Origin of the sequence: Massilia sp. MP_M2 (assembly GCF_039123635.1) — a bacterium.
Taxonomy (GTDB): Bacteria; Pseudomonadota; Gammaproteobacteria; order Burkholderiales; family Burkholderiaceae_D; genus Telluria.
This window is the reverse complement of sequence record NZ_JBCHJF010000001.1, coordinates 113,542-170,357: the sequence shown is the minus strand read 5'-3', so window position 1 is coordinate 170,357 and position 56,816 is coordinate 113,542. Positions and strand designations below refer to the sequence as shown.

General features: G+C 61.5%; 55 protein-coding genes and 1 tRNA gene (2 of these 56 only partly in view). 38 read left to right on the top strand and 18 right to left on the bottom strand.

The window, feature by feature from the left end:
• Positions 1-310: the 3' portion of a MarR family transcriptional regulator gene (locus RCH14_RS00770; protein ID WP_343024262.1), read on the top strand. It extends 215 nt beyond the left edge of the window; 310 of the gene's 525 nt are visible here — the last part of the coding sequence; the start codon falls outside the window, past its left edge; it ends in the stop codon at positions 308-310.
• Positions 311-421: 111 nt separating this feature from the next.
• Here the strand turns inward: RCH14_RS00770 and RCH14_RS00765 are convergent, their stop codons facing one another.
• Positions 422-715, bottom strand: coding sequence for a hypothetical protein (locus RCH14_RS00765; RefSeq protein WP_343024261.1), 294 nt, complete (start codon positions 713-715; stop codon positions 422-424).
• Between the two features lie 65 nt (positions 716-780).
• Here RCH14_RS00765 and RCH14_RS00760 point away from each other — a divergent pair, with 65 nt between their 5' ends.
• The 3 genes from RCH14_RS00760 (at position 781) to RCH14_RS00750 (ending at position 2,523) form a co-directional block, all read left to right on the top strand.
• Positions 781-993 carry a hypothetical protein gene (locus RCH14_RS00760; RefSeq protein ID WP_343024260.1) on the top strand — a complete coding sequence of 71 codons (213 nt, stop codon included), beginning with the start codon at positions 781-783 and terminating at the stop codon, positions 991-993.
• A gap of 87 nt (positions 994-1,080) precedes the next feature.
• Positions 1,081-1,575, top strand: a complete 495-nt coding sequence (locus RCH14_RS00755; RefSeq protein ID WP_343024259.1) for a nuclear transport factor 2 family protein — start codon at positions 1,081-1,083, stop codon at positions 1,573-1,575.
• 330 nt (positions 1,576-1,905) lie between these two features.
• Positions 1,906-2,523, top strand: a complete 618-nt coding sequence (locus RCH14_RS00750) for a DUF3885 domain-containing protein (RefSeq protein ID WP_343024258.1) — start codon at positions 1,906-1,908, stop codon at positions 2,521-2,523.
• An 824-nt stretch (positions 2,524-3,347) separates the two neighbouring features.
• Here the strand turns inward: RCH14_RS00750 and RCH14_RS00745 are convergent.
• Positions 3,348-3,725, bottom strand: a complete 378-nt coding sequence (locus tag RCH14_RS00745; protein WP_343024257.1) for a hypothetical protein — start codon at positions 3,723-3,725, stop codon at positions 3,348-3,350.
• Positions 3,722-4,288 carry a lysozyme gene (locus RCH14_RS00740; RefSeq protein ID WP_343024256.1) on the bottom strand — a complete coding sequence of 189 codons (567 nt, stop codon included), beginning with the start codon at positions 4,286-4,288 and terminating at the stop codon, positions 3,722-3,724. Before RCH14_RS00740 ends, RCH14_RS00745 begins: the two co-directional genes overlap by 4 nt.
• A gap of 103 nt (positions 4,289-4,391) precedes the next feature.
• On the opposite strand from RCH14_RS00740, the gene RCH14_RS00735 reads away from it, so the two are divergent.
• Positions 4,392-4,646: a hypothetical protein gene (locus RCH14_RS00735; RefSeq protein ID WP_343024255.1), complete on the top strand. Its 255-nt coding sequence runs from the start codon at positions 4,392-4,394 to the stop codon at positions 4,644-4,646.
• 11 nt (positions 4,647-4,657) lie between these two features.
• On the opposite strand, the gene RCH14_RS00730 is transcribed toward RCH14_RS00735, so the two are convergent.
• Positions 4,658-5,428: a hypothetical protein gene (locus tag RCH14_RS00730; protein WP_343024254.1), complete on the bottom strand. Its 771-nt coding sequence runs from the start codon at positions 5,426-5,428 to the stop codon at positions 4,658-4,660.
• On the opposite strand from RCH14_RS00730, the gene RCH14_RS00725 reads away from it, so the two are divergent.
• Positions 5,395-5,598 carry an AlpA family phage regulatory protein gene (locus RCH14_RS00725; protein ID WP_343024253.1) on the top strand — a complete coding sequence of 68 codons (204 nt, stop codon included), beginning with the start codon at positions 5,395-5,397 and terminating at the stop codon, positions 5,596-5,598. The genes RCH14_RS00730 and RCH14_RS00725 overlap by 34 nt on opposite strands.
• Here the strand turns inward: RCH14_RS00725 and RCH14_RS00720 are convergent.
• The 4 genes from RCH14_RS00720 to RCH14_RS00705 all read right to left on the bottom strand — a co-directional run bounded on the left by RCH14_RS00720 (position 5,595) and on the right by RCH14_RS00705 (position 7,769).
• Complete coding sequence (locus tag RCH14_RS00720; protein WP_343024252.1) at positions 5,595-6,023, bottom strand: hypothetical protein; 429 nt, start codon at positions 6,021-6,023, stop codon at positions 5,595-5,597. The genes RCH14_RS00725 and RCH14_RS00720 overlap by 4 nt on opposite strands.
• Positions 6,024-6,314 carry a hypothetical protein gene (locus tag RCH14_RS00715; RefSeq protein ID WP_343024251.1) on the bottom strand — a complete coding sequence of 97 codons (291 nt, stop codon included), beginning with the start codon at positions 6,312-6,314 and terminating at the stop codon, positions 6,024-6,026.
• Between the two features lie 13 nt (positions 6,315-6,327).
• A complete protein-coding gene (locus RCH14_RS00710) occupies positions 6,328-7,521 on the bottom strand; it encodes an integrase arm-type DNA-binding domain-containing protein (RefSeq protein WP_343024250.1) in 1,194 nt (397 codons plus the stop codon).
• Positions 7,522-7,694: 173 nt separating this feature from the next.
• Positions 7,695-7,769, bottom strand: a tRNA-Arg gene (locus tag RCH14_RS00705).
• Positions 7,770-7,998: 229 nt separating this feature from the next.
• Here RCH14_RS00705 and RCH14_RS00700 point away from each other — a divergent pair.
• The 13 genes from RCH14_RS00700 (at position 7,999) to RCH14_RS00640 (ending at position 24,397) form a co-directional block, all read left to right on the top strand.
• Complete coding sequence (locus RCH14_RS00700; protein ID WP_343024249.1) at positions 7,999-9,900, top strand: ATP-binding cassette domain-containing protein; 1,902 nt, start codon at positions 7,999-8,001, stop codon at positions 9,898-9,900.
• 39 nt (positions 9,901-9,939) lie between these two features.
• Complete coding sequence (locus RCH14_RS00695) at positions 9,940-10,677, top strand: CAAX prenyl protease-related protein (protein ID WP_343024248.1); 738 nt, start codon at positions 9,940-9,942, stop codon at positions 10,675-10,677.
• A gap of 36 nt (positions 10,678-10,713) precedes the next feature.
• Positions 10,714-11,928: an XrtB/PEP-CTERM-associated polysaccharide biosynthesis outer membrane protein EpsL gene (gene epsL, locus RCH14_RS00690; RefSeq protein ID WP_343024247.1), complete on the top strand. Its 1,215-nt coding sequence runs from the start codon at positions 10,714-10,716 to the stop codon at positions 11,926-11,928.
• A gap of 202 nt (positions 11,929-12,130) precedes the next feature.
• Positions 12,131-12,931, top strand: a complete 801-nt coding sequence (gene epsE / locus RCH14_RS00685; RefSeq protein WP_343024246.1) for a polysaccharide export protein EpsE — start codon at positions 12,131-12,133, stop codon at positions 12,929-12,931.
• Between the two features lie 109 nt (positions 12,932-13,040).
• Positions 13,041-13,523: an MgtC/SapB family protein gene (locus tag RCH14_RS00680; protein ID WP_343025014.1), complete on the top strand. Its 483-nt coding sequence runs from the start codon at positions 13,041-13,043 to the stop codon at positions 13,521-13,523.
• A 1,119-nt stretch (positions 13,524-14,642) separates the two neighbouring features.
• Positions 14,643-15,641 (top strand): UDP-glucose 4-epimerase GalE, encoded by a 999-nt coding sequence (galE, locus tag RCH14_RS00675; protein ID WP_343024245.1) that lies wholly within the window; start codon positions 14,643-14,645, stop codon positions 15,639-15,641.
• A 16-nt stretch (positions 15,642-15,657) separates the two neighbouring features.
• Complete coding sequence (locus tag RCH14_RS00670; protein ID WP_343024244.1) at positions 15,658-16,824, top strand: NDP-sugar synthase; 1,167 nt, start codon at positions 15,658-15,660, stop codon at positions 16,822-16,824.
• Complete coding sequence (locus RCH14_RS00665; protein WP_343024243.1) at positions 16,821-18,239, top strand: mannose-1-phosphate guanylyltransferase/mannose-6-phosphate isomerase; 1,419 nt, start codon at positions 16,821-16,823, stop codon at positions 18,237-18,239. The genes RCH14_RS00670 and RCH14_RS00665 overlap by 4 nt, the downstream gene beginning before the upstream one ends.
• A gap of 496 nt (positions 18,240-18,735) precedes the next feature.
• Positions 18,736-21,714, top strand: coding sequence for an ExeM/NucH family extracellular endonuclease (locus RCH14_RS00660; protein ID WP_343024242.1), 2,979 nt, complete (start codon positions 18,736-18,738; stop codon positions 21,712-21,714).
• Between the two features lie 12 nt (positions 21,715-21,726).
• On the top strand, positions 21,727-22,329 hold the full coding sequence (locus RCH14_RS00655) for an NF038129 family PEP-CTERM protein (RefSeq protein ID WP_343024241.1): 603 nt from the start codon (positions 21,727-21,729) through the stop codon (positions 22,327-22,329).
• A gap of 157 nt (positions 22,330-22,486) precedes the next feature.
• Positions 22,487-23,203 (top strand): winged helix-turn-helix domain-containing protein, encoded by a 717-nt coding sequence (locus RCH14_RS00650; RefSeq protein ID WP_343025013.1) that lies wholly within the window; start codon positions 22,487-22,489, stop codon positions 23,201-23,203.
• The gene (locus RCH14_RS00645; RefSeq protein WP_343024240.1) at positions 23,200-23,910 is read left to right on the top strand and encodes a LuxR C-terminal-related transcriptional regulator; all 711 of its coding nucleotides are present in this window, start codon (positions 23,200-23,202) and stop codon (positions 23,908-23,910) included. The genes RCH14_RS00650 and RCH14_RS00645 overlap by 4 nt, the downstream gene beginning before the upstream one ends.
• A 76-nt stretch (positions 23,911-23,986) precedes the next feature.
• Positions 23,987-24,397, top strand: a complete 411-nt coding sequence (locus tag RCH14_RS00640; protein ID WP_343024239.1) for a hypothetical protein — start codon at positions 23,987-23,989, stop codon at positions 24,395-24,397.
• Positions 24,398-24,541: 144 nt separating this feature from the next.
• On the opposite strand, the gene RCH14_RS00635 is transcribed toward RCH14_RS00640, so the two are convergent.
• Both RCH14_RS00635 and RCH14_RS00630 read right to left on the bottom strand, forming a co-directional pair.
• On the bottom strand, positions 24,542-27,682 hold the full coding sequence (locus RCH14_RS00635) for a S8 family serine peptidase (protein ID WP_343024238.1): 3,141 nt from the start codon (positions 27,680-27,682) through the stop codon (positions 24,542-24,544).
• Between the two features lie 31 nt (positions 27,683-27,713).
• Positions 27,714-28,433, bottom strand: a complete 720-nt coding sequence (locus tag RCH14_RS00630; protein WP_343024237.1) for an NF038120 family PEP-CTERM protein — start codon at positions 28,431-28,433, stop codon at positions 27,714-27,716.
• 427 nt (positions 28,434-28,860) lie between these two features.
• On the opposite strand from RCH14_RS00630, the gene gspG reads away from it, so the two are divergent.
• The 11 genes from gspG to RCH14_RS00575 all read left to right on the top strand — a co-directional run bounded on the left by gspG (position 28,861) and on the right by RCH14_RS00575 (position 38,376).
• Positions 28,861-29,298, top strand: coding sequence for a type II secretion system major pseudopilin GspG (gene gspG / locus RCH14_RS00625; protein WP_343024236.1), 438 nt, complete (start codon positions 28,861-28,863; stop codon positions 29,296-29,298).
• 62 nt (positions 29,299-29,360) lie between these two features.
• Positions 29,361-30,548, top strand: coding sequence for a type II secretion system F family protein (locus tag RCH14_RS00620; protein WP_343024235.1), 1,188 nt, complete (start codon positions 29,361-29,363; stop codon positions 30,546-30,548).
• Positions 30,549-30,550: 2 nt separating this feature from the next.
• Positions 30,551-32,251: a GspE/PulE family protein gene (locus tag RCH14_RS00615; RefSeq protein ID WP_343025012.1), complete on the top strand. Its 1,701-nt coding sequence runs from the start codon at positions 30,551-30,553 to the stop codon at positions 32,249-32,251.
• Positions 32,244-33,053 carry a hypothetical protein gene (locus RCH14_RS00610; RefSeq protein WP_343024234.1) on the top strand — a complete coding sequence of 270 codons (810 nt, stop codon included), beginning with the start codon at positions 32,244-32,246 and terminating at the stop codon, positions 33,051-33,053. The genes RCH14_RS00615 and RCH14_RS00610 overlap by 8 nt, the downstream gene beginning before the upstream one ends.
• Positions 33,050-33,595, top strand: coding sequence for a PilN domain-containing protein (locus tag RCH14_RS00605; RefSeq protein WP_343024233.1), 546 nt, complete (start codon positions 33,050-33,052; stop codon positions 33,593-33,595). Before RCH14_RS00610 ends, RCH14_RS00605 begins: the two co-directional genes overlap by 4 nt.
• Entirely contained in the window at positions 33,592-34,167 is a 576-nt protein-coding gene (locus RCH14_RS00600; protein WP_343024232.1) for a hypothetical protein, read from the top strand. The genes RCH14_RS00605 and RCH14_RS00600 overlap by 4 nt, the downstream gene beginning before the upstream one ends.
• Entirely contained in the window at positions 34,164-34,709 is a 546-nt protein-coding gene (locus tag RCH14_RS00595) for a hypothetical protein (RefSeq protein WP_343024231.1), read from the top strand. The genes RCH14_RS00600 and RCH14_RS00595 overlap by 4 nt, the downstream gene beginning before the upstream one ends.
• On the top strand, positions 34,709-36,778 hold the full coding sequence (locus RCH14_RS00590) for a secretin N-terminal domain-containing protein (protein WP_343024230.1): 2,070 nt from the start codon (positions 34,709-34,711) through the stop codon (positions 36,776-36,778). The genes RCH14_RS00595 and RCH14_RS00590 overlap by 1 nt, the downstream gene beginning before the upstream one ends.
• Before the next feature lie 11 nt (positions 36,779-36,789).
• Positions 36,790-37,263, top strand: coding sequence for a type II secretion system protein (locus RCH14_RS00585; RefSeq protein ID WP_343024229.1), 474 nt, complete (start codon positions 36,790-36,792; stop codon positions 37,261-37,263).
• 16 nt (positions 37,264-37,279) lie between these two features.
• The gene (locus tag RCH14_RS00580; protein WP_343024228.1) at positions 37,280-37,669 is read left to right on the top strand and encodes a prepilin-type N-terminal cleavage/methylation domain-containing protein; all 390 of its coding nucleotides are present in this window, start codon (positions 37,280-37,282) and stop codon (positions 37,667-37,669) included.
• On the top strand, positions 37,663-38,376 hold the full coding sequence (locus RCH14_RS00575; RefSeq protein WP_343024227.1) for a type II secretion system protein: 714 nt from the start codon (positions 37,663-37,665) through the stop codon (positions 38,374-38,376). The genes RCH14_RS00580 and RCH14_RS00575 overlap by 7 nt, the downstream gene beginning before the upstream one ends.
• Before the next feature lie 270 nt (positions 38,377-38,646).
• On the opposite strand, the gene RCH14_RS00570 is transcribed toward RCH14_RS00575, so the two are convergent.
• From RCH14_RS00570 to RCH14_RS00555, 4 genes are all read right to left on the bottom strand, one after another.
• Positions 38,647-39,111: a hypothetical protein gene (locus RCH14_RS00570; RefSeq protein WP_343024226.1), complete on the bottom strand. Its 465-nt coding sequence runs from the start codon at positions 39,109-39,111 to the stop codon at positions 38,647-38,649.
• Positions 39,112-39,565: 454 nt separating this feature from the next.
• Positions 39,566-40,642, bottom strand: a complete 1,077-nt coding sequence (locus RCH14_RS00565) for a sensor histidine kinase (RefSeq protein ID WP_343024225.1) — start codon at positions 40,640-40,642, stop codon at positions 39,566-39,568.
• Positions 40,632-41,360, bottom strand: coding sequence for a hypothetical protein (locus tag RCH14_RS00560; protein WP_343024224.1), 729 nt, complete (start codon positions 41,358-41,360; stop codon positions 40,632-40,634). The genes RCH14_RS00565 and RCH14_RS00560 overlap by 11 nt, the downstream gene beginning before the upstream one ends.
• A gap of 377 nt (positions 41,361-41,737) precedes the next feature.
• Positions 41,738-42,301 carry a hypothetical protein gene (locus RCH14_RS00555; protein ID WP_343024223.1) on the bottom strand — a complete coding sequence of 188 codons (564 nt, stop codon included), beginning with the start codon at positions 42,299-42,301 and terminating at the stop codon, positions 41,738-41,740.
• A 332-nt stretch (positions 42,302-42,633) separates the two neighbouring features.
• On the opposite strand from RCH14_RS00555, the gene RCH14_RS00550 reads away from it, so the two are divergent.
• Both RCH14_RS00550 and RCH14_RS00545 read left to right on the top strand, forming a co-directional pair.
• A complete protein-coding gene (locus RCH14_RS00550) occupies positions 42,634-43,113 on the top strand; it encodes a nuclear transport factor 2 family protein (RefSeq protein WP_343024222.1) in 480 nt (159 codons plus the stop codon).
• Between the two features lie 31 nt (positions 43,114-43,144).
• A complete protein-coding gene (locus RCH14_RS00545) occupies positions 43,145-44,680 on the top strand; it encodes a chlorophyllase/cutinase-like alpha/beta fold protein (protein ID WP_343024221.1) in 1,536 nt (511 codons plus the stop codon).
• Positions 44,681-44,687: 7 nt separating this feature from the next.
• Here the strand turns inward: RCH14_RS00545 and murJ are convergent, their stop codons facing one another.
• Complete coding sequence (gene murJ / locus RCH14_RS00540; RefSeq protein ID WP_343024220.1) at positions 44,688-46,238, bottom strand: murein biosynthesis integral membrane protein MurJ; 1,551 nt, start codon at positions 46,236-46,238, stop codon at positions 44,688-44,690.
• Between the two features lie 209 nt (positions 46,239-46,447).
• On the opposite strand from murJ, the gene rpsT reads away from it, so the two are divergent.
• Together rpsT and RCH14_RS00530 are read left to right on the top strand one after the other, a co-directional pair.
• A complete protein-coding gene (gene rpsT, locus RCH14_RS00535; protein WP_183550274.1) occupies positions 46,448-46,714 on the top strand; it encodes a 30S ribosomal protein S20 in 267 nt (88 codons plus the stop codon).
• A 413-nt stretch (positions 46,715-47,127) separates the two neighbouring features.
• Positions 47,128-49,359 (top strand): NADP-dependent isocitrate dehydrogenase, encoded by a 2,232-nt coding sequence (locus RCH14_RS00530; RefSeq protein ID WP_343024219.1) that lies wholly within the window; start codon positions 47,128-47,130, stop codon positions 49,357-49,359.
• A 52-nt stretch (positions 49,360-49,411) separates the two neighbouring features.
• Here RCH14_RS00530 and RCH14_RS00525 read toward each other — a convergent pair whose 3' ends face one another.
• Positions 49,412-49,978 carry a pseudouridine synthase gene (locus RCH14_RS00525; protein WP_343024218.1) on the bottom strand — a complete coding sequence of 189 codons (567 nt, stop codon included), beginning with the start codon at positions 49,976-49,978 and terminating at the stop codon, positions 49,412-49,414.
• 217 nt (positions 49,979-50,195) lie between these two features.
• Between RCH14_RS00525 and icd the strand changes: the two genes are divergently transcribed.
• Entirely contained in the window at positions 50,196-51,449 is a 1,254-nt protein-coding gene (icd, locus tag RCH14_RS00520; protein ID WP_343024217.1) for an NADP-dependent isocitrate dehydrogenase, read from the top strand.
• 78 nt (positions 51,450-51,527) lie between these two features.
• Here icd and RCH14_RS00515 read toward each other — a convergent pair whose 3' ends face one another.
• Positions 51,528-51,731 carry a cold-shock protein gene (locus RCH14_RS00515; RefSeq protein WP_171084635.1) on the bottom strand — a complete coding sequence of 68 codons (204 nt, stop codon included), beginning with the start codon at positions 51,729-51,731 and terminating at the stop codon, positions 51,528-51,530.
• Positions 51,732-52,047: 316 nt separating this feature from the next.
• Between RCH14_RS00515 and clpS the strand changes: the two genes are divergently transcribed.
• The 3 genes from clpS to RCH14_RS00500 all read left to right on the top strand — a co-directional run bounded on the left by clpS (position 52,048) and on the right by RCH14_RS00500 (position 56,405).
• Entirely contained in the window at positions 52,048-52,350 is a 303-nt protein-coding gene (gene clpS, locus RCH14_RS00510) for an ATP-dependent Clp protease adapter ClpS (protein ID WP_137175749.1), read from the top strand.
• On the top strand, positions 52,347-54,647 hold the full coding sequence (gene clpA / locus RCH14_RS00505; protein WP_343024216.1) for an ATP-dependent Clp protease ATP-binding subunit ClpA: 2,301 nt from the start codon (positions 52,347-52,349) through the stop codon (positions 54,645-54,647). The genes clpS and clpA overlap by 4 nt, the downstream gene beginning before the upstream one ends.
• A 189-nt stretch (positions 54,648-54,836) precedes the next feature.
• A complete protein-coding gene (locus RCH14_RS00500; RefSeq protein WP_343024215.1) occupies positions 54,837-56,405 on the top strand; it encodes a methyl-accepting chemotaxis protein in 1,569 nt (522 codons plus the stop codon).
• A 157-nt stretch (positions 56,406-56,562) separates the two neighbouring features.
• Here the strand turns inward: RCH14_RS00500 and RCH14_RS00495 are convergent, their stop codons facing one another.
• On the bottom strand, positions 56,563-56,816 hold the final stretch of the coding sequence (locus RCH14_RS00495) for a PLP-dependent aspartate aminotransferase family protein (protein ID WP_343024214.1). It continues 946 nt past the right edge of the window; 254 of the gene's 1,200 nt are visible here — the last part of the coding sequence; its start codon lies off the right edge, out of view — the gene reads right to left on this strand; its stop codon occupies positions 56,563-56,565.

Genomic DNA, 56,816 nt, shown 5'->3' with positions numbered 1-56,816 from the left:
GCGGCATCCGGACGGCTTGCGCATGGGCGAGCTGTCCAAGCGCATGATGGTCACCGGCGGCAATATCACGGGGATCACCGACCAGCTCGAACGCGAGCAACTGGTGGTGCGGGTGCAGGACGTGAACGATCGGCGTGCGTCGGCCGTCAAGCTCACGCCAGCGGGGCGCGCGGCGTTCGACGAGATGGCCGCGGTGCATGAGCGCTGGATCGAGGAAATGCTGGCTGACGTGGCAGCGGACGACAAGGCAACGATGATCGCGTTGTTGTCGACCATGAAGCGCAGCTTGCGGGTGGATGACGGCGTGTAGCGGGTCCCCCCGACTGGAATCGGGAAAAGGCCGGAAGCCTGCATGGATGCTGGCTTGAGTAGTGGTGGGGTTAGGCAGATACCAACGAAAGTACCAACGAACGTCACGGGCTCAGGCGCCGAACCGCACCGCCCATTCCTGGATGTAGGCTGGACCTGCATCACCCTGCGGTCGCTCCTCGCCGTTGAGCAACAAGCCGGCACTGTTCATCGTCGTAAGGCGGGCTTCGTACAGCGTCGGAACCAGCGGATCGCCAACTTGGCTATTCGGGTCCGTGACGTTGGCCACAATCGAGGTGGCAACCCCATAGACGCGCAGCTCACCCTCAACCGCTGGCGCCGCGCCAATCTCTCGATCCGATAGCCGCTTGCCTTGGTGGCGCAGCCGTTTGACTTTTCCGAACATGGCCTGAGTTTAGCATCGGTGATCTGGATGAAACCTCGGCCCGTTCACGTCGGTACCATCGTCTGATGAATTTGCGAACCGACCGCCCCACAGCCGCATATGTTGACCTGGCCGTCAACATTTCCATTTCGTTTGGACTGGAGGCCGGCTTGCGCGTGCTGCGCGAGCAGAACGCCCCCTCGTCGGTCGTGCTTCGAGTGCTGATCATGGGCGGGCCGCGACGTGGTTTCACGTGGGCCAGGCTTGAACCGTCTTCGCGTGGCGTGCTGCGCATGTAGCGTACTGGCTAAGCAGCTCGATTGCCCAGACCTATCTCGTGCAGGCTGCTATGATCAATTGCATCGATTACATCCTGGGATGCCTACATGAAAACTCCGCCTTTTAACAAGCATGTTTTCGCGGCATCCCTGTTGGTTTGCCTTTTTAATCTGGCTTCAGCGGAGAACCACCTGACCAGTGCGCCCCACAGCGAACTCAAAGCGACCTTGTTGGAACTCGAGATCCTACGAGCCAACGCAATAAAGCAGCGCGACATACTAGCTCTGCGCAAGCTGATGGATCGGTACTATCGACATGTGGAGAGCCGCGGTCGAGTGCGTAGTAAAACGGAACTGCTTACAGCGCTTGAGCGTGGTGATTTTCGCTTTCAGCTTTATGAAAATGAGTCCACCGAAATTCAGGTACTTGACAGTGGGAAGACTGCAGTGATCGCGGGGGTCTTTAAAAGTCAGCAGGTTGGAAGCAAACTATTCCGCGGCCGATACGTGCGTGTCTGGGTACATGAACGGGATGGATGGAAGAACACATTCCACCAAGCGACGGAGATAGGGCCAGACAAATCCGATTGCAAGTGCAACTGAATTCTCGTTGTTATAGAACTAAACAAGCTCAAGAAAATGCTGCTTCACTTCGGCCAAGCTTGAAAAGTCTTCGCATGACGAGCAGCGCACTGCGCATACAGGCTCAGCAGCTCGATTGGCCAGGCCTGCCACTCGTCGTAGTCCGGGGCTGCCGGACGCTCGACCACCGGGCACGGCGCCGCCAGCGCGCTACCAAACTGAACCTATTTCCTTTGCGGCAATGTTCGCGTAAGCTTGGGTTGAAAGGCCGCTATCGGCCAGAAGCGGGCATTGCAGTGACCTCCTGAAGGATCGCGGTACGAAGCGTATTCTTCCAACGAGAACGAACGTATGAACCTCAGAAGAAAAATTCAGGAAATTGTTGGGAGACCTTACCGACACGCATTGTTTTACAACTTCCCAGGTGGGCTACGTTTTGAGTTGTCGGACGGCGGCAGCGCGCTCGACCAGGCGTTGACGGCGTTGCGTAAGGCAACTGTCATTTGCGATGACGTTTTTGGCGAGGAAGAAACAATACTCGTCCACTTAGAAGCGTTCGCTCCCGCGTCCCGTTTTGGGTTGCGGAAAAAGCTTTGTGAGCTTCATACAGCCGGAATTTTCGTCCCAAAGGTTAGAGACGTTTGGCTGGAAGCAGAAGATCAAACGGGCGAAGTGGACGAAAGCAGGTGCTGGGTAAGCTGCGCTTTTGAAGTTTCCACAGCCAAGCTGCAAAATCTGCTTTGGTGTGCAGTCACCGCAGACTTAGGGTCATCACTACGCCCGAATCCGCACTGCAAGGTCTACCTGCTCAATCTGACTAAGGGAATTGTCGTTCATCCATACGATGACCGGGGCATGGATGTCATCAGTCGACGTACGTCAGCGTTAGCAGGACTGTACGAGCGGCACAACGATCTATTGCTCGATTACGACATGGAAGCCATGCGCGAGACCTTTGCTCGGGCGTAGCATCAGAACACACTGCGAAGGTCCGCTTCGGGTCGGTACCGGCCTGTCGTGACAGTCAGTGCTTTTTCAAGCCAGGCAACCTGCTAAGCTGACGTGAACGGCCGGGTTCGGCCAGAAGCGGACGTCAGGGCTACAGATCGACCATGAGAATCAAGAGGTTTAATGTTCACTAAGCCATCCACCAACTGATGCCGCCGTCCATGAGTTCGCTTCACGCTGGACTGAGCAGTTAGCCCAAGAGAACTATATCGAAGCGTATGGAATGCTTTGCCACGTTCAAAATCATCCCGGTCGGTCATGGGTATTCAGTCCCGAGGAGTTAAGGAACTGGATAGAAAACTATGGTTCGGATACACCAATCCCAGGGGAGCCGCCTTACAAGGTGACCAAGATCGAACAGGCTAGCGGCGAACAGTGGGGAAACTACCTCGAACTGAGCCCCTCGGACGCACGGTATGTAGGGTACCTAGGAAACTTAGATTGGGGACTTCCATTGAACGGCGAATGGAGCGATCTACAGGCCTCCTTCGATTTAGTCGCTATTGACCAACGGGTAGGCTTTGTCTTGGTGGCCCTCAGAGTTCCTTGAGCTCTGATCGCTAATCAGTCGTTATTGACGTCCGCTTAGGGTCGAAAGCAGTCCTTCACGGCCCCTAAATGCGATCAAGACAATCCTGCTTCACATCGGCCAGGCCTGCACAGTCTTGGTGTGGCGCGCCGCACATTCCGCGTACTGGCGCAGCAACTCGATAGCCCAAGCCTGCCACGCGTCATAATCGTCGGCTCCAGGCCGTTCGATCGCCGTGCACGGCGCCGCCAGCGCACTATCGAGGGATGCTTTTGTTGGCGGCTTCGATTGCGGCGTCGAGGTTGCGCACCCGCACAGGGTCAGGCACGCAGCCAGCAGGAAGTTTCGGTGCATTGCGCAGCTCCTTGGTGAGCGCCGACATGCGCGGCGCCAGGGTGGATTGAATGGCGGCGAACTCGGTGGCCGCCTCGGTGATGCGCGCGGCGTCGGCCTGCAGCGTGGTCAGCGCCAGCTCCGACTGGCTGCGCATGGTTTCCGCGTGCGCGCGCTGCAGCTCGGCGATCTCGGCGTCGTGCCGCCAGCCGTTAGTGAACCAGCTGGCGGCGCCGGCCAGCGCCATTGCCAGCAGCAGGCCCAGGCCGGCAGCCAGCGCGCGGTACTGGACCGGAATCATGGCAGCCCCTTCAAGCACAGCTCGCGCTCGGCCTGGCGCCGGCGCGTGAGGCCGCGCACTTCCTCGAGCACCTTGCGCATCACTACCTTGCCGCGCGCATCCTTGACCGGCTTGCCGTCCTCACCGATGACCGGCCGCAGGACACTGATCTTGTTCCAGGCCATCAGCGCATTGCAGGCGCCGACCATGTCGCCCGCGTTCGTTCGCCGCGCCATGCTCGAGCCGCAGAAGCCACTCACGCCGATGTTGTAGGCGACGTCGACGAAGGCCACCTTCTGACCATCGGTCAGGCGCGCGAGCGGAATGCACGTGGCGATGCCCGCGGCGTGCCGCTCGAGGTCGCGGTCGAGCTGCGCGCGGCACTGCGCGGGCGTGTACGTGTTGCCCCAGGCCGCGTTCTCGGTGGCACCGGTGCAGTACGTGAGCACACCCGCGATGTCGCGATAGGTTGTGAGCTTGGTGTCCTCGAACGGCGGCGTGAACGCGAGCAGTCCGGCTGCAGCGATTGCGCCAACCAGCGCAGCCAGGCCGCCGCGCCGCTGGATGGTTGCGCGCTCAGCCATTGCCGGTCACCGACGGTTGCGCCACCACGCGCGCGAGCGCAGCGCCGAGCGAGGTCAGGCCAGCGGCCACCACCAGGATCGGCGCGGTGCCGCTGGCGTACAGGTGCATGCCGGCCTCGATGGCCGAGGCGATTGCGGCCAGCTGCTTTTCGAGACGATCGAGGCAGTCAAGGGCGGCACCATCGACATCGAGAAGGCGAAGGTGATCGGCACGCTATCCCAGGTGATGGTGAACTCAGCAGCAGTCGAGGTGAAGCATGCTCAGGTGACCGGGCAGAAGGGAAGCAACTTCCTCAACAAGGTCGAAGAGCTGCCGCCGGGGATTACTGGTGTACGCCAGCATCGGCTGATGGGGTGATGCCAATGGCTCTACAGGGTTACATTATCCGACAGTCCGCTCGACTCCGACATCTGGCTCCCGGCGCGATGAAGCATGTCACCAGCTGCGTGAAGGTTTCGGAAGATGCTTTCAGCCGACTCCTTCCTGTAAGACGCTCCTATGCTGGCGGACATGAGGTAATGCGCAAGTGCCTTATTCAGCAGAATTTCCGCCGCATGAAGATAGCCGAGTCCCTGTGCCAAATTCATCGCGCAGTTCGCTGGCAACGGAGCGAGAGATGCGATAGCGCTCAGTGGCCAATCGTGGGACACCGTGAGCGTGGACTGTGCTCGCTTAAACAGCTTCTCGCCTTCATCACAGTTAATCTGATTCTGCATAAGTCTCATTGCACGTTGCACCTCGCTGGTGACCGTTGCAACCTGAGGCATAAGCCGACCAGCGGACAGAAGTGCGCGAACCTGTGCTTCGTTATCTATTTTTCGGCGCTGGGACGTGGCGATTCGAATGGTGCCAGCCAAGGTTGCTACTGTTCCAAAGGCCCCAGTCCACACACCCCAGTCAGCAGCTTTCATTTCTCGCCAAGGCGTTGCTTCCTCGAAGTGCCACGCAAAAAGTAGCACAGCAATCAGCATCAAGAGGCTAATGCTCGCGACCATTATCACGTACGCCCACTGCAGTATTTTCTTTTGCACCGTTGCCTCAGACTTAAAAAGTTCGCCAAATCGTATCATGTCAATAAACAAAGAAATTGAATCAGGAGAAAATAATGGAAATTGAAAAAGAAGCGACAGGACTTCCAATAACAGGCTATGTCCGCCTCAAGCAGCTGGTGCCGAACATCATCCCATTTTCGCCAGCGACGCTGTGGCGCAAGGTGAAGGCTCAAACCTTCCCGGCGCCGGTAAAGCTGTCGGCTGGGGTGACGGCCTGGAAAGTGGAAGATATTCGCGCATGGATCAATCAGCACTAATTATTTGATGGGGCAGTAATTAACTGCCCCATGATTATCTGTGCTCTGTCTCCGAGTTTGTGAGTTGCAATGCCGACGTCGCCAATTAAATTAGCTACAGGTTGTGCTTGGGAAATCAAGTACCCACTGCGCAGCCCCTTAATACTAGCAATTGCATCAATATTCATAACTGATCGAGCAATTGCGTCTTCTCTATCTAACAGAAGTAGCTGCCCTCGAATGTCGCCAAATTTTTGAATGCAGTTGCTAAATAGGATCGATATCTGATCTGTCTCATCTTGCAGCTCAGGAAAATAGAGGCGTGATAGCGTTCTGAACTCATCGATGGATGCCGGGTGTTCTATCACAGTGTTAGCGGAGAAATTTGCCCCTCGCTCGCGAGCCCATGCATAAATGGCGAAGGAAGCTCGCAAAAGTGCCTCCAATTACGTTCTCTTCAAAACATTGCCTTCCCGTGCAATCCAATCGTTGTGAACGACAGCGGTTTCAACTGTTTTTGCTAGCCTAGTTGTTTCAGCTAGCTGGTGTTGAATTTCTGCAAAATCTGACTTGGTAGCGGCAATTTCCCCCTTCATTTTTAGGCGACCATCGAGATAAGCACCTATGATGGACGTGAGGGTGCCGATGCATATAAGGAGCAGGTAGAACCGCCAGTTCGAGAAGACATTTTCGTTTATCGCATCGCTGACAATTTTGTGCAGAGTCGCTGCATTCATCGATTCATTCCTATTATCGTGTTAGCCGAAGAATGTCCAGGTAATCGGCCCAGCGCTGCATCATATCGCGCCGCGCTGGCAAGTGAGCTGTCCGATTGTATGCCCGTCCATTTACATCTTTGACCTGGTGCGCGAGTTGGTGCTCGATCAGGTCGACACGCTCCCCCAACACTTCATCAAGCATGGTGCGCGCCATCGCGCGGAACCCGTGCCCAGTCATCACGTCCTTGGAATAGCCCATGCCGCGCAGGGCCGCGTTGACAGTGTTGTCGCTCATGGGCCTGCTGCCCGTACGAATGCTCGGTAAAACGTACCGCCCGGCGCCGGTGACGCGCTGCAGGTCGCGCAGTACGGCCACTACCTGGTCGGCCAGCGGCACGATGTGCTCCACACCCATCTTCATCTTCGCGCCGGGGATGCGCCACTCAGCGGCGTCGAGATCGATCTCTCCCCATTCCGCTGTCCGAAGTTCGCCGGGGCGCACGAACACCAGCGGGGCAACTCGCAGCGCGGCGGTGACGAACGGATGCCCGTGGTAGGCATCAATTGAGCGGAGCCGGGCGCCGGCCTGTGCCGGCGAGGTAATCGCGGCGTAGTGCTGCTGCTGCTTTGTCTCTAGCGCGCGGTACAGACCTGCGGTCACGTCGACGGTGACGGCCTCGGTGACGATCGCATACTGGAAGATCTGGCCGCAGTAGACAAGCACGCGCTTTGCCGAGTCGATGGCGCCGCGCTGCTCGATGATGCGCACGGCGTCGAGCACGTCCCGCGCGCGCAGGTCAGCAATCGGGATGTGGCCAATGGCCGGAAAGATGTTCTTTTCGAGCCAGCTTACGACCCAGGCCTGTGTAGTTTCGCCGCGGCGCGCGGACGACTTGGCCAGCCACTCGCGCCCGACCGCCTGGAACGTGTCCACGCTGGCGCGCGCGGCAACCCGCTTCTCTTCCTGCTTCGCGGCACTCGGGTCAGCGCCTGCCGCGAGCAGCGCGCGCGCGGCTTCGCGTTTCTTCCGCGCGGCGGACAATGAGACGGCAGGATAGACGCCCAGCGCCAGTGTCTTCTGCTTGCCGGAAAAGCGGTAGTTGAGTCGCCAGTATTTGCCTGTAGCCGAGACGTGCAAGTACATGCCATCGCCATCGGTGTGCTTGTCGCCAGCCTTGGCGCCGGTATGCTTTACTTGCCTGACAAATGTATCGCTGAGGGGCATTTCTCGCTCTCGTTGGTATCTGTAGGAGTGTCACGGTCAAATACCAACATCAATACCAACAGAATTTTGAGATACCATCATCCTTGTTGAGGCATCTTGATTCAAGAAACGCGGGAGCTATATAGAGGAAAGGGGGGAATCGAGAGCGCCTGATTTTGCTTGATTCAGGGTGGTGGTCCCCCCGACTGGAATCGAACCAGTATCCCACGCTTAGGAGGCATGTGCACTATCCATTGTGCTACGGGGAGGACGCCCGCGCCGCCAGGTGCTGACGGCGCGAAGCAGGGCAAGCCTGCAGTCCGGCGGGCAGGCCCCGCAGGGCGGGCTGGTACCGTGAACCGGTTGCAATTATAGCCGGGATCGAAATAGAAATGCAGGTTCATGCCCGGCAGTCGGTACAATGTGCCCCTTATTCAATCAACGCACCTTTTCCCCCCGCGCCTTATTTTTCTTCGCGCGACGAAACGCATACCGATCATGGCCGTCATCTCCATTAGTTCCGCTCAACTTGCTTTCGGCCACGTGCCGCTGCTCGACCACGCTGATTTTTCCCTCGAGACCGGCGAACGCGTCGGCCTCATCGGCCGCAACGGCACCGGCAAATCCTCGCTCCTGAAAGTCATCTCGGGCCGCTCGCGCCTGGACGATGGCTTGCTGGTCATGCAGCAGGGCGTGACCATCGCCTATGTCGAACAGGAACCGGTGTTTGACCTGAGCATGACGGTGTTTGCCGTCGTTGCCGGCGGCATGGGTGACCAGCAAGCGATGCTGACCGAATACGAAGAACTGACCGGCAAGTTCGGCCAGGGCGACGACGACGCGCTGATGGAGCGCATGCATGTGATCCAGACCAAGCTCGATGCGAACGACGGCTGGAATCTGGCGCACAAGGTCGAGACCACGCTCGATCGCCTGAACCTGTCCGGTGACGCGCTGATGGGTACGCTCTCGGGCGGTATGCAAAAGCGCGTCGCGCTGGCCGTGGCGCTGGTGTCGGCGCCGGACGTGCTGCTGCTCGACGAGCCGACCAACCACCTGGACTTCACGTCGATCAAGTGGCTCGAAAGCCTGCTGCGCGAATTCCGCGGCTCGGTCCTGTTCATTACCCACGATCGTAGTTTCCTGGACAACGTTGCCACCCGCATCATTGAACTCGACCGCGGCCGTCTGCTGTCGTTCCCGGGCAACTTCACCACCTACCAGGCGCGCAAGGAAGAACTGCTGGCCAATGAAGAAGTCGAAAACGCCAAGTTCGATAAATTTTTGGCGCAAGAAGAAGTGTGGATCCGCAAGGGCGTCCAGGCACGCCGTACCCGCGACGAAGGCCGTGTGCGGCGCCTTGAAGCGTTGCGCTCGCAGCGCTCGGTGCGCCGCGACCAGCAGGGCCAGATCAAGCTCGACGTGGCCACGGGCGAGCGTTCGGGCAAGATCGTTGCCGATCTCGAGAACATCTCGAAAATGTACGGCGACAAGGTTATCGTCGACAACTTCACCGGCACCCTGATGCGCGGTGACAAGGTCGGCCTGATCGGACCGAACGGCGCCGGCAAGACCACGCTGCTCAAGATCATCCTGGGCGAAGAAAACGCCGACAGCGGCAAAGTCCGCCTGGGCACCAAGCTGAACGTCGCGTACTTCGACCAGATGCGCACCCAGCTCAATGAAGAAGCCAGCCTGGCCGACACCATTGCACCGGGCAGCGACTGGGTCGAAATCAATGGCCAGCGCCGTCACGTGATGACGTACCTGAACGACTTCCTGTTCTCGCCGGAACGTGCACGTTCGCCGGTCAAGTCGCTCTCCGGTGGCGAGCGCAACCGCCTGCTGCTGGCGCGCCTGTTCGCCAAGCCGGCCAATTGCCTCGTGCTCGATGAGCCGACCAACGATCTGGACATCGACACGCTCGAGCTGCTCGAAGAACTGCTCGAGGAATACACGGGCACCGTGTTCCTGGTCAGCCACGACCGCACGTTCCTCGACAACGTCGTCACGCAAGTGATCGTCGCCGAAGGCGCTGGCAAATGGCGCGAATTCGTCGGTGGTTACACCGACTGGGAACGCGTCAAGGCGGCAACGCCGGTGGTCCAGGCGCCGGTCAAGACCAGCGCACCGAAGGCGGACGACACGGCGGCCCCCGCCGCCAAGAAAGTCAAGCTGAGCTACAAGGAGCAACGCGAACTGGAAGAGTTGCCAAAGCTGATCGCGACGCTCGAAGACGAACAGTCCGCGATCACGGCGCAGCTCAATGGCCCGGACTTCTACAAGCAGAACCCGGCCGATGCCAAGCGCATCAACGCGCGCTTTGCCGAAATCGAAGATTTGCTGCTCGATGCACTCGAGCGCTGGGAAACGATCGAAGCGCGCTCGCGCGGCGTGTAAGCAACAGGGGCGGGCAATGGCCGGGCGGAGCGACTTTTCATGACTGACAACAACGAATCGCGCACCGCCCGGCCAGCCGGCCCTGGGTCGGGGGCCTGCGCGGCCGACGAACCCTTCCTGACTCCCGCCGCCTGGGCGCGGATTCTGCCATTCGGCACCTACATCCTGTTCATCGTGATTGGCGACCTGCTTGAGCGCATGGGCATGAGCCGCGCCGACTTGCGCTGGCTGTATCCGGTGCAGGCCGGCGCCGTGCTGGCGCTGCTGGCCGTGTTCTGGCGCCAGTACGACGAGCTGCACCGGTTTGGCTTGCGCCTCTCGCAGACGCTCGTTGCCATTCTCGTCGGCGTCGTGGTGCTGGTGTTGTGGGTGAATCTGACTTTGCCATGGATGACGCTTGGCAGCACGCCCGGCTACGATCCGCGCACGGATGGCGAGATCGACTGGCTCCTGGTGACGCTGCGTATCGCCGGCGCCGCGCTGGTCGTGCCTGTCATGGAAGAATTGTTCTGGCGCTCGTTCCTGATGCGATGGGTTGAACACGCGAACTTCAGACTCGTTGATCCGGCGCGTATCGGCTTCAAGGCGTTCGTGATCCCATGCGTGCTGTTCGGCTTTGAACACACGCTGTGGCTGGCCGGTATTGTGGCTGGCGTGGCCTATGGCGTGTTGTATATGCGGCACCGCAACCTGTGGTCGCCCATCCTGGCCCACGCTGTCACGAATGGATTGCTGGGCGTCTGGGTCGTCTATACAGGGGGCTGGCAATTCTGGTGATGCCTCAGGTAGTACGACCAGTGGAAGAAGACGACCATGCCAGCCCCGTCAGCGTTGCATCGCCTTTCGCCGCTCGCACTCTGCGCCGGTGCATTCTGGTGTCTCCCGGCAGGCGCGGCGTCCACGGCGCCAGCTGAAAGCCTGCAACCCTTCGCCGGCATCGGCTGGGCCCACGACGACAACCTCCTGCGCCAGGCCGATGGCGCGCCCGCGTTTGGCAATGGGCGCAGTGATAGCTATCGCACTGTCGAAGCCGGCCTCGTGCTCGACAAGCACATCAGCCGCCAGCGCATCGCCGCCACGGCCAAAGTGTCGAAGACCGCGTTCGATCATTTCAAACAGCTCGACTATATTGGCCACGACCTGCAAGCGATGTGGTTCTGGCATATTGGCACCCAGTTCGACGGCCGTCTCGAGATGCTCGATAGCCGGACACTCGCGCCGTACACCGACTTCAACAGCGACCAGCGCAACCTGCGCCAGCAGCGCCGCCAGATCATCGACGCCGGCTGGACGCTGCATCCAGGCTGGAAACTGCGCGCTGGCGCCGAGCGCGACAAGGCAAGCTACGACCTGGCGATCCAGCGCTTCAATACCCGCACCGAAAAGGCGTTCGACACCGAACTTCTGTACCAGTCCAGGGGCGGCAGCGCGCTGGGCCTGGTCGCACGGCGCGTCAAGGGCAGCTATCCGTACCGCCGACCGGCCATCGGCACGGTCCTGACCGACGATTTCACCCAGGACGAACTCAAGCTGCGCATCAACTGGCTTGCCACCGGCTCGACCACGGTGCAGGGCCTGGCTGGCTATGCGCGGCGCGAGCAGCCGTCGTACGGCGAGGGTGCCACGAGCGGCGTCAATGGCCGCATCAATGCGTTCTACACGCCAAGGGGCCCACTCAGCTATCAAGCAGGCATGTGGCGCGAGTTCGCGCCGGTCGAAAGCCCCTTCGTCAGTTACACGCTCAACCGGGGCGCGAGCATTGGCGTGAACTGGGCTGCCAGCGCCAGGGTGGCGCTCGAGGCCAGCGCGACCTACGAGCGCCGTACCTACACGGCGCGGGGCGACTTCACCGGCGCCGCTGCGCTGCGTGATGCGATCCGTTCGGCCAGCGTGCGTACCGTGTGGCAGGTCAGGCCCGGCGTGAAAGTCGTTGCTGCGTATGTCCGCCAGGCGCGTACCGCCTCGGCGCTCGGTACGGGCAAGTTCGATGCCAATGTGGTGCAGGTCAGCGCCAATGTGCTGTTCTGATGGGGATCCTGCCGACGTTGATGCGTGGCGTGATGTCGGTGATGGTTTTTTCGCGAGAGAACGCGCATTGGTTGCGCTGGCGCTAGCGCAGTTGAACCAGTCGGTTTTCGCTGGAACTGTCAGGTTGCGCACGCATCGAATGGCATGTCGGGCATGTGCTGGCCGCCCCGTTGCAACGATTACCGATGCTGATGGAGGAATCATGAAGCGTGTCGTCATGTGGATCGCAAGCCTGGTTTTGGTGCTGGGCATGGGTATGGGGGTGGGCATGGCTGGCGCGGCGGAGGTGCTGCTGGGGCCAGGCGACGTGGTCAAGCTGTCGGTGTACGGCAGTCCCGACTTGTCGATCGAAACCCGCGTCAGTGAAAGCGGCCATCTCACCTTTCCGTTGCTGGGACAGGTCGCTGTCGGCGGCATGCCGGTGGCGACGGCCGAGAAAACCATCGCAGGCCTGCTCGAGAAAGGCGGCTACCTCAGGCAGGCCCAGGTCAACATGCTGGTGACGACGCTGGCGAGCCAGCAGATTTCGGTGCTGGGCCATGTGAACCGGCCCGGGCGCTATCCGGTGGACGGCCGCCGCCGCGTGCTCGACATGCTGGCGCTGGCGGGCGGCATCCACAGCGATGGCGGCGACATGATCAGCCTGGTGCGCATCCGCGACGGCAAGACCCTGCGCGAAACCATCGATGTGGTCGACATGGTGCGCACCGGCGAACTCGACCGGGATGTCGAGGTGGCAGGCGGCGACATCATCTTTGTCGAGCGGGCGCCGCGGGCGTATATCACGGGCGAAGTCAGTCGCCCGGGACCATTCCGGCTCGAGCGCGGCATGACGGTCCAGCAGGCATTGTCGGCTGGCGGTGGCTTGAGTCCGCGCGGTAGCAGCAACGGTATCCGCATCACGCGCAAGGCTGCCGGTGGCCAACCAGTTTCGCTGGATGCCCGTGCGAGCGATATCGTCCAGGTCGATGACGTGATCGTCGTACGCGAAAGCTGGTTCTAGGTAATGGCAGTTGGTGCGCGGCGCCGCGCGTGGCCGCCCGGCTAGCGTGGCGACACACTTCTTGCATGGATGGCATCATTTCCTTGAAAAAATTGATCAAGGTGAAGGCATGCAAGCGTGGTGGACAGAAAGCTGGCAGACGATTCAACACGAATTTTCCGATCTGGGCGATGCCGAGGATGTGACGATCATCATCGTGCGTTTGCTGGTTGCGGTCGTCCTGGGCGGTTTGCTCGGCTATGAGCGCGAAACGAAGGGTGCTTCGGCCGGTCTGCGTACCCACATGCTGGTGTCGGTCGGCTCGGCGCTGTTCGTGCTGATTCCGTTGCAGGCCGGAATGACAATCCAGGACTTGTCGCGGGTATTGCAGGGAGTTACGGCCGGTATTGGTTTCCTTGGCGCCGGCGCCATCCTCAAGCAGCGCGAGCAGAACGACATCAAGGGTTTGACCACGGCCGCCAGTGTCTGGATGACGGCGGCCATTGGCGTTGCCGCCGGCATGGGGCGGGAAGGCACGGCGGTGCTCAGTGCACTATTTGGTCTGGTGATCCTCGCATTCGTGCGATCGCCCAGCAAACGCAGCGCCGATTGATTGTCATGGGTCGGCGTCCAGCACCGACCGAATCGGCGTTCGCCTGTGATATAAGGGCGCATCGCACTTCGGGTAAATCAGTGAATCGGCTCTCAACCTGAACCACCAGCATGCCGATCCGGTAGTGAACGAACCTCTTGTTGTTCTAAAGAAAATAACCGGTTGCCGCCGTGGCTGGTGCGACCCGTGGCCAAGCTGTCGTAGTGCGCGGCGGGGCCACCGTGTGCCCCCTCTTTGTCCTTTGATGGCTGCCGGAGTTTGCGGTGCGCTACTGCGTGTGCTTTTGGCTGGGCGCATCGATTGGCCTCGTCAACGTCGCCGCACGCGGCGGATGCCCGTCAGGATTTCCTCCCTCGTCATCGCACCCCGAGTCGTGCTTAGCCCCCCCGACATAGATCAATGTATTACCGGGAAAATTATCCATTTGCCAATTCCTTGAGCGCGAGTGTGCTGGGTTCATCGCTCCCAGCACGGGTGTTGCGTATCTCGACCATCTCGTCCGCCGGGCCGCCGGGCCGCCGGGCCGCCGGGCCGCCGGGCCGCCGGGTCGCCGGAATGCCAGTTCTGCGTCACATTCATCGACGAAAAATAGCGTGTCGCGAGAATCGTCGCCTGCTGCACGGTCGGCTTGCCAGCGCGCCTTCATCGACGCCTATGTGAACTTGTCGCGCGACATGGGGCAGGGCATCTGGTGGAGAATAGCCTGTATATACAAGCACGTGCGCGCACGGTTTTTCTAAAAGATTGTAAAATATATAAGCTTTGGAATGACGCTATGCAACAATATTCTCTGCCCGGGTACGAGGCGGTCCAGCATAGCTCCCAGCAGTAATGCAGGCACGTACTTTTGTTCGCTGCACAACACGATATCGTGCGCGGGGTCGAGCAGATGTATCCTAGTCATGCTCCGGGCTCGACGATTGCGGCCCTGGTCGTCTTTCCAGTTGGGTTGAATTGGGGCTAGTTCGGCCGGATCGTGCCGAATTTGCCAAGTGTTGAAGACCGCCTTGGAAACGTGCAAGGCATGGCAAACATACCAAGAAGCCGTGGTAAGCAGCATCAGGCAACAAGCTATTGCAAAAATATTTGATCACAAAAAGTGAAAGCAGAGAGCAATTCATGAAGATTCTCGTTACTGGCGGCATCGGTTACATCGGTTCGCACACCGTCGTCGAACTGCAAAGTGCAGGCCACGACGTGGTGGTGCTCGACAACCTGTCGAATGCCCAATTGTCGGTGCGCGACCGTGTGCAGCGTATCAGCGGCAAGCCGTTCGCTTTTGTCGAAGCCGATATCCGCGATCGCGCGGCGATGGAAGCCGCATTTGCCGAGCACAAGCCGGAAGCGGTCATTCACTTCGCCGGCCTCAAGGCCGTGGGCGAATCGGTGGCCGAGCCGCTGCGTTACTACGACAACAATGTCTCGGGCAGCGTCGTGCTGTTCGAAACGATGGCCAAGTTCGGTTGCAGATCGCTCGTGTTTTCGTCGTCGGCGACCGTGTATGGCGACCCGGCCTCGGTGCCGATCCGCGAAGACTTCCCGCTGTCGGCAACGAACCCGTATGGCCGCAGCAAGCTGATGATCGAAGAAATCCTGCAAGACCTGGCCAAAGCGCAGCCCGACTGGCGCATTGCGCTGCTGCGCTACTTCAATCCGGTGGGTGCCCATGAGAGCGGCCTGATCGGCGAAGAACCGAGCGGGATTCCCAACAACCTCGTCCCATACATCGCCCAGGTCGCCAATGGCCAGCGCGACAAACTGTCGGTCTTCGGTGGCGACTACAACACGCCGGACGGCACCGGCCAGCGCGATTACATCCACGTCGTCGACCTGGCCATTGGCCACGTCAAGACGCTGGACCACCTGGCCAAGGGCTCGGGCATCGTTGCGTACAACCTCGGTACAGGTCGCGGCAACAGCGTCCTGGAAATGATTCGCGCGTTTGAAGCGGCCAGTGGCCGCAGCGTCGCCTACCAGATCGTCGACCGCCGCCCTGGCGACGTGGCGAAATGCTACGCCGACCCGGCCAAGGCACGCGATGAACTCGGCTGGACCGCCGAACGCGATGTCGCTCAGATGTGCGCCGATGTATGGCGCTACCAAACCACTGCCAGATAATTCAAAGGAACATCGAATGAAAGCCATGATTCTCGCCGCAGGCAAAGGGACGCGCGTGCGTCCACTCACCTACGATTTGCCAAAACCAATGATCCCGTTGCTGGGCCGGCCCGTGATGGCCTACCTGGTAGACCACCTCAGGAAAAACGGCGTGTCCGAAATCATGGTCAACGTCAGCTGGCTGCATGAAAAGATCGAAGAGTACTTCGGCGAGGGCGAGCAGTTCGGCGTCCAGATCGGTTACTCGTTCGAGGGCTACACGAAGGATGACGGCGAAGTCGTCCCGATGCCGATTGGCTCGGCCGGCGGCATGAAGAAAATCCAGGAATTCGGCGGCTTCTTCGACGACACCACCGTCGTGCTGTGTGGCGACGCGCTGATCGATCTCGACCTGAAGGCGGCCCTGATGGAACACCGCCGCAAGGGCGCGATGGCCACCGTCATCACCAAGGAAGTGCCGTGGGATAAAGTCTCATCGTACGGCGTGGTCGTGACCGATGACGAAGGCCGCATCCTCGAATTCCAGGAAAAGCCATCCGAAGCCGACGCCAAGTCCAACTTCATTTCTACCGGCATCTATATTTTCGAGCCAGAAGTCATCGACCTGATCCCGTCGGGCGTCTCGTTCGATATCGGCTCCGACCTGTTCCCGCTGCTGGCAGAGCGCGGCCTGCCGTTCTACGCCCAGGGCCGGCCGTTCAACTGGCTCGATATCGGCACCATGAGTGACTACTGGGAAGTGCTGCAGACGGTACTGACCGGCGAAGTGAACCACATGGACGTGCCCGGTATCCAGATCAAGCCGGGCGTCTGGGTTGGCCTGAACACCAGTATCGACTGGGAAGGCACGACGATCGAGGGGCCGGTATACATCGGCTCGGGCTGCAAAGTCGAGGCGGGTACGCGCATCGTGGGCCCGACCTGGATCGGGCACGGCAGCCATATCTGCGAAGGCGCCGAAGTCATTCGTAGTGTCCTGTTCGAATATACGCGGGTGTTGCATGATGTAACATTAAATGAAATGATTGTCTTTAAGGAATACAGTGTCGATCGCAATGGCGAAATGAAGCACACTTCCGAGTATTCTTCCGAAGAGTGGCTCAACGCACGCGATCGCCGCACCTCGCGCCGCAAGGACACATCGGACACCAACGAGTCAAAGAAAGAGAAAGTCAGCGCATGAAGATCTATCCAGTCATCCTTTCCGGCGGCGCCGGGACCCGTCTGTGGCCTCTATCGCGTGCCGTTCTGCCAAAGCAGTTGCTGCCACTGGTTGCCGATAAAACCATGCTGCAGGACACTGCCTTGCGCGTGACGAACTGGCCTGGATTGATGGCGCCGCTAGTAGTTTGTGGCAATGACCACCGCTTCATGGTGGCCGAGCAGTTGCGCGAAGTGGGCATCACGCCGCTGGGCATCCTGCTGGAGCCGGTCGGTCGCAATACGGCGCCAGCCGTGGCGGCTGCTGCGCACCATCTGCAACAGATCGACCCGGAAGCCGTCATGCTGGTGCTGCCTGCGGACCATGTGATCGAAAACGTTGCAGCATTCCGTGAAGCAGTCGAGCGCGCCACGCGCCTCGTTGCAGCCGGCAAGCTGGCCACATTCGGCATCGTGCCGAAGACCCCGGAAACCGGCTACGGCTATATCCGTCGTGGCGAACCGGTGGACGGTTGCAGCGATTGCTACAACGTGGCGCGCTTCGTTGAAAAGCCGGATGCCGCCACCGCCGAAGGCTTTGTTGCCGAAGGCACGTATTACTGGAACAGCGGCATGTTCATGTTCGGCGCCGCCCGTTACCTGCAAGAGCTCGAGGAGCACGCCCCGGCAATCGCAGCTGCCTCTAACCAGGCAATGCACGCCGCATACCGCGACCTCGACTTTTGCCGTCTCGACGAAACCGCCTTCTCGGCGTGCCCGTCCGATTCGATCGATTACGCGGTCATGGAGCACACGCGCGACGCCGCTGTCGTGCCAGCCGACATCGGCTGGAATGACGTCGGTTCGTGGTCGGCCCTGTGGGAAACCCAGCCGAAAGATGCCAATGGCAATGCCCAGCGCGGTGACGTGTATCTCGATGGCGTGAAGAACTCGCTGGTGCGTGCCGAAAGTCGCATCGTGGCGGTCGTCGGTCTGGAAGACATCGTCGTCGTGGAAACCCAGGATGCCGTGCTGGTCACGAGCAAGAGCCAGGTGCAGCGTGTCAAGCAGGTGGTCGAACACCTGAAATCGAAAGAGCGCACCGAGCACCTGCACCACACCAAGGTGTATCGTCCATGGGGCCATTACGAAGGCATCGATGCGGGCGACCGCTTCCAGGTCAAGCGCATCACGGTCAAGCCGGGCGAGAAACTGTCGCTGCAGATGCATCACCACCGCGCAGAGCATTGGGTCGTGGTCTCGGGCACGGCGCGCGTGACATGCGGCGATACGGTCAGTCTGCTGTCCGAGAATGAATCGACGTACATCCCGATCGGCATGAACCACCGCCTCGAAAACCCGGGCAAACTGCCGCTGCACATCATCGAAGTGCAATCCGGCAGCTATCTGGGTGAAGACGATATCGTTCGCTTCGAAGATATCTACAAGCGGGCGTAATGCACTAGCCCGTACCGCGCTGCATTGTGTTTCTGTAGCAATGTAGACGCGGCTACGGTGTGAAGGGCCTGCTGAACGTGGCCTAGAATGCCTTCTCGACTCCTGGCGAGGGGCATCATGACAGCGAATGTTACGGCGGTCATCACGACCGCCATCCCAGCTACCTTTGCAATATGGCCCCCGGCGCACTTTGCGCCGTTTCCCCCTCAGGTCTTGCGCAGTCAGGCCTGTATCGATACATCCACTGCATCACCCATGGCCCGTTCATCGGCGCCGACCCGCTCCCGCTTTGCGTACCCGGACTCGCACACGCAGGTCATGCACCACGCGGCGACGACCATTCCGCCCTGTCAATATCCAATTGTGTTGTATGCATGCTGAAGATTGGTTCTTTCGGACTAATGCCGCGTCATCATGTTGTCAATTTGCGCATTTATTATGATTTTTGTTAATAAATGCCGCAATCATGTCTTGCATGACAACCAACAGGAACTCCATGACCACTTTTGCATCCTTCATGCCACGGCGCACGCTGCTGGCGACCTTGATCGCGGGCTTCGCTGCGACAGCCTCGGCTGCTCCGGGCGACGTCGTGATCAGCCAGCTCTACGCCCATTCGAACAATGCCGGCGGTCAGTGGAGCCACGACTTTGTCGAGCTGTTCAATCGCAGTTCGTCGCCGGTCAGTCTGGATGGCATGAGCTTGCAATACCAATCCGCAACCGGAACCGCCTGGGGTTCGGTCACGCGCTTGCCACCCGTCGAACTGAAGCCGGGTCAGTATTTCCTGATGGTCGGTCGCACCGGCACCCAGTCCAACGCCATGCCGGTTGGTACGGGCGACGCTACCAGCGCCAGCTTCGACATGGCGGGGGGCGGCGGCAAGGTGGCGCTGTCCGGTATTGCGACGCAGATGCCGGCGGGCGATGGCACCAACCTGATCGACCTGGTGGGCTTCGGCAACGCTAATCGCTTCGAGGGCGCGCCAGCACCAGCGCCATCGACCGTCAATTCGATCCAGCGCGCCGCGCTGGGCTGCCAGGACACCGACAACAACCGTGACGACTTTGCCGCCGCGGCCGTGACCGGCCCACGCAGTACGGGGTCGGCCATCCAGGCGTGCGGTGGTCCGGTCGTGCAGCCGATCGTGCTGACCTGTCCGGCAGCGGTCCAGGTCGCACAGGGCAGCGGCTCGTCGACTGTCCTGTCGGCCATCGATCGCGACAGCATCGTCAACAGCGCCAGCATCATCGCCGGCAGCCGTCCCGGCATCAGTCTGCTCGACTTCGCGCCGGCCGGCGCCATTGGCGGGCGCGCCGAAGCGCGCCTCGTCATCGATGACACACTGGCCGCTGGCAGCTATCCTGTCCAGGTTCAATTCGGCAATGCTGCCGGCGATGCCGAAACGTGTTCCGTCAATGTCAATGTCGCCGGTGAATTGCGCATTCCTGCAATCCAGGGATCGGGCGCAAGCAGCCCGTATGTCGGCACGGTCCAGTCCACGCAGGGCGTGATCACGGCCAAGATCGGCAGCGGCTTCTTCATCCAGGATGCTGCCGGCGATGGCGACCCGTCGACGTCGGACGGCCTGTATGTCTTTGGCGCGTCGACCGATGCGCAGATCGGCGAACTGGTGCGCGTGACCGGGACGATCATCGAATTCCGTCCGACCGGCGCCAACCGCACCTATACCGAATTTAGCAACGTCACCGGCGTGCAGCGCCTGGGCGCCGGGCCGGCCGTCACGCCGACCAATATCGTGCTGCCGAACGCCGATCTGGCCAGTGTCGAAGGCATGCTGGTGCGCTTCACGTCGCCACTGACCGTGAATGGCAACCGCAACGTCGGTGACCGTGGCGAACTGATCCTGGCCAACGGCCGCCGCGAAAATCCGACCAACCGCTTCCTGCTCGGTTCGCCCGAAGCACTGGCGCTGTACCAGGAACACCAGGCCAACCAGATCGTGCTGGACGACGGCATTTTCATTGCGCCGGCCGTGATTCCCTACCTGGCTGAAGACGGTACCGTGCGCGTCGGCGACACCGTCACCGACCTGACGGGCGTGATCGACTATGGCGCGCTGGGCGGTGGCGGCGCCGGCTTCAAGCTGCAGCCGACCATGGCCCCGACCTTTGCCCGCACCAATGAACGTACCGCGGCGCCAACCCTGCCGGCAGGCATCAAAGTTGGCAGCGCCAACGTGCTCAATTTCTTCACGACCTTTACCGACGGGCGCGACGCCTGGGACCGCACCGGCCAGGGCTGCACGATCGGCAACTCGACGTCCGCCGGCAACTGCCGCGGTGCGCAGAACTCGGCCGAATTCATCCGCCAGCGCGACAAGATCGTCAAGTCGCTGGTCGCGCTCGACGCCGATGTGGTGGGCCTGATGGAAATCCAGAACAACCGCGACATTGCGGTTGGCTACCTGGTCGAGCAGCTCAACGCTGCTACGGCGCCGGGCAAGTACGCCGTGGTGCCGCAGCCAGTTGCGCTCGGTACTGATGCGATCCGCGTCGCGATGATCTACAAGCCATCGGTCGTGTCGCTGGCCGGCAGTGCGCTGTCGGATGGCAACGCGATCAACAACCGCGCGCCGATGGCCCAGACCTTCATGGCCAGCAATGGTGGCGGCAAGTTCTCGGTGGTCGTGAACCACCTGAAATCCAAAGGCGGTTGCAGCGGCGCCGGCGCCGGCGATACCGACCCGGGCAATGGCGCAGGTTGCTGGGACCGTACCCGCACCGCGCAGGCCGAGCGCCTGACGTCGTTCTTCATCCCGCAAGTCATCGCGGCTGCGGGCGACCCGGACGTGCTGGTCATTGGTGACCTGAACGCCTATGCGTTTGAAAGCCCGATCAATCACCTGACCGGCGTGGCCGGCATGGTCAACCTGCTCGAGCGTTTCGTGCGCCCGAATGCGATGCCGTATTCGTATGTGTTCGACGGCCTGTCGGGCTACCTCGACCACGCACTGGCAAGCAGCTCGCTGGCCGCGCAAGTGGCTGGCGCTGCCGAATGGCACAGCAATGCGGACGAGCCGGAAACCATCGACTACAACCTGAACGATACCGCGCAGGATCCGTACCGCAACAACGCCTATCGTGCATCGGATCACGATCCGCTGGTGGTAAGCCTGAACCTGACGCCGGCGTTCAGCGATGTCACGGCATCGGTCAAGGTTGACATTGGCGGCTTCGCCATCAACCGCATCACGGGCAAGTACAGCGGCAAGGTCACTGTCACCAACACGAGCGCCACTGTCCTGACCGGTCCGCTGCACTTCGTCTTGCAGGGCTTGCCGAGTGGCGTGACGCTCGATAACAACAGTGGCATGCGGGCCGGCGCGCCTTACCTGACGCTGCCGCAAGCGAGCGTTGCACCAGGCGCCACCGTCACCTTCACGACCACGTTCACCAATAGCGCCAAACGGTCCATTATCTACACCCCGCAGCTGGTTTCCGGCGCGCTCTGATCAGGAATCATCATGAACAATCTTTACGCTCTGTTTCTTCGCGCCATGCTGGCGTTCTCGATCGCCGTCGGTGCGCCTGCTGCGCTGGCCGGTCCGATGTACCGTGTCTCGTTCGACACGTCGTCATTTGCTGGCAGCACCGGGTTTCTCGACCTGGGCTTCAACGGTGGTGGCGACATGGGGCAATCAGTCGCCCGTCTGAGCAACTTCAGCGGAAACTTCCTGGGGGATGCAACGTATGCGGGTGATGCCACCGGTACCGTTACCACCGGAGCGATCCTGGGTAATAGTACGGGAGAAAATTTCTTCACCCAGGCGCTGACCTTCGGTGGGCTGTTCTCCTTCGACGTGGCATTTGACCTTGGCAATGAGCCGCTGCGTACGCTGTTCACCGTGGCGCTGCTCAATGATACGTTTGACGCCTACCTTGGCGCCGATGCCGAACTGTTCACGATCGACGTGATCGCGGGCATGGTGGCCGACGTCACCGTGAACGCTCCCGGCTTCGTGCAAGTAGCCCAGGTCGCCGAAGTCCCGGAACCAGGCGAATGGCTGCTGCTCGCCACCGGCCTGCTGCTGATCGTCGCCACGCGCCGGATGCAACAGCGCGGCTAAATCACGCAAGGCAGATCAATCCGGCGCAGCGCCTCCCAGGCCGCTGCGCCGGATTTATTCTTTAAATATCTAAATACGATAAAGAAATTGTATTTATAAACATCGGGACCTTGGGGCATAGTCGGGTATTGTCGCGCAGACATTACATATGCCCTCCATGCCAGTCCAGATCCTCGCGGTCGAACCCGATCCTGCTGTTCAGCAATTATTGAGACTCAATTTCGGCAGTGCCGGCTATCTGGTCGAGTGTTGTCCGGATGCGGAAAGCGCGCTGCTGCGCATGGCGCTCGGCTTGCCGCACCTGGTGCTGATCGAATGGGAGTTGCCAGGCCAGAATGGCGAAACCCTGGTGCGCCGTCTGCGCGCGCACGAGAGCACGCGCGGCATGGGCGTGATCATGCTGACGGCGCGCGGCGCCGAGGCCGACAAGGTGCTGGCGCTGGAATCAGGTGCCGACGACTACGTCACAAAACCATTCAGCCCCCGCGAACTACTGGCGCGCGCGCAATCGGTGCTGCGGCGCCTGGCGCCGGCCGGCGCTGCCACACTGCGGGACGGCGGCCTGCACCTCGATCCGGACACACTGCAAGTGAGCGCGGGCGGTCGCCCGATCATGCTCGGTCCCATCGAATTTCGCCTGTTGGCATTCCTGATGCGTCATCCCGAGCGCGTGCATTCGCGGCCACAGTTGCTCGACCGCGTCTGGGGCCGCCATGCGGTGCTTGACGAACGGACCGTCGACACCCATGTCGGACGCCTGCGCCAGGCCCTGGGTGCGGACGGGGAGGGCGAGCGCATCCAGACCGTGCGTGGCGCCGGCTACCGCTTTACCACCGGCCTGCCGACGCTGGCGACGCTGGTGAGGACAGCATGACGATTCTCGACAAGCTGGAACAGGAATACCTGTTGCGTACGATCGAGTCGGGTATCGGGCTGGTCGAGCGGCGCCAGCTCTTCTTGTGGACGCAGGGGGCATTTCAGGCGCTGCTGCCACACGAGATCATGCTGTGCGTGACACTGGATGCGGCGGGCACGGTCGACCATGTCGAATGCCTGCACCGCGCCGTGCTCGACCGCGCTACGCTGGCGCAGCTCAAGGCCTATGTAGCGCCAGCGCTGGTTGCGCGCTGGCAGGCGGGACGTGCCATGCCCACGGTGATCGATGCGACCGACATTGCCTTGTGCGCGACGGGCATGGACCACGCGCTCGTGCATGGCAGCGCGCAGCCGGGCGCCGCCGGTACGGTATTCGCGCTGCTGGGCATGCCGTCGCGGCCGGAGGCACGCCAGGCCTATTTTCTGCAGTTGCTGTTGCCGTACCTGCATCTGGGATTGCTGCGCATGCCGGTTGCTGCCAGCGCCGGGCAGGGCGCCGACGATGCGCCAGTCCGGCCCCTGAGCGGGCGCGAGCTGGCCGTGCTCGACGGCATACGCGCCGGTTGCAGCAACGAAGAGGTCGCGCGTCAGCTCGGCATCAGCGCGCTGACGGTAAAGAACCATCTGCAGCGCAGCTATCGCGTGCTCGGCGTGGGGAACCGGGCGCACGCCGTGGCGCGCTGCCTGGCACTGCGCCTGCTCTGATCGGAACGATGGTCAGCTTGCGCGCAGCAGGTGCAATTCGCTTGACCCCACGCCGATCGCACGCGAAGATAGCCTCATGAACAAACTCTTACTTTTGCTGCTTGTCAGCTGCACCGCCTGCACGAGCCAGGCACAAGGTCCCGTCCGCGCACAGGTCAAGGGTGAAACGTCCATCAGCACGCCGCCAGCCGATACGCTCGCCGACATCCGGCGCCAGATCGGTACCCCGACGTGCAGCGACAATGCACAATGCCGCACGCTGCCAGTGGGCGCCATGGCATGTGGCGGCCCGCAGGGATACCTGCCGTACTCCACGCAAAAGAGCGACGCCAATGCGCTGCGCGCGCTGTCCGAGCGCTCGTATGCCGAGGCCAAGGCCGCACTCACGGCCAGTGGCATGATGTCGACCTGCATGCTGAAAGCCGATCCGGGCGCCGTGTGCGTGGCCGGCACCTGCCAGCTCGGCACCGGCTCCCCGACCAATTAATCGTTCATCGGGCGAATGGTTTATTCGCCTGCAACGACAAAGCGCGCCGAGGCGCGCTTTGTCGTTAACACTGGATCGTTTGACAGTGGATCGTTGAACGCTGGATCGTTGAACGCCTCGGCGTTGCAACGATCCAGCATCAGCTTACCGGCCCAGATCCTTCTTGCGAGCGCTTGAGACCGCCCGTGGAACCGGGCTGTTGGTTTCCACCTGTACCAGCGTCGTCGAGGCAATGGCGCCACTTGGTTCAAGCAAGCGGATGGCGCCCAGGAAGCGTTTGCCGGTTGGCAGGCCCGACCAGCTCGTGGTGACCGTTGCCGTACCGCCGACATACACCTGGCTTGGCACCAGCGCCTTGAAGTTGTAGGCGCGGTCGGCCGTGCTGACGACGCCGGCATGCAGGCCGAACCCGATCACGTCGCTGTTGACGGTGTCGTAGCCGAGCGCGCACACCGTGTAGGTGCCGGCGCTTGGCGAGGTCAGCGTGACCACCTCGTCCGACGTGCCGTTGCCCGAATAGCCCACATCGGCATTCGCGCCGTCGAGCACGAGCAGGTCGAGGTCGTTCGTGCCTTCGCCCGTGGTGTCACGGTCGAACAGTTCGAACTTCGCGGCCATCGCATTGCTTGGCACCACAACCCGTGACACGAACACACCCGGTGCGGCGGCCAGGCAGGCCTGGCGCATCGTTTCCCGGCTGGTGAAGACCGCCGGGCTGGCGGTGCCCACGGTGCCGGCAATGCGGTTGATTTCCTTCATGCCGCCGGCCGCCACGCCCATCTTGCCGGCAAACCCGGTGCTGATGGTGAGGGACTTGCCGCCGCTGGCGCGGTCGCTTTCCACGAGGGCAGGGGCCGAGATCAGGCGACCCGAACGCGCCACGATCGGGCTGCGCACGCGGTGGGTGCCGTCCGACCAGGTCAGCGAACCAAACTGCCACACATTCTCGACGGCGTTGGTGCGGGTCAGCGTCACGGTGTACTGGCGCGTCTCGCCCGCTGGCACGGTCAGCGAGGTCGGACTGACCGTGGCGCTAAAGCCCGTGATCGCGAGCGTCGGCGTATAGGTCGATTCGCTGGCACTGACATTGGTCACCGAGCGGGTGACGGCGACGGTACCCAACACATTGCCAACGGCAATCGACGGCAGGTTCAGGTTGTAGCCAGGGATGCTGCCCGAGCCGCACTGCGCGGTCACGCCGGCGCCGCACATGTATTTGCGGTAGTCGAGTTCGGTGATGTCGTAGACGAGGCCCGGATTGGCCGCCGCGTTCGGGGCCACGTGGCCTGCGCCCTGGCCGAACGGCAGACGCCCGCGCGTATCGCCGGACGGGATCGCATCGGCAAAGGTGTCGGTGGCGGTCGTCATCAGTGCCGATTTGATCATGGCTGGCGACCAGGTAGGATGCTGCTGGCGCAGCAGGGCGGCCAGGCCGGCCACGTGCGGGCTCGACATCGACGTGCCCTGGTACGACGCCCAGGCCAGCGGCACCGGCGCGAGCGTCCCGGTGAGCAGCGATGCGCGCTGCGCTTCGGTCATGTTCGGCGAGACGCCGGCAATGACATCCACGCCAGGTGCAGTCAGGTCGGGCTTGAGCACGTTCGGGTCGTAACGGTTCGGGCCACGCGACGAGAAGCTGGCCATCATCGGCGCTGCCGCGCTCGACGTGCCGATCACGAAGGTCGAGATCGACGCCGTGGCGCCGGACGTCGCGGCATACGACTTGATGGCGGCGCCATCGGTGGGGTTGACGTGCACCGATGGGACCGCATGTACTTCGGCCACCAGGCCAGCGCCGGTGTCGATCTGGATCATCCCGACGCCACCGGCTTCCTGCACGGCCAGGCTCTTGTCGACGCGCGCATTGGCGCCCCGGGTACAGGTCACGATCTTGCCGGCCACCTTGGCCGGATCGAGCACGGGCTGACCGCCGTTGCTGCTGGCGCTGTAGCACAGCCCCACGAACGTCGGATTTGCGCCCGGCAGCGCCGCCGATTCGGCCGTGATGATCGACACCGGACCCACGGCCGTCGAATTCATCGAGGCGCCGCGGTAAGTGCGGCCGTTGCCGAGGGTGACGGTGGCCTGCAGTTCGCGGTTGTGGGTCGAGGCGGCAACCGTTGCCTGCCATGGGCTGATGTGGGCAACCGTGTTCGCCGGACCGCTGTTGCCAGCCGAGGCGGCAACGAACACGCCGGCGTTCGAGGCATTGAAGAAGGCTTGCTCGACCGGGTCGATGATTGATTCGCCGCCGCTGATCGAGAAGTTGATCACGTGCACGCCGTCGACGACGGCTTTTTCAATGGCCGCCACGCTGTCGCCGGTGAAGCAGGCATTGCGCCGGCCACTGGCCTGGCCCGAATCCAGATAGGTCCAGCAGACCTTGTACGAGGCGATGCGCGCGCGCGGCGCCATGCCGCTCATTTCGCCGATCGCGACGCCGCCGACGATCGCGGTCGAGCGGGCATTGCCGCCGGCCGTGGTGGAGGTGTGGGTGCCGTGGCCGCCTTCGCCGGTGGTGCCGCCGATCGAATCGCGCGGCGACGAATTGAACTCGGTCCAGTGGCTAACCCGGTTGCTCGAGCGGTAGCTGGCGTCGAAATACTGCGCGCCGATCAGCTTGTTGTTGCAATCGGCGGCCGTAAAGCCTTCGCCGGTCTGGCACGTGCCTTGCCAGCGCGCCGGCGGCGCATCGTAGGCGATGGTACCGCTGGATGCGAAGGTTGGCTTGCCGTTGGCGTCGACACGGTCGGCGTACGATGGATGCTCGGGCCAGATGCCGCCATCGACGATGCCGATGATGATGTCCTCGCCGGCGCCGCTCGGGCCACCGAGCTGCGACCACAGGCCGCCGGGTTGATCCAGGCCGAGGAAGCTCGGCGTGTAGGTGGTGGCCAGTTCGCGCGGCACGTCCGGCGAGACCGTGACCACGTCGGTGCGCGCCATCAGGGTGCGCACTTCGGCATCGGTCAGCATGGCGGCAAAGCCGTTCAGGACCACGCTGTACTCATGCAGCACCGGTGCAGCCGCCACGACGGCGCGCACGGCAGCCTGCTTGCGGTTCAGGTAGTTGTTGTAGAGCAGTACGTTCTGGGTTGCCAGGTTCAGGCGGCTGCCTGCGCTCGGCTGGGTAGCGGGCATGCCGGCGATCTCGCCGGTGTAGCCGGCGATCGGCTTGTCGGCCAGTTGAACGATATACGGGCGGCGCACGTCGTCGGCCTGGACGGTGATCGTCAGGCTGGACAACACCAGCAGTACTGCGGCGGAAAGTGGACGGAGTTTCATGGTGATTCGTTCCCGGGAAGCGTTGTGGGGGTCAAGCGTGGGAGGAGAGCGTGCGGCGGCGGCGTGCGCTGGCGGCCAGGCCGGCCAGGCCGAGACCGACCAGCAGCGCGGTGGCCGGTTCCGGCACATCGGCGGTCGCGCCTGATGCCAGGTTCAGGTTATCGATCGCGAATTGGCCCTTGTTGCTATTGAAGGCGCTGCAATCGCCCGCGTCATCGCACACGAAGCCGAAGAGGGCGACCTCCGTGAATTCCAGTTGCGAGAATGCGCCAAAGTCGTAGCCGCCAAACTCGAATCCAGCGCTGGATGGCCCATCAAGTGCCAGGTCGATGAAGGACCAGGTGCCGTCAGCGCGAAATCCCTGCGCGCGCAACAGACCCGATACGGCCGGGTAGCCGCCCAGCTCGGTCGTATGGCCAATGAAGCTCGCATCCAGGCCCAGCATGCGGAACGGGTTGCGGTCCTCGGCGGTGATCCAGACGACGCTGTCGTTGAAGGCGCCGTAGTACATGCTCGAATTATTGACGGGGCATGCCATGTCACAGGCCCATGGGTCGCTGCCATCGACAAAGGCGCCGACGCCGGTGTTGCTGTCCGCTTGCAGGTTGTTGGCATCGAAGCGCATCGAGAAGCCCGACTCCTGGTAGGTCTCGCCATGCGCGACGGCGCCGTAGCCGTTCTCGAAGCCGATGGTGGCTGCCTGCGCGGGTGCGGCCAGGACGGCAGCGCCAAGGGTGGCGCTGCATAGCATTGCAAGGGTGCTGCGGAGGGTCGTTGATGCCAATCGAGCGTGCCGGATCATGATGTGCCTTTGTCGTTGAAATAGTCTTTGCCCCGATACGGCAAGACCGGTGAAAGTGCAACCTGGTGCTGCGTTGTAAATAAATACATCAATGGAAATAATTAAAATGTAAAAATTCTTAACAGGAAATATTTTGAGTTTTCTATCAAAAGACTAATTAAATTCGGTTTTGGCGGTGAACAGTCTTTGTTTCACGGCTTTATGACGCCCACATGAATTGTGGTGTTTTTGTAACGGTAAATGAGCAAGGTGGTGTTTGTTTCAGGTCTACGGCTTTCGCGTTGGGTGGTATCTCAAAACAAGAGTTGTCCTACTGCTACACCGCGTGATACCGTTCAGGAGTCATTTTTTCGCGAAGCACTTGAGGAGTCGGGCGATGTTTTTTGCCATGAAACGGGGCGCCGCGCGTCGCAGCGCCGGGTTCACGTTGCTGGAATTGCTGGTGGTAATTGTCATCATCGGTTTGCTTGCCGCGTATGTCGGCCCGAAATATTTTTCTCAGCTCGGCAAATCCGAAGTCACCGCGACCAAGGCCCAGATCGACGCGTTCGATAAAACGCTCGACACCTACCGACTCGATGTCGGCCGCTATCCGACCACCGAAGAAGGTTTGGCTGCCCTGATGACAGCGCCGCCCAGCGCCGGCGTCAAATGGAATGGCCCTTACCTGAAAAAAGCCGTGCCGCTCGATCCGTGGGGCAATGCGTACCAATACCGCGCACCCGGTGCCCGTGCCGAATACGAGGTGCTCTCGCTGGGCAAGGACGGCCAGCCCGGCGGCGCCGGCGAGAACGCCGACATCACGTCGAACTGAACGACGTTGTTCGCCTCATTGTTCGCCTCATTGTTCGTATCACCCACCTGACCGCGCCGCCCATGCAGTTTGCCGTTCGCACCCTCGCGCCCGACATGTCGATCGCCAACCTCGTCGTCGATGCGCTCGACGCGCAGGATGCACGCCGCCAGATCGAGGCGCGCGGCCTGTTCGTCAGCGCCGTCGAACCGGCGCGCGGCGCGCGCCTGGCCAGCTCGCGCGGCGCCAAATTGTCTCTGGTGTTGTTCAGCCAGGAACTGCTCGCGCTGCTCAATGCCGGCCTGGGCATCGTCGAAAGCCTCGAAGCCCTGCTCGAAAAGGAAAGCGTCGCGCCCACCCGCGCCGTGCTTGAGCGCCTGCTCGGCGGCCTGCGTGAAGGCAAGCGCTTTTCGGCCGTGCTGGCGGCGCAGCCGACGCTGTTTCCGCCGCTGTACATCGGCATCGTGCGCGCCGCCGAAGGCACCAGCGACCTGCCGCGCGCACTGACGCGCTACATCGATTACCAGCAGCGCATCGACACCGTGCGCGCCAAGATCGTCAGCGCCTCGATCTATCCGGTGATCCTGTTGATGGTCGGCGGGGGTGTATCGGGATTTTTGATCGGCTACGTGGTGCCCAAATTCGCCGAGGTGTACCAGGGCGCGGGCCGCGACCTGCCGTGGCTGTCGCAGCGGCTGCTCGACTGGGGCCAGTTCGCGTCCGGCCACGGGACGGCGATCCTGATCGGCGCGGTGCTGGTTGTCGCCAGCATCGTCGCCGGCATTCGCCACCTGCGCCGCAGCGGCGGCATGGGTCGGCTGCTGCGGCGCGTGCCCGGCATCGGCGAGCGTGCCCGCGTGTATGAACTCTCGCGCCTGTACCTGACGCTCGGCATGCTGACCGAAGGCGGCATCACGATCGTCGGCGCCATCGAGACCGTGCAGCAGATGGTCTCGCCGCACCTGGCCAAGAACCTGTCGGCGGCGCGCGCCGCGATCGAGTCGGGCGAGCCGATGTCGAACGCCTTCGAAGCCCATGGCCTGACCACGCCGATCTCGCTGCGCATGCTGCGCGTGGGTGAACGCACGGGCGAGATGGGGCCGATGCTGACCCAGTCGGCCGCGTTCTACGATGGCGAGATCGGGCGCTGGATCGACCGTTTCACGCGCACCTTCGAGCCGCTCCTGATGGCCGCCATTGGCCTCGTGGTCGGGGCCATCGTCGTGCTGCTGTACATGCCGATCTTCGACCTCGCAGGAGACATGTCGTGACCATGCACGCCGCTACCGTGGCCGCCGCGCCGTTCGATCATGCCATCCTGGCGCAGGCCAGAGCAGCAGCCAACGTGTCGCGCCGGGGCCTCGTGGCCGAGCTGGAAGCAATCACCGGGCGCGATGCACGCGACCTGGTGCAGGCCCTGGCGGCACTGTTCGCGCTGCCGGTGATGGAAACGGGCGAAATGCTGCTGCTCGCGCCGGCGTTCGATCTGCTGCCGCTGGCGCAGGCGCTGTCCCGCCACTGCGCGCTGCTGCGCCATGCCGACGGGCGCCTGGTCGGCGTGGTGGCCGATCCGTTCGATCTCGATCTGCAGACATGGCTCGGCGCCCAGGCCCGCGCCACACCCAGCCGGCCGCTCGCATTGTGCCTGGCGCAGCAGGCCGACATCCAGGCCTACTTGTCCAAGCAAGAGGAATCGGCGCGCGCCGTCGACTCGCTCGTTGGCGGGGCCGCCGATGGCCGGCGCGACGGCAAGATCGGCACCGTGCTGTCGTTCGCGTCGGTGTCCGAAGCGGGCAGCCCGGCGGTCAAGCTGGTCAACTCCACGCTGTACGATGCGCTGAAAGCCGGCGCCTCGGACATCCACCTGGAAAGCACGGCTGGTGGCCTGGCCGTGAAATACCGCGTCGATGGCGTGCTCGATCACGCCACGACAGTGGGCGGCATCGAGCTGGCCGAGCACATCATCTCGCGCCTGAAGGTGCTGGCCGAACTCGATATCGCCGAGCGCCGCGTGCCGCAGGACGGCAGTTTTCGGGTCGAGGCGGCCGGGCGCGACATCGACCTGCGCGTGTCGATCATGCCGAGCATTCATGGCGAAGATGCGGTGATCCGTATCCTGGACAAGCGCGCGATGATCGAAGCCTACGGCTCGCTCACGCTCGAAGCGCTGGGGTTCGACGCGCCGTCCCTCGTCACGCTGCGCCACCTGGCGCAGGAAGCCTACGGCATGCTCTTGGTAACGGGCCCCACCGGCTCGGGCAAGACCACCACGCTGTACGCGGCGCTGACCGAAATCCACAACGGCCGCGAAAAGATCATCACGATCGAAGACCCGGTGGAGTACCAGCTGCCCGGCATCCTGCAAATCCCGGTCAATGAAAAGAAGGGGCTGACCTTTGCCAAGGGCCTGCGCTCGATCCTGCGGCACGACCCCGACAAGATCATGGTGGGAGAGATCCGCGACCGCGAGACCGCCGAAATCGCGGTGCAGTCGGCGCTGACCGGTCACCTGGTCCTGACAACCGTCCACGCCAACAATGTGTTCGACGTGTTCGGGCGCTTCACGCACATGGGCATCGATCCGTATGCGTTCGTCTCGGCCCTGAACGGCATCTGGGCCCAGCGCCTGATCCGCATGAATTGCCCGCGCTGCGGCGAGCGGCACGACCCGACCGATCTCGAGCTGGCCTCGGTGCACCTCGAGCGCGCCGAGGTGGGCGACTACCTGTTCATGCGCGGGAAAGGTTGCGGCGATTGCCGCGGCACCGGCTACAAGGGGCGCCGTTCGATCGCCGAAATCCTGACCCTGAACGACGAGATCCGCGAGCTGATCGTCGACAAGCAGCCGATCCGCCGCATCAAGGCCGCGGCCCACGCCAACGGCACGCGCAGTCTGCGCCTGGCTGCGCTCGACCTGGTGCGGCGCGGCGCCACCACCATCGATGAAATCAAGCGGGTGACCCTGCATGCGTAAGCTTCCTGGACACACCCTGCGCCTGGGCATTGCCAGTGATGGCCTGGCTCTGGTCAGGGTCAATCGCCTGTTCGGCCGCGCGCCCGTGCTGCTGGCCGAGCAGCGGCTCGACCTGTTCGCGCCCGATGCGCTGGCCACGGGCCTCTCCGCGCTGTTCGCCGACCATGCGCCCGGCGGCTGGACGGTGAGTGTCGTGCTGGCCGACGAATTGATCCGCCTGTGGCAGGTCACGCCGCCGCGAGAAGCCACGCGCATGAACGACCTCGAAGGGGCGGCCGCGCTGCGCTTCCAGCACCTGTTCGGGGCCCCGCCGGCCGAGTGGGTGATCCGCGCCGACTGGGATGCGGGCAAGCCGTTTCTGGCCAGCGCCGCGCCGCTGAACCTGCTCGATGGCCTGCAGCTGGCCGCCGAGACCCACCGCTTTCATCTGGTCGATATCCGGCCGCAATTCGTCGCCGCGCTCAATCACTGGCGCCAGGCGCGCAGGGCAGGGGCGTGGTTCGGCCAGGTCCATGGCGGCGTGCTGTCGCTCGCGGCCTATGACGGCGCGGTTTTGATGGCCGTGCGCAGCAGCCCGGTCCCGGCCGGCGCCGATCGCGACTGGCTGGAAGCGCACGTGGCGCGCGAAGCGCTGCGCGTTGGCGTGGGACGGCCCGAACGGCTGCAGCTGTGCGGCGCGGCGCCGGCCGCCTGGGGCAGCAGCCCGGGGCGTCTGAAGTTTGCCTGCAGCCTGCTCGAACAGAACGCCGGCGACGGCTGGTCCGACCTGGCGCGCCTGGCGCGTACGGGAGCGCCCGCGTGAACCGCACCCGCATCGATTTCGCCCCGCCGGGCCTGCGCCGCACGCTGTTTCGCACGCCGCCGCGCCTGATCTTCGTGCTGCCTGCCGTGCTGGCGATGTGCGTGCCCGCAGGGTTCATGACCCAGCGCTACGTCGAGCAGCAGCAGGAATTGAAGGACTTGCAGGCGGCGCTGGCCGTGCGCAGTGCGCCGCCGCCCGTCGTGGCAGCGGCCGCGCCCAAAATGACCCTGGCGCCGGCGCAGGTCACCGCCGTCAACGCCGCCGTGGGGCAACTGAACCTGCCATGGCGCGACCTGGCGGCGGCGCTGGCCGACGCCACGCCAGCCTCGATCGCGCTGCTGGCACTGGAACCGGACGCCAAGCGGCGCACGCTGCGCATCAGCGCCGAGGCAAAGAACAGCGACGACATGCTGGCCTACATCACGCGCCTGCAGGCCGAGGAATGGTTCACGAGTGTGGTGCTGATGCGCCATGAAGTCATGCAGGAAGACCCGAACCGGCCGCTGCGCTTCCAGGTCAGCGTGCAATGGGGGACGCCATGACGCTCGCGACCCTGCCATTGCGCGCGCGCCTGCTGCTCGCGCGCGTCAATCCGCTGGTGGCGCTGGTCGTGGCGCTGATCGTGGCCGGCGCAGCCGTGCAGGTCGCGCTGGTGCCGGCGCGGGCCCGGCTCGACGCAGACTACGAAGCAGCGCGCCGCCTTGCACGCACGCCGTTGCCACCACGCCCGGCACCAAGCGCGCCGCCACCAAGCAGCGACCAGAACCTGGCGCAGTTCTACGCCACGCTGGGCGATGCGCGCAGCGTCGAACGCCAGTTGAAAGCGGTGTTCGCACTGGCCGCGCGCCATGGCTTGACGCTGGAGCAGGGCGAGTACCGCACCACCGTCGACCGCAACGCAAAGCTAGTCGCCTACCAGATCAACCTGCCGGTCAAGGGCAATTACGGGGCGATCTGGCAGTTCGCGATGGACGTGCTGCGTGCGGTGCCGCATGCGTCGCTCGACGACGTGGCGTTTCGCCGCGACGCGATTGGCGAGGCGGGCGTCGACGCGCGGCTGCGCCTGACGTTCTATCTTGCCGAGCGCAGCGCAGCACCGGGAGAAGCGCGATGAAGCCCCGTCACATCGCCATGGGTGGCGCGTTGGCGCTGGCCGCCGGCCTGGTCGTGTTTGGCGACACGACCCCTGACAACACGCTGGCCGAACCGGCCGAGCGCGTTGCAAGGACTACCGCCACTGCGCCCGCGCGCAGCACGGCTGTCGCGGTGGCCAAGCCCGTTGCGGACACCGCGATCGTGCGCCTGGTCCCGCGTGATGAACTGATCGGCGCTGACGGCGAGCGCTTCGGCGAGGGCGAGCAGGGGCTGTTCGCGCGCCACGACTGGACGCCGCCACCGCCGCCGCCATCGAACGCGCCGCCGCCACCGCCGCCACCGCCCGTGGCGCCGCCCCTGCCATTCAAGTACATCGGCAAGTCGCTCCAGGACGGCGTGTGGGAAATCTACCTGGCCCGCAATGACCGTACCTATCTCGTGCGCGACGGCGCAACGATCGACGGCGCCTACCGCGTCGACGCGATCCGTCCGCCCACGCTGACCCTGACTTACCTGCCGCTGGACCAGGTCCAGCAGCTCAATATTGGAGTATTCGATTGATGGCTCGTTTGCCGATGCGCGGGTTGACCCTGCTGCTGTTGCCGTTTCTTCTCGCGGGTTGCGCGGCGCAGCGCGCCTACCAGGAGGGCAACGCACTGGTGGCCCAGGACAAGGTCGGCGCCGGCCTGGCCAAGTACCAGGAAGCGCTGGCCGCCGATCCCGGCAATCCCGAATACAAGGCGGCGTATCTGCGCGCGCGCGACGGCGCCGTCGTGCGCATGGTGGACGCGGCCGACCGCGCGCTGGCCGCCGGCCAGATCGACGTGGCCAGCAGCGAATACCGGCGCGTGCAGACCATCGATCCGGGCAACGACCGCGCCCGCGCTGGCCTGCGCCAGGTCGAGGCGGACCGGCGCCATGCCGCCGCACTGATCGAGGCGCGCGCCGCGTTCGAGAAGGACGATATCGACACGGCGCGCAACAAGCTGGCGGCCGTGCTGACCGAGCGTCCGGCGCACGAGGCGGCGCGCCTGCTGCTGCTGGAGATCGACGAGAAGTCGGCGGCTGCGCCATCCGGTCCGGCGGCGCTGGCGGCCAGCTACCGCAAGCCCATCAGCCTCGAATTTCGGGATGCCCCGCTCAAGCAGGTGTTCGAGATCATCGCCCGTCACTCGGGGCTGAACTTCATCTTCGACAAGGACGTCAAGGCCGATACCCGGACCTCGATCTTCCTGAAGAACAGCACCGTCGAAGCGGCCGTGTACTACCTCTTGATGACGAACCAGCTCGAGCGCCAGGTCATGGACGGCAACACGATCCTGATCTACCCGAACGTCGCGGCCAAGCTGCGCGAGTACCAGGAAATGACGGTCAAGACGTTCTTTCTGGCGAACGCCGACGCCAAGTCGATCGCCAACACGTTCAAGACGATCCTCAAGAGCCGCGATGTGGTGGTCGACGAAAAACTGAATCTGGTGATCCTGCGCGACAATCCGGAAGCGATCCGCATCGCCACGCAACTGGTGGCGCTGCAGGACGTGCCGGAGCCCGAAGTCATGCTCGACGTCGAGGTGCTGGAGATCAACCGCAGCAGCGTGATGGACCTGGGGATCAACTGGCCGCAATCGCTCGGGTTCTCGCCACTGACGTCGTTTGATGGCAACGTGCTGACGATCGACCAGCTGCGTGGCCTGAACAGCAGCACGATCACGACGGGCCCGATCAGCGCCACGCTCAACGCCAGCAAGACCGACGGCGACACGACGACGCTGGCCAACCCGCGCATCCGCGTGCGCAACAAGGAAAAAGCCAAGATCGTCATCGGCGACAAGATCCCGAATATCTCGGCGACGGTGTCGTCGGGGATCGGCGGCTTCGCATCCGATAACATCACGTACCTGGACGTGGGCCTGACGCTGAACGTCGAGCCGACCATCTACCTGAACAACGAGGTGGCGATCCGCATCAACCTCGAGGTCAGCACGCTGGGCGAGCGCGTCGAAACCCGCAATGGCACCGTGGCCTACCGCATCGGCAGCCGCTCGGCGACCACGATGCTGCAACTGAAGGATGGCGAGAACCAGGTGCTTGCTGGCCTGATCAGCAATGAAGACCGCAGCAGCGGTACCAAGGTGCCGGGCGTTGGCGACCTGCCGATCGTCGGGCGTCTGTTCGGCAGCCAGACCGACAGCAATGGACGCACCGAGATCCTGCTGTCGATCACGCCGCGCATCGTGCGCGCGGTGCAGCGCCCGCCCGCATCGGCGTCCGAATTCGGCGCCGGCACCGAGGCGAGCTTCCGCCGCCGGCCCGACAATGCCGTGCGTGCGCAGGTAGCGCTGCCGGCGACGGGCGCGCGGCCCGCCGTGCCAGCTCTTTCGCCGCCGGCGACCGTCACGACAACCACGGTCACGACGCCGGTCGCGCCGCCGCCGGCGCAGGAACCCGCGACGTCGTTCTCGGTGCCGCCGTCGGCCTTGCCGGCCACGCCGCAACTGGGCTCGCCGCCTTCGGCGCCGCCGGGCCAGCCTGTGAGTGCGCCCGACTCTGCGCCTGCATCTGCGCCGGAGGCCGAAGCGCAGCCGGCTGCCTATCCGCCGGGCGTGACGCCGCCAGTGCCGCAACGATGACGCAGCCGGGCATGCGCGCGCGGCACGGCTTCACGCTGATCGAGCTGCTCGTCACGCTCGCGATCCTGGGGCTGCTCGGCACCCTGGTGCTGCCGGTGGCCGAAGTGACGGTGCAGCGCCGCGACGAGCAGGAACTGCGGCGCGGCCTGCGCGACATCCGCGCCGGCCTGGACGCCTACAAGAAGGCTGCCGACGAGGGCCGCGTGGCCAAGGCGGCCGACGCCAGCGGCTATCCGGCGCGCCTGGAATTGCTGGTGCAGGGCGTGCCCGACCTGCGCAGTCCCAAACAGACAAAGATCTATTTCATGCGGCGCCTGCCGCGCGACCCGTTCACGCCTGAGCGCGATCTCGATGACGCCGCCACCTGGGGCAAGCGCAGTTATGCCAGCGAGCCCGATCAACCGCAGGAAGGCGACGATGTCTATGATGTCTACTCGCGCTCCGCGCGGGTGGGGCTGAACGGCATCCCCTACAACAGATGGTGAGCACGAGGTGAGCACAATGCGCATGCACGCACATGGAACAGGCCGTGGCTTCACGCTGATCGAACTGCTGGTGGTGCTGGGGATCATTGCGCTGCTGCTGACGGTGGCGCTGCCGCGCTTTTTCCCCAGCATCGACAGCGCGAAAGAGACGATCCTGGCCGATAACCTGCGCAACACGCGCCAGGTGGTCGACCAGTACCGGTCCGATACGGGCCGCTATCCCGAGTCGCTCGAGCAGCTGGTGGAGGCGCGCTACCTGCGCGAAATTCCGCTCGACCCGGTCACCGAAGCGCGCGACACGTGGATCCTCGAAGCGCCGCACGAAGGGGAGCAGGGCGGCTTTGCCAACCTGCGCAGCGGCGCGCCGGGCAACGACCGGCGCGGCCGGCCCTATCTGGAATGGTAGTTCGGGGAGGGCTACGCCGGGGGCGCCAGGCCGGGTTCACCTATCTGGGCCTGATCATCTTTGTCACTATCATCGGCCTGGTGGGCGCGGCCACGCTCAAGATCGGCGCGCTGCTGCAACGGGTGGCGGCCGAAGAAGAACTGCTGGACATCGGCGCCGCCTTCAGCGCAGCGCTCGACAGCTACGCGGCCGCCACGCCGCAGGGCGCCTCGCCATATCCGCCATCGCTCAAGGAATTGCTGAAAGACCCGCGCGTGCCGGGCGTGCGCCGGCACCTGCGCAAGATCTTCGTCGACCCGCTGACGGGCAAGGCCGAGTGGGGCGTGGTGTATCTGGGGGACGGGACGACGGGCGTGGTCGCGGTGCATAGTCTGTCGACGGCCAGGCCGCTGAAGATCGCCAATTTCGATAGCCGGTTTGCGGGCCTGGACAATGCGGACACGATTTCGGCGTGGCGGTTCAAGGCGCGTGATCCGGCGCTGGGGCAGGGGCCTGGACAACTGCAGCCGCGGCCTGCTGCACCAGCAGCGCCGGGGGCGCAACCGGCGCCGCCTGGCTTGCCTGCGGCAGCGCCGGCAGATGTGCCGCTGCCGGAGGCTATAGAAGAAGCGGATACCGCACCGGAACCCGCGCCGGTGAATGCACAGGATACCGCACCTGAACCGCAAGGTGAGCCTACATCGGAAACGCTACCCGAGAACCGGTAGTTGTGGAAGAGCAATAAAGTCTGTCGCAAGCTATCATATGGGACAGGCCAATCACGGCATATTGTTATTGCAAATTGTGTCTGCCACAACGCGTCGACAAAGTGTTTGCACCAGTCGCTTCCAACAATAAAGTTGCGCACAGCCGGTAGGGCGCGCAGATGGATAACAAGCCGCTTTCGATCCTAAGCGGACGTCACATATTGTCCGTAAGATGATTGAAAAGGACTGGCTTCGCCTAAGGAGTAGCATGCTACAAACGCCGCGTAGCTTTTAGTATCCAACAGCTAAGCCGCAGACCATCAAAACTGCACCGAGAATGAAGAAAAAGATACTGGATCTAATGCACCATAAAATTCCGGTAATTGAAGGGGTAGGTTTATCCTCGATGAGAGCGATCAAAGCCGACTCCGAATGTACGAAAAATGTCAGGCAAGCGCTTACTGCGCCGATCAAGAACGAACTGAGGATGGCGATCGCAAACCATTTAAACGTACCGAAACTATCCTTGATAATCAGGGCTTGAGTCATTGTAAGCATAGCGGCTACGCCCGCACTATTTAGAATCGTGAAAGCTTTCGCGCCCTCGAGCACTGTTACTCTCACCCCACCGGTTCCAGCAATATTGTCAGCGAGGCGCTTTTCGAGTTTGGCGCTTTCTTTACTCAGCGCCTCAAGTTTAGCTTTTTCGTCACTGAGTTGAATTTTGGCGGCAGTTAGTTCTTCGCTCGAATTCACGATGAAACCTCCTCTGTTATTATGGGCATAGCACCATTAATCTAAGTACGAATTAGCGCAGTAGAAAGCCTGATCCGAGGAAACTCGGCCGTTTGCGTCAGCTGAGCAGGTTGCTGGATGGGAAAAGTCACTGCCTAATTAGCGGCAACTGTCGAACCGAAGCGAACACTAGCGCGATCAGTAGACCCCGCCGGCTTGAAAACATACACTAATCTTTTCAGCTAGCCAAAATCACATGATTGGAACACTACCAGCAGTTAGGAGGTTGGATGAACGCCACCTGCCGCGAATGCCAGTTGGTGCCCCAAAGCTAACGATCAATAACTTTCATCGGATTGCTGATACTTCGCCTTATGCACGGAACTGTTGCGCTGCTATCAAATGAAAGACTTCTCCGGCACCAGTATAAGCGGTAGCATTGCCACTATCTAGCGGTACAATGGAGCAATGAAGGTTATCTTGGGGCTGCGCGCCGTTCTGCTGCTGAACCGCCAGCGAACCGAATACTGAATGTATTTGAATGTACTGGAATACCTTCGCGTGAGTAATTGCGATCAATGCTTCTAACCTTTATTTCAAGATCATGAGCATCTGCAACGATTTTTGCGATGTATAACCCTACGCCTAAGCCCTCATGATGCATTCCTTTGGACCATGCGCCACGATAGCCCTTCTCGAAGATCTTAACTTTTTCCTCGTCGGAAATAGGCGGCCCAGATGACTCAACACCCAATTCAATACAATTTGTCGTTGAGGCGAATGAAATGTTGATCTCGCCATCGAATGAATATTTGATTGCATTTTGCAAGAGGCAAAATGGGATAATCTTAAAAGATTCGTATAGATCGATATTTCTACGCAATTCCCCAGTGATATAAATCTTTTTGTTTAGTGCAGCGCCTTCCGCCTCCATAAGAATAATGCGAATCTTGTCTACTAACTTGTAAAGGTCAACCGAGCGTTTTCTTCCAAACGCCGCTGATGATGGGTTAAAATATATCCCTAAATAATCAAAGGCATCAACCAACATCTCACTAGCCTTGAACAGCGATCGCATGTCCTTATTTGCCGATTGGAAATTTGCAGCGAAATCTATGGATTTGTCTTTGATTAGCATTCTCTGCGCAATCGTATGCACTTGTGTGGCCCATCGTGTGATTTCATGCAACGATCCTAGATCGTTGACAGCATCTTTTGAACGATTTGACAAGGCCAATAGCTTTTTTAGCTTAGTTGACCAATCCAATACCTTTGAATCTGTAGAAGAACGGTTCAGAAGTTTTGTTCGATCCTCTTTATTAATCTTCGAGCCCGAATCGATGTAACCACAAACTAACAATTTTTCATTGTTGATGTCGATCCATTTATAGGCCAGTCCGTGCCTGCAGTAATACTTTCCTTGACCCTGAAAACAGTTTTCAGTGCACACTGGCGAAAAATCAAATCTTGCCCCCTTAAGCCTGAATCCCTCAACCTTAAGAGGATAAGGAGTGTATAAAGCGCCTGAGGAAAGTGCATCGTTAAGGACCATAAGCTGCCTTTATGCGCTGAACATTAACTAGGATTAGTGATGTATCAAGATTTCTATAGCTGTTTAATAATTCCCCGCGAAGCTCATCAAGGAGAATTTTTTTGTCTAAAAATGAAAAAACAAGGTTGTTCATTTTATCTTTTTCTCGATCATTTTTGCTTTTACTCAAAATTTCGCTATCAATGGTATCTGCTGCCTTGAACGGTGAGAGTTTGTCTTTCACTAGCTCGAGTACCACTTCTTCGCATTTCATTTCTGTCAGTGGTTTTTTTAAAACATCATCTGCAATTCTGAAATAATCTGTAGCAGTGGGATCAAAACGAGCGCGCGACACTGCAACGACAATTGGCGAATCCGGTAGCTGCTTAACCTTTTTTATCAACTGGAGTCCGCCATATTTCGGATCTTCAGTCACCACGCCGGTCATATCTAGAAAAATTAGATCGTAGCCGACAAGCCTAGAAGCTTCCGATAGAGATATCTTATCAATTACTGTTACTTGTCCAAAAGTGCTTCGCAAATAATCAAGAGGAAAATCATCGGGGTTATCGTCAACTACTACTATCTTCACACCTTTAATATCGAAAGCATAGTTTGGCGCATTTAATATCATATAATCTTTAATGCCCGCTAATTTTCGCCGGCCAAACCACTTCAAGATATTCTCCTTTTTTTTGTAAATCCAAAGCGCGCCCCCAAATATTGGAAGAAAGGCCATGAAGTTTGCAGCCCAACTCAAGCTTTCGAAATACGCCTTAATTTCCTGAAAAATTTCGATATTATTCTCCTTAATATAGAGCTAGGTCCCGAATTTTGAAAGTAAAGATGCTTTCTCAAATTTCCTTACTACTCATTGCGGAAATTTTCAGCTACGAGGACAGTGTACAACTTACCCTTCAATTAGTAGTGAGGCTCATGTACAAGGTTGTCCGAAGCATGGAGACGCTCCCTTCAAACCATGAACGGCGCTCTCTCGCCCAACCTGGCCGTTCAGGCAAGCATAGCAGATTGCCAAGCTAAAAATCCAGCGGTGGCCGCGACAAGCCGGAATCAGCCAAAGCAGACCTTTTGGTTAAATATGGTTGAGGCAATTTCTTATATTCTAAGAAGTTGCGGTGCAACGGCTTTTACGACAAATTCCGCAAGCATACCTACTGAAACCGGAGTTCCGCGAACGCACTGCACATTTGCCATAGGGCAGGAAACTAGTGGAGCGCCGTTTGGAATTTCGTCCATCAAAAGGCGCACACGAGCGACTTGTTTTGGATTGATGTGCTTGAATCGGATCGTGCATTCCTCAGCGTCAGTGCGATCAATGTCCCAAAGATGGAGGTACCCAGGCGGCATCTCCAAGAAGTCTCCGGGAATAAGGTAAGTTGGGCCTGGAAGTTGTACGATTACCTCAGCCATTTCGATAGCCGTATGTCCCGTATTGCTAATCGTAAGGGTTAGCAATGCTGGTTGGGGAAGTTCTTCGTCTTTGTAAAAGACCTTCAGATCTCGCGCGAGATCTGCGTCAGAATTAAGTAGTGGCACGATCTCGTAGGTGTACGACAGACGCTTACTGGCAAACTGACGCTTCATCACGAGCCAAGTTATAAGTGGTCCAAGCACAGTGGCGAGGACGACAGCAACGGTTAACCATTCGATTGTTTGCAATTTTTTGCCTTTTGAATTGTGATCGCTATGTTAGTGCCGGTCGATGCCGATTGGAGAACCGCGTTTGGCCATAGCATAAAGCTAGCATTGCTCAGTGTACATCCTGGTTGTATCCAAGACAAGACGCTGAGACGACGAAAGACTGCGGTTGCTATGGCAAACTTTCTCGTCTTGTGGCGAACGTGATTAGTTTGTAGCGAGCTTAATTAGGACGCCGGATTACCCAGCACCCATACGTATCCGTTTTTAATAGGCAACGATTACGCCGATTGCTATGATCGACCGTCACCGTAACGCCACTGCCGGCGTTGACCAACTTTACGAGGAGTCGCATGATCTCTGTCCTGTCGCGCCGTTGCAGCTACACGCTTTGTAAGGCGGGCGCGCTCGCCTGCCTGTCAATCACGGTCGTCCACGCCGCCACGCCGGAACAGTCGGTCAGCGAACTGGTGCAGCGCTTCGCCACCGCGCAGGGCACGTTCGACCGCGCCACTTTGGAAGCGCTGACAGCCGAAAACTATAGCGAGATTTCCCCACTGGGCGAGGTCGACCCACGCGCGAAGATGCTGTCGTTCTACGTCAAGCATGACGACAAGCCGCTGCCGGCCATCAGCGTCGATGAAATCACGACCCGCGTGCTGGGCAATACCGCCATCGTGCTCGCCAGGGTGTCATACGCCATGACCGTTGGCGGGCAATCCCGCACAGCCTCGCTGCGCTCGAGTTTCGTGGCGCTGCAGCAGGATGGCGCGTGGAAGCTGGTCTCGGCGCAGTACACGCCGATCCGGCCACCGGCCGCACCAGCCAAGTGAACAGCCAATGAAGTCGCCAACGAAATCGCCAATGAGCCTGCGTCCCGTCCTGATCTTCTTCTCCATCGCTGCCAGTGTCAGTGCCAGCGCCGGCGTGCCGGCGCCTGCCGCGCCGAATCTGATCTCTGAGGCCGGCCCGCATGCCGTCGGCCTGCGCGTCATCCAGCAATACGATTACAGCCGGCTGCTCGAGCCACCGGTCGACGCGTTCGGCAAGGCCGGCAATGCTGCGCCCGGCCGGCCAATCCAGATGCTGGTCTGGTATCCAGCCAGGCGTGGTGGCGGCGCGCCGATGCTGGCGGCAGATTATCAGCAGACCAGTCTGAGTGATGTCGACTTCACCGCGCCGGCCGCCGAAGCCACCAGGCAGCGGGCAGGCTGGATGGCCGGCCCGCAAAAAGCGCAGTACGGCGCGCCGACGCTGGCCGTGCGTGACGCCGCCGCCGCCGCAGGTCGCTTTCCGGTGGTGATCTACGCGCCCAGCTTTGCCGCACAAGCGCATGAAAACATCGACCTGTGCGAATACCTGGCCAGCCATGGTTATGTGGTGCTCGCCAGCCGCAGCCTGGGCGCGCGCTCGGTCATGATGACCGACGACGTCGAAGGCGTCGAGGCGCAGGCCGCCGATATCGCGTTCATTGCCAATTTCGCGCAGACGCTGCCGCAGGCCGACATCGACAACATCGCGGCGGCAGGTTTCAGTTGGGGCGGTATGGCCAATGTGTTTGCCGCGGCGCGTTCCAGCCGCATCAAGGCGCTGGTCAGCCTGGACGGCTCCATCCGTTACCACCCGAAGGTGTGGAGTGCGGCTGGCTATGTGCAGGCAGCACGCACGGCGGTACCGATGCTGTTCCTGGGCGCGCGTGCGCCCTCCGCAGAAGCGATGGAGCGCGATGACAAGTTCGGCAAGAGTTACCTCAACACGATGACCTATTCCGACGTGTATGTCGCGACGCTGCCGCCGATGACGCATCCGGATTTCAGCGCGTGGCATCTGCGCTTTGCCGACGATGCTGCGTTTGGCGACTATGCGCGTGCCGACGTGCTGCAGGCGTACCGCAGCGGCGCGCTGTATGCGCGCCGGTTCCTGGACGCGTATCTGAATCAGGACGGCGAGGCTCTGGCATGGCTGAAGCAGTCACCGGCGCGCCATGGTATCGGCCCGCAGGTGATGTCGATGGCATTCACGCCGGTCCGGCATGAACTGCTCGGCGAAGGCGACTTCCTGCGTGCGTTCGCGAAGGCCGGCTTTCGGGATGCGCAGTCGATCTACGCCGGGATGGTGGCACGCTCGCCCGAGTTCAAGCTCAGCCCCGTGAGCATGAATACGCTGGGCTACCAGCTGCTGCGTGCAAAGAATGCGCGCGGTGCGCTCGAGCTGTTCAAGCTGGCCACATTCCTCGAGCCAACGTACGCCAATGCGTTCGACAGTGAAGGCGAGGCGTATGAAGCGCTCGGTGACACCAAGTCAGCCATTACGGCCTATGAAAAAGCCGTGGCGGCCGATCCGGGCCAGCGCAATGCCGTGGCGCGGATCGCGGCGCTGCGCCGGGGCGGCGCAGACTGATTGGCGTTCAGGCCGCGCGGCGCCGGAAGTCACGCGGCCGGAACCCCAGCAGCGCAAGCATCGCAAAATACGTCACCGCACTGGCCACGATGATCCCGAGCAGTGCACCGATGCGCAGGCCGGGCGTGACTTTCATCGCGGCCCAGTCGAACTGCGCCTGGCCGAACCATGCAACGGCGCCCATGACTGCCACACCGAGAGCGAGCTTCAGGAAGAATTTCCCCCAGCCCGGCTGCGGCGTGTAGATGCCGCGCCGGCGCAGGCCGATATACAGGCAGGTGGCATTGATGCAGGCACCCAGGCCAATCGACAGGGCCAGGCCTGCCACGCCCATCAGCGGCACAAAGATCAGGTTCATCAGCTGCGTGGCGACCAGCACGGCAACGGCGATGCGTACCGGCGTCTTGACGTCCTGGCGGGCGTAGAACGCCGGCGCCAGGATCTTCACAAGGATGATGCCAAGCAGGCCGGCGCTGTACGCCATCAGCGGCAGCGACGAATTGACGAGCGCTGCATCGTCGAATTTCCCGTAGTGAAAGAGCGTGGCGATCATCGGCACCGCCAGCGTGGCCATGCCGACCGCGGCCGGCAGCGCGAGCAGGAAGGTCAGGCGCAGGCCCCAGTTGAGCAGCGCCGCGTATTCGGCGGTGTCGCCTTCGCTATTGGCTTTGGACAGCGACGGCAGCAGGATCGTGCCCAGTGCCACGCCCAGCATCGCGGTCGGAAATTCCATCAGGCGATCGGCGTATTGCAGGGCCGAGACGGCGCCGGCGGCCAGGCTGGCGGCGATGCCGGTATTGATCAACAGGCTGATCTGGGCTGCGGACACGGCGAACACGGCCGGACCCATCTTCTTGAGCATGCGGCGCACGCCGGCGTCGCGCAGGCCCGTCATCGGATTGAACGAGATGCGCGGCAGCATGCCGATCTTGACGAGCGACGGGATCTGGATCGCCACCTGCAGCACGCCACCGACGCAGACCGCAATCGCCATTGCGTAGATCGGTTGCTCGAGGTAATTGACCAGCACCAGCGAAGCGAAGATGAACGACAGGTTCAGCAGCACCGGCGTGAACGCGGGGATCTTGAACTGGCGCCAGGTGTTGAGGATGCCGCCGGCCAGCGCGACGAACGACATGCAGGCGATGTACGGGAACATCATCTGCGTCATGACGACCGAAGCGTTGTAGGCGCCGGGCGTTTCGCGCAGGTCGCCGGCCAGGACCATGATCAGGAGCGGGGCGCCAATGATGCCCACGATGCTGGTGAGCACCGTGGCCCACAGCAGCGACGTGGCGACATGGTCGACGAGGGTCTTGGTGGCCGCGTCGCCATGCTGCGTCTTGTATTCGGACAGGATCGGCACGAACGCTTGCGAGAACGCCCCTTCGGCAAACAGGCGCCGCAGCAGGTTGGGCAGGCGGAACGCGATGATGAAGGCATCGGTATAGGCCGAGGCGCCGAAAGCGCGCGCGAACAGGCTTTCGCGCAAGAGGCCGGTGACGCGCGAAAGCATCGTCATGCTGGAGATGGCGGCGAGGGTTCTGAGCAGGTTCATGGCGCGAGATTATACTGGTGCAACTCGACCGGTACAGACATCCGGTCGACAATCTTTGAATTTTGAATTGCCCAGACTTGAAAGCTTCGCTATAATCATGGGCTGTACTGAATTCTGTTAGCAGACACTAATCGTTGGGCAGGCTCCTGCGCCGGTTTAACAGTCGCTAATGTTTGCAAACGCAACTTGACCCCGATTTAGGAAATTCCATGGCAAATACCGCACAAGCGCGCAAGCGCGCTCGTCAAGCAGTTAAGCAAAACGCGCACAATTCGTCGCAGCGTTCGACCCTGCGCACCGCAATCAAGGCAGCTCGCAAAGCCATCCAGGCTGGCGACAAAGAAGCCGCGACCCTGATCTTCCAGCAGTCCGTGTCGAAAATCGACAGCATCGCTGACAAGAAAATCATTCACAAGAACAAAGCAGCGCGCCATAAGAGCCGCCTGGCTGCAGCCCTGAAAGCACTGTCGGCGTAAAGCCCGCGTGCGTGCGGCCCCCCGGGCCGCGCAGGCAAGTTCTGTGCAGTGGAAAGACCCGCCCGACTTCGGTCCCGGCGGGTTTTTTTGCTTGGCGCATCGATTTTTCCATCCGGAATGCATTGCAGGGGTCGTGGATGACGTAAAAACTGGTGTCTGCCGCCAAGGTGGGGCATAATATGGCGCGTCTTATGTCTTATAGAAGACTTGTGTTGAAGGCAGGTTTCGCGGCCTGGCAAGAAGCGGCCGCAACCCCATCGGAATGTTCGTCGGTGTTCTCTGGCCCTTCCGTCGTGGAGAGGGGTAGAATGTCCGGCATCGGCGCCCAGCGCCCGGAACCCATCTGTTGGGCCGCGGCCAATTGTCAGTTTTTACTACGCGCGACGTCGTCGCGATTACCGAGGAAAATGTGCATGAGCAGTGATCAGACCATCATCTACACCCTGACCGACGAGGCGCCCCTGCTGGCGACCCACGCCTTCCTGCCTGTGGTCAGCTCCTTCACCAAGCCGGCCGGCATCACCGTCACCGCCAGCGACATCTCGGTCGCGGCCCGTATCCTGGCAGCGTTCCCGGAGAACCTGAGCGCAGAGCAGCGCGTGCCCGATTCGCTGATCGAGCTGGGCAAGAAAACGCTGGAAGCCAGCACCAATATCATCAAGCTGCCGAACATCAGCGCTTCGGTCAGCCAGCTGATCACCGCGATCAAGGAACTGCAGGACAAGGGCTACAACATCCCTGACTACCCGTCGGACCCGAAGACCGACGAAGAAAAAACGACCAAGGCCAAGTACGGCAAGTGCATCGGTTCGGCAGTGAACCCGGTTCTGCGCGAAGGTAACTCGGACCGCCGCGCCCCGCGCGCCGTCAAGGAATACGCGCGCAAGAACCCGCACTCGATGGCCCCATGGTCGCAAGCATCGCGCACCCACGTGGCGCACATGACCGACGGCGACTTCTACCACGGCGAAAAGTCGATGACCGTCGAAGCGGCGCGCGACGTCAAGATGGAACTGGTCACCAAGAGCGGCCAGACCATTGTTCTCAAGCCAAAGGTCTCGCTGCTGGCCGGTGAAATCATCGATTCGATGTTCATGAGCCGCAAGGCGCTGCTGGCCTTCTACGAAGCCCAGATCGAAGACGCGCACGCCACCGGCATGCTGTTCTCGCTGCACGTCAAGGCAACGATGATGAAGGTGTCGCACCCGATCGTGTTCGGTCACTGCGTGCGCATGTTCTACAAAGAAGCGTTCGAGAAGCATGGCGCGCTGTTCGAGAGCCTGGGCATCAACGTCAACAACGGCATGGCCGATCTGTACAACAAGATCGCCGACCTGCCGTCGTCGCAGCGCGAAGAAATCATCCGCGACCTGCACGCCTGCCAGGAACACCGTCCTGAACTGGCCATGGTCGATTCGGCCAAGGGCATCACCAACTTCCATTCGCCGAACGACGTGATCGTCGACGCATCGATGCCGGCCATGATTCGCGCCGGCGGCAAGATGTACGGCGCCGATGGCCGCCTGAAGGAAGTCAAGGCCGTCATCCCGGAAAGCACCTTCGCGCGCATCTATCAAGAGATCATCAACTTCTGCAAATGGCACGGCGCGTTTGACCCGAAGACGATGGGCACGGTACCGAACGTCGGCCTGATGGCCCAGCAAGCCGAAGAATACGGCTCGCACGACAAGACCTTCGAGATTGCTGAAGACGGCGTGGCCAACATTACCGACCTCGCCACCGGCGAAGTCCTGATGAGCCAAAACGTCGAGCAGGGCGATATCTGGCGCATGTGCCAGGTCAAGGATGCGCCGATCCGCGACTGGGTCAAGCTGGCGGTGACGCGCGCGCGCAACTCGGGCATGCCAACCGTGTTCTGGCTCGACCCGTATCGTCCGCACGAAAATGAACTGATCAAGAAGGTCAAGGTCTACCTGAAAGACCACGACACGAGCGGCCTGGATATCCAGATCATGTCGCAAGTGCGCGCGATGCGCTTCACGCTCGAGCGCGTCTGGCGCGGCCTGGACACCATCTCGGTGACCGGCAACATCCTGCGCGACTACCTGACCGACCTGTTCCCGATCATGGAACTGGGCACGTCGGCCAAGATGCTGTCGATCGTGCCTTTGATGGCTGGTGGCGGCATGTACGAAACGGGCGCCGGCGGTTCGGCCCCGAAACACGTGCAGCAGCTGGTCGAAGAAAACCACCTGCGCTGGGATTCGCTGGGCGAGTTCCTGGCACTGGCCGTGTCGCTGGAAGACCTGGGCCTCAAGACCGGCAACGAGAAGGCCAAGGTCCTGGCCAAGACGCTGGACGCTGCCACCGGCAAGCTGCTGGACAACCGCAAGTCGCCATCGCCAAAGACCGGCGAGCTCGACAACCGCGGTAGCCAGTTCTACCTGTCGCTGTTCTGGGCGCAAGAGCTGGCTGGGCAGACCGACGACGCCGCACTGGCCGCCACGTTCGCGCCACTGGCCAAGAAACTGGCCGATGACGAAGCGACCATCGTTGCCGAGCTGCTGGCAGTGCAGGGCAAGCCGGTCGATATCGGTGGTTACTACAAGCTGGATGAAGCCAAGGTGAGCGCCGCGATGCGTCCGAGCGCCACCTTCAATGCGGCGATCGATTCGTTCGCCTGAACTGCACCGCTGCCGTAACTGAAACCCGCCGACCGCAAGGTCGGCGGGTTTTTTATTTGCCCGCGTGGCGCGAATACGCCGGCACGTCGATGAATTCGCCCGGCAGCAATGGATGCGTGCTCAGGGAAAACGGCCCGATGCTGCTGCGAATCAGGCGCAGCGTCGGCAAGCCCACGGCCGCCGTCATCCGGCGCACCTGGCGGTTCTTGCCTTCTTCGAGCGTGATGGCGATCCAGCTTGTGGGTTTGTCCTGGCGCGCGCGGATCGGCGGATTGCGCGGCCACAGCCACTCGGGCTCGGCGATACGCGTGGCGCGGCACGGTTTGGTGACAAAGTCGCCCAGGTCGAGCGGTGCCTGCAGGCGCGCCATGGCGGCGGCATCGGGCACGCCATCGACCTGCACCAGATAGGTCTTGGCTTCCTTGTGATCCGGATGGGCGATCTTGTGCTGGAGCTGGCCGTCGTCGGTCAGCAGCATCAGGCCTTCGCTGTCGGCGTCGAGCCTGCCGGCGGGGTAGATGCCGGGAATCTTGAGGTAGTCAGCAAGGGACTCGCGGCCGTCCTGGGGCGAGAACTGGCACAGGACCTGGAACGGTTTATTAAAGAGAATCAGGGACATGACGATGCAGTAGGGCGAATGAAAGGGCGGCCAGCCGGTAGCGTGGCGATATGGCAAAATACTGGGGCATAATGAAGAGCAGCCATCGGCTGACGCTGGCAACGGCGACATTGTAGGCGAGTTCGTAACGTAGTTCGTAACGTAGTTCGTAACGTAGTTCATCACGCCGGTTGTCACGTCGTTCGCACCGCCTCTCGCCACCTACCTGGAGAACTTGATGTACCAGCATATCACCGTCCCGCCTGCGGGCCAGAAGATCACCGTCAACGCTGATTTCAGCCTGAACGTGCCGGCCACGCCGATCATTCCGTATATCGAGGGTGACGGCACGGGGGCGGACATCACGCCGGTGATGAAGAAGGTGGTCGATGCGGCCGTGCGCAAGGCCTACGGCGGAGAGCGCAGCATCGCCTGGATGGAGATCTTCGCTGGCGAGAAGGCGACCAGGCGCTACGGCGCCGACGTCTGGCTGCCGGCTGAAGTGCTGGACGTGCTGAAGGAGTACGTTGTGTCGATCAAGGGCCCGCTGACGACGCCCGTCGGCGGCGGCATCCGCTCGCTCAACGTCGCGCTGCGCCAGGAACTCGATCTGTATGTCTGCCTGCGCCCGGTGCGTTACTTCACCGGCGTGCCGTCGCCGCTCAAGCAGCCGGAAAAAACCGATATGGTCATCTTCCGCGAGAATTCCGAGGACATCTACGCCGGCATCGAATGGGAGGCGGGTTCGGAAGGCGCGCAAAAGCTGATCGCGTTCCTGAAAGCCGAGCTGGGGGTGTCGAAGATCCGCTTCCCGGCCACGTCGGCCCTTGGCCTGAAGCCCGTCTCGATCGAGGGTACCGAACGCCTCGTGCGCAAGGCGATTCAGTACGCGATCGACCACGACAAGCCCTCGGTCACGCTGGTCCACAAGGGCAATATCATGAAGTACACCGAAGGGGGCTTCCGCGACTGGGGTTACGCGCTGGCGCAGAAGGAATTCGGCGCCGAGCTGTTTGATGGCGGCCCATGGTGCAAGCTCAAGAATCCGAAGACCGGGCGCGACATCATGATCAAGGACTCGATCGCCGACGCCTTCCTGCAGCAGATCCTGCTGCGTCCGGCCGAATACAGCGTGATCGCCACGCTGAATCTGAACGGCGATTATATTTCCGATGCACTGGCGGCCCAGGTCGGCGGCATCGGCATCGCGCCGGGCGCGAACATGTCCGATTCGGTCGCGATGTTCGAAGCGACCCACGGCACGGCGCCAAAATATGCCGGCAAGGATTACGTCAATCCCGGTTCGCTGATCCTGTCGGCCGAGATGATGCTGCGCCACATGGGCTGGAGCGAGGCGGCCGACCTGATCATCGCGGCGATGGGCAAGGCAATTGTGTCGAAAAAAGTCACCTATGATTTTGCGCGCCTGATGGAAGGGGCGACGCAGGTATCGTGCTCGGGCTTCGGTGAAGTGCTGATCGAACAACTCTAACGCGCTGCCTGCCGCTGGGACGGGCGAAAAAAAACCCCACTGCGAGAGTGGGGCTTTTCACTTCCGGAAGGGGAACGATTAGTTACCCTGGATGTTGGAAGCTTGCTTGCCTTTAGGGCCTTGCGTGACTTCGAATTGGACTTTTTGACCTTCTTTGAGGGTCTTAAAACCGTTCATGTTGATTGCGGAGAAGTGTGCGAAAAGATCCTCGCCGCCGTCATCAGGCGTGATGAAGCCAAAGCCTTTGGAATCATTGAACCACTTAACAGTACCAGTTGCCATAAAAGAACTTTCAAATTTAACAAATCACACGAGCCATAAAAGCAAGAAACCTCTTGCCCTCCTCAGCCTGCTAACTGCTTATCAACGAGTACATAAGTACAAAGTCGATAACTGCATTGTTGGTGGAATAATCACGCAAGTCAAGGGGTTTGGGGCGCGGGTTGTCGAATTTTTCAAGGAATTCCTGTCCGCTGGACTTGATTTTGGCAATCGAAACGCCATCTGCGCAGTTATCCGAAAACGCGTAAGATGGAAACACCAGAAAACGAGCTGATTTTAACGCTTGGCACTTACCCCGGAAGTATTAGAATACCCCATGGCAACGAAGCACGATACTGAACAACTGCTAGAGCGGCAGACCGTCAAACCGCCTCCGCTGTACCAGGTGGCGCTACTGAACGATGATTACACGCCGATGGAGTTTGTCGTGGCCGTGATCCAGGAGTATTTCAACAAGGATCGCGAAACCGCCACGCAGATCATGCTGTCGGTACACCAGAATGGCAAAGGGGTGTGCGGCGTGTTTTCCAAAGATATAGCGTGTACCAAAGTGGAGTTTGTCTTAACGCATGCACGCAAGGCAGGGCATCCCCTGCAGTGCGTGATGGAGGAAGTATGATTGCGCAGGAACTTGAAGTATCCCTACACATGGCCTTTGTCGAGGCTCGCCAGGCACGCCACGAGTTCATCACCGTGGAGCACCTGCTATTGGCATTGCTCGATAATCCTTCGGCCGCCGAAGTCCTGCGTGCGTGCGCGGTCAGTATTGAAGACCTGCGCAAGACCCTGACGAATTTCATCGGCGATAACACCCCGACCGTGCCTGGCACGGGCGAGGTCGACACCCAGCCAACGCTGGGTTTCCAGCGCGTGATCCAGCGCGCGATCATGCACGTGCAGTCGGCGTCCAACGGCAAGAAGGAAGTCACCGGCGCCAACGTGCTGGTGGCGATCTTCGGCGAAAAAGACTCGCACGCGGTGTACTACCTGCACCAGCAGGGCGTGACCCGCCTCGACGTCGTCAATTTCATCTCGCACGGCGTGCGCAAGGACCAGCAGGTCGACACGTCCAAGGCGCCCGAAGGCGTCGAGGAAGCGCAGGTCGAAGGTCAGGCCAAAGAGAGCCCGCTGGACCAGTTCACGCAAAACCTGAACAAGGCAGCGGCAGATGGCAAGATCGATCCGCTGATCGGACGCGAGGAAGAAGTCGACCGCGTGATCCAGATCCTGTGCCGTCGTCGCAAGAACAATCCGCTGCTGGTGGGCGAGGCGGGCGTGGGTAAAACCGCGATCGCCGAGGGCCTCGCATGGCGCATCGTCCAGGAAGACGTGCCTGAAATCCTGCAGAACGCCGTCGTGTTCTCGCTGGACATGGGTGCACTGCTGGCCGGCACCAAGTACCGCGGTGACTTCGAGCAGCGCCTGAAGGCCGTGCTCAAGCAGATCAAGGACACGCCGAACGGCATCCTGTTCATCGACGAGATCCACACCATCATCGGCGCCGGTTCGGCATCGGGTGGTACGCTGGACGCATCGAACCTGCTCAAGCCGGCGTTGGCCAATGGCCAGCTCAAGTGCATCGGCGCGACCACGTTCACCGAGTACCGCGGCGTGTTCGAAAAAGACCACGCGCTGTCCCGCCGGTTCCAGAAGGTCGACGTCAACGAGCCGACGGTCGAGCAGACCATCGCGATCCTGCGCGGCCTGAAATCGCGCTTCGAAGAGCACCATGGCGTGAAGTACTCGGCCTCGGCCCTGACCACCGCCGCTGAACTCGCTGCGCGCTTCATCAATGACCGTCACCTGCCCGACAAGGCAATCGACGTGATCGACGAGGCCGGCGCTGCCCAGCGCATCCTGCCGAAGTCGAAGCAGAAGAAAACGATCGGCAAGGCCGAGATCGAGGACATCATTGCCAAGATCGCGCGCATCCCGCCGCAGTCGGTCAACCAGGACGATCGCAGCAAGCTGCAGACGATCGACCGCGACTTGCGCAACGTCGTGTTCGGGCAAGATCCGGCGATCGAAGCGCTGTCGGCTGCGATCAAGATGGCGCGTGCCGGCCTGGGCAAGACGGACAAGCCAATTGGCTCGTTCCTGTTCTCGGGTCCGACCGGTGTCGGCAAGACCGAGGTCGCCAAGCAGCTCGCCTTCATCCTGGGCGTCGAGCTGGTGCGCTTCGACATGTCCGAATACATGGAGCGGCATGCTGTGTCGCGTCTAATCGGCGCGCCACCGGGCTACGTTGGTTTCGACCAGGGCGGCCTGCTGACCGAAGCGATCACCAAGAAGCCGCACACCGTGCTGCTGCTGGACGAGATTGAAAAAGCCCACCCGGACATTTTCAATATCCTGCTGCAGGTGATGGACCATGGCACGCTGACCGACAACAACGGTCGCAAGGCCGACTTCCGTAACGTGATCATCGTCATGACCACGAACGCGGGTGCCGAGAGCCTGACCAAGCGTTCAGTGGGCTTCGTCAACTCGCGTGAAGCAGGCGACGAGATGGCCGATATCAAGCGCATGTTCACGCCGGAGTTCCGCAACCGCCTGGATGCGATCATCAGCTTCCGCGCGCTGGACGAAGACATCATCCTGCGCGTTGTCGACAAGTTCCTGATGCAGCTCGAAGAGCAGCTGCACGAGAAAAAAGTCGAAGCCATCTTCACCGAGAAGCTGCGCAAGTTCCTCGGCCGGAAAGGGTTCGATCCGACGATGGGTGCACGCCCGATGTCGCGTCTGATCCAGGACCTGATCCGCAAGGCACTGGCTGACGAGTTGCTGTTCGGTCGCCTGACCAACGGTGGCCGTGTCACGGTCGACCTGAACGAGAAGGACGATGTTGTCCTCGAGTTCCCCGAAGGCGATGTCAGCCCGCCACCGGCTCCGGCCGAGACGGTCGAAATCGAGTAAGCAAGTTCGCTCCCGCAAAAGCCCGCGCACGCAAGTGTCGCGGGCTTTTTTCATGGGCGCTTCCAACACCTAACGTTGATTGCGCATTTCATAAAGGCAATCACAGTTATCGTGGCGCTATTTCACATGCTTGTCATCCAACGTTCCTACACTGTGCGTACACGTTGTTTCACTCTCATGAAGATCCCAATGCGACTCGCACCACGCAACACGTTTTCCAAGCTCATTGGCGCCTTTGGCATTCTCTCTCTCGTCATCGTCCTCATCGCCGCCGTTGCCGTCTGGCGCATGCACGCGGCCGATGTCATCACGTCGAATCTGGTCAACGACAAGCTGGCCAAGCAGCAGCTCACGTCCGAGCTGCTGGGCATCGCGCGCCTGAACGGCTCGCGCGCCGTCTCGATCGCGCGCAGCGACAGCCTGGAACTGGGCGATTACTTCGGCGCGCAACTGGCCGAGGGGCGCAAGATCGCCGCTGATATCGAGGCCAAACTGGGCACACTGCCGGCCACGCCACAGGAACGCACCTTGATCGCCGTGGCGGGCACGCGCAAGGCGGCGCTGGCCGCGATCCAGGCCGATCTGTTCAAGGCCAAGGACCTGGGCCAGACCGGCCTGGTCGAAGAGATCCTCACGCAGCGCTGGGAGCCGGCCTACAGGGCCGAGGTCGCCGCGCTCGAGGGCCTGCTGACCCACGAGAGCACCGAAGCGCACCGCCTGGCCGACGCGTCGGCGACGGCATCAAGCTTCAGCAAGGCGCTGCTGCTGGCGCTGGGTGGCGCCGCGCTGGCCGTGGCCGGTGCTCTGGCCTGGCTCCTGACCCGCAACCTGGTGGGCCCGCTCAGGCAAGCCGCCACGCTGGCCGAGCAGGTGGCCCATGGCGACCTGCGCCCGATCATCAGCCACACCCGCACGGATGAAATCGGCCGCCTGTTCGATGCACTCAACGGCATGACGCACGGCGTGTCGGGGACCGTCGCGCAAGTCTTGCAGGGCGCGCAGGCAATCGACGCTGCGTCGGGTGAAATCGCCGAAGGCAACCAGGACCTGTCGATCCGCACCGAGCGCCAGGCCGAGTCGCTGCGCGAAACGGTGACGGCGATGGACGAATTGTCGGGCGCCATCGCCAGCAACAACGCCAATGCGCAGCAGGCCAATGCGCTGGCCCAGACGGCGTCCGGCGTGGCAGCCGAGGGTGCGCAGGCGGTGGGTCAGCTGGTCACGCGCATGGGGGCGATCAAGGCTTCGGCCGCGCGCATCGTGGACATCACCGGCATGATCGACAGCATCGCCTTCCAGACGAATATCCTGGCGCTGAATGCGGCCGTGGAAGCGGCGCGAGCCGGCAGCGAGGGGCGGGGGTTTGCGGTGGTCGCGTCCGAAGTGCGCAACCTGGCGCAGCATTCCGCCAATGCAGCCAAGGAAATCAAGAAGCTGATCGGGGAATCGTCGCGCGAAATCGAGGCCGGCACCAGCATCGCCGAAGCAGCCGGTTCGACGATGCGCACCATGCTGCAGCACGTGCACGAGGTGGCCGGCATCCTGGGCGAGATCCACACCGCCAGCGCCGGCCAGGCCAACGGCGTGACGCAAGTGAGTCGCGCGATTGCCGAGATGGACCTCTCGACACAGCAGAATGCGGCGATGGTGGAAGAAGCAGCAGCGGCTGCTGCCTCGATGCGCCAGCAGGCCGCGGAATTGTCGGCGCTGGTGGCGACGTTCAAGTTACGTCGCCAGGATGCACTGTTGCTGGCGTAGGGTGGGCGCGGCCGGCGAGGCGGCTATGCCGCGCACGCGGTGATGGTTGGCGGAACGATCATCCGGGATGTGTTGCAAACCTGGCTTCGATGATTTGTTCGGGTACATCCACGCCAACCATCACCGCGTGGACGGCATAGCCATCCACCCTATGAAATCAGATCGCCGCCAGTGCGCGGCGCAGATCTTCGCGCTGATCGTCGATATGCTCGATACCGACCGACAGGCGAATCAGCCCGTCGCCGATGCCGAGCTCGGCACGTCGCTCGGGCGGGATGCTTGCATGTGTCATCAGCGCCGGATGCTCGATCAGGCTTTCCACACCGCCCAGGCTTTCGGCCAGCGTGAACACCTCGCACGCTTCCAGGAAGCGCCGTGCGCCGTCGAGGTCGGTGTCCAGTTCGATCGAGA

Coding starts and splice junctions, on each gene's coding strand:
- RCH14_RS00610 (WP_343024234.1), top strand. CDS start 32,244: ATGCGTAAGCTTCCTGGACACACCCTGCGCCTGGGCATTGCCAGTGAT.
- RCH14_RS00620 (WP_343024235.1), top strand. CDS start 29,361: ATGCAGTTTGCCGTTCGCACCCTCGCGCCCGACATGTCGATCGCCAAC.
- RCH14_RS00530 (WP_343024219.1), top strand. CDS start 47,128: ATGAGCAGTGATCAGACCATCATCTACACCCTGACCGACGAGGCGCCC.
- RCH14_RS00670 (WP_343024244.1), top strand. CDS start 15,658: ATGAAAGCCATGATTCTCGCCGCAGGCAAAGGGACGCGCGTGCGTCCA.
- rpsT (WP_183550274.1), top strand. CDS start 46,448: ATGGCAAATACCGCACAAGCGCGCAAGCGCGCTCGTCAAGCAGTTAAG.
- epsE (WP_343024246.1), top strand. CDS start 12,131: ATGAAGCGTGTCGTCATGTGGATCGCAAGCCTGGTTTTGGTGCTGGGC.
- RCH14_RS00725 (WP_343024253.1), top strand. CDS start 5,395: ATGGAAATTGAAAAAGAAGCGACAGGACTTCCAATAACAGGCTATGTC.
- clpS (WP_137175749.1), top strand. CDS start 52,048: ATGGCAACGAAGCACGATACTGAACAACTGCTAGAGCGGCAGACCGTC.
- RCH14_RS00580 (WP_343024228.1), top strand. CDS start 37,280: ATGCGCATGCACGCACATGGAACAGGCCGTGGCTTCACGCTGATCGAA.
- galE (WP_343024245.1), top strand. CDS start 14,643: ATGAAGATTCTCGTTACTGGCGGCATCGGTTACATCGGTTCGCACACC.
- RCH14_RS00660 (WP_343024242.1), top strand. CDS start 18,736: ATGACCACTTTTGCATCCTTCATGCCACGGCGCACGCTGCTGGCGACC.
- RCH14_RS00740 (WP_343024256.1), bottom strand. CDS start 4,288: ATGGCTGAGCGCGCAACCATCCAGCGGCGCGGCGGCCTGGCTGCGCTG.
- RCH14_RS00750 (WP_343024258.1), top strand. CDS start 1,906: ATGAACCTCAGAAGAAAAATTCAGGAAATTGTTGGGAGACCTTACCGA.
- RCH14_RS00615 (WP_343025012.1), top strand. CDS start 30,551: ATGCACGCCGCTACCGTGGCCGCCGCGCCGTTCGATCATGCCATCCTG.
- RCH14_RS00630 (WP_343024237.1), bottom strand. CDS start 28,433: ATGCTATGCAGCGCCACCCTTGGCGCTGCCGTCCTGGCCGCACCCGCG.
- RCH14_RS00560 (WP_343024224.1), bottom strand. CDS start 41,360: ATGGCCTTTCTTCCAATATTTGGGGGCGCGCTTTGGATTTACAAAAAA.
- icd (WP_343024217.1), top strand. CDS start 50,196: ATGTACCAGCATATCACCGTCCCGCCTGCGGGCCAGAAGATCACCGTC.
- gspG (WP_343024236.1), top strand. CDS start 28,861: ATGTTTTTTGCCATGAAACGGGGCGCCGCGCGTCGCAGCGCCGGGTTC.
- RCH14_RS00680 (WP_343025014.1), top strand. CDS start 13,041: ATGCAAGCGTGGTGGACAGAAAGCTGGCAGACGATTCAACACGAATTT.
- RCH14_RS00600 (WP_343024232.1), top strand. CDS start 33,592: ATGACGCTCGCGACCCTGCCATTGCGCGCGCGCCTGCTGCTCGCGCGC.
- RCH14_RS00695 (WP_343024248.1), top strand. CDS start 9,940: ATGACTGACAACAACGAATCGCGCACCGCCCGGCCAGCCGGCCCTGGG.
- epsL (WP_343024247.1), top strand. CDS start 10,714: ATGCCAGCCCCGTCAGCGTTGCATCGCCTTTCGCCGCTCGCACTCTGC.
- RCH14_RS00635 (WP_343024238.1), bottom strand. CDS start 27,682: ATGAAACTCCGTCCACTTTCCGCCGCAGTACTGCTGGTGTTGTCCAGC.
- RCH14_RS00575 (WP_343024227.1), top strand. CDS start 37,663: ATGGTAGTTCGGGGAGGGCTACGCCGGGGGCGCCAGGCCGGGTTCACC.
- clpA (WP_343024216.1), top strand. CDS start 52,347: ATGATTGCGCAGGAACTTGAAGTATCCCTACACATGGCCTTTGTCGAG.
- RCH14_RS00755 (WP_343024259.1), top strand. CDS start 1,081: ATGAAAACTCCGCCTTTTAACAAGCATGTTTTCGCGGCATCCCTGTTG.
- RCH14_RS00700 (WP_343024249.1), top strand. CDS start 7,999: ATGGCCGTCATCTCCATTAGTTCCGCTCAACTTGCTTTCGGCCACGTG.
- RCH14_RS00550 (WP_343024222.1), top strand. CDS start 42,634: ATGATCTCTGTCCTGTCGCGCCGTTGCAGCTACACGCTTTGTAAGGCG.
- RCH14_RS00765 (WP_343024261.1), bottom strand. CDS start 715: ATGTTCGGAAAAGTCAAACGGCTGCGCCACCAAGGCAAGCGGCTATCG.
- RCH14_RS00590 (WP_343024230.1), top strand. CDS start 34,709: ATGGCTCGTTTGCCGATGCGCGGGTTGACCCTGCTGCTGTTGCCGTTT.
- RCH14_RS00545 (WP_343024221.1), top strand. CDS start 43,145: ATGAGCCTGCGTCCCGTCCTGATCTTCTTCTCCATCGCTGCCAGTGTC.
- RCH14_RS00760 (WP_343024260.1), top strand. CDS start 781: ATGAATTTGCGAACCGACCGCCCCACAGCCGCATATGTTGACCTGGCC.
- RCH14_RS00745 (WP_343024257.1), bottom strand. CDS start 3,725: ATGATTCCGGTCCAGTACCGCGCGCTGGCTGCCGGCCTGGGCCTGCTG.
- RCH14_RS00715 (WP_343024251.1), bottom strand. CDS start 6,314: ATGAATGCAGCGACTCTGCACAAAATTGTCAGCGATGCGATAAACGAA.
- RCH14_RS00585 (WP_343024229.1), top strand. CDS start 36,790: ATGCGCGCGCGGCACGGCTTCACGCTGATCGAGCTGCTCGTCACGCTC.
- RCH14_RS00655 (WP_343024241.1), top strand. CDS start 21,727: ATGAACAATCTTTACGCTCTGTTTCTTCGCGCCATGCTGGCGTTCTCG.
- RCH14_RS00710 (WP_343024250.1), bottom strand. CDS start 7,521: ATGCCCCTCAGCGATACATTTGTCAGGCAAGTAAAGCATACCGGCGCC.
- RCH14_RS00665 (WP_343024243.1), top strand. CDS start 16,821: ATGAAGATCTATCCAGTCATCCTTTCCGGCGGCGCCGGGACCCGTCTG.
- RCH14_RS00525 (WP_343024218.1), bottom strand. CDS start 49,978: ATGTCCCTGATTCTCTTTAATAAACCGTTCCAGGTCCTGTGCCAGTTC.
- RCH14_RS00650 (WP_343025013.1), top strand. CDS start 22,487: ATGCCAGTCCAGATCCTCGCGGTCGAACCCGATCCTGCTGTTCAGCAA.
- RCH14_RS00565 (WP_343024225.1), bottom strand. CDS start 40,642: ATGGTCCTTAACGATGCACTTTCCTCAGGCGCTTTATACACTCCTTAT.
- RCH14_RS00500 (WP_343024215.1), top strand. CDS start 54,837: ATGCGACTCGCACCACGCAACACGTTTTCCAAGCTCATTGGCGCCTTT.
- murJ (WP_343024220.1), bottom strand. CDS start 46,238: ATGAACCTGCTCAGAACCCTCGCCGCCATCTCCAGCATGACGATGCTT.
- RCH14_RS00515 (WP_171084635.1), bottom strand. CDS start 51,731: ATGGCAACTGGTACTGTTAAGTGGTTCAATGATTCCAAAGGCTTTGGC.
- RCH14_RS00640 (WP_343024239.1), top strand. CDS start 23,987: ATGAACAAACTCTTACTTTTGCTGCTTGTCAGCTGCACCGCCTGCACG.
- RCH14_RS00595 (WP_343024231.1), top strand. CDS start 34,164: ATGAAGCCCCGTCACATCGCCATGGGTGGCGCGTTGGCGCTGGCCGCC.
- RCH14_RS00645 (WP_343024240.1), top strand. CDS start 23,200: ATGACGATTCTCGACAAGCTGGAACAGGAATACCTGTTGCGTACGATC.